Annotated in this window: 50 protein-coding genes, 1 tRNA gene and 1 pseudogene (2 of these 52 cut by a window edge); 39 read left to right on the top strand and 13 right to left on the bottom strand. The window is 61.8% G+C overall.

The features are described from left to right. Both ACLQ8T_RS09325 and ACLQ8T_RS09320 read left to right on the top strand, forming a co-directional pair. Positions 1-148 carry the 3' portion of a hypothetical protein gene (locus ACLQ8T_RS09325; protein ID WP_413454494.1) on the top strand. The gene continues 326 nt to the left of window position 1, outside the view, so 148 of the gene's 474 nt are visible here — the last part of the coding sequence; the start codon falls outside the window, past its left edge; its stop codon occupies positions 146-148. Next, positions 141-569 (top strand): hypothetical protein, encoded by a 429-nt coding sequence (locus ACLQ8T_RS09320; protein ID WP_204722290.1) that lies wholly within the window; start codon positions 141-143, stop codon positions 567-569. The genes ACLQ8T_RS09325 and ACLQ8T_RS09320 overlap by 8 nt, the downstream gene beginning before the upstream one ends. A gap of 953 nt (positions 570-1522) precedes the next feature. Here the strand turns inward: ACLQ8T_RS09320 and ACLQ8T_RS09315 are convergent. Continuing rightward, on the bottom strand, positions 1523-1957 hold the full coding sequence (locus tag ACLQ8T_RS09315; RefSeq protein WP_413454493.1) for a hypothetical protein: 435 nt from the start codon (positions 1955-1957) through the stop codon (positions 1523-1525). Between the two features lie 2125 nt (positions 1958-4082). Between ACLQ8T_RS09315 and ACLQ8T_RS09310 the strand changes: the two genes are divergently transcribed. The 6 genes from ACLQ8T_RS09310 (at position 4083) to ndk (ending at position 12859) form a co-directional block, all read left to right on the top strand. Beyond that, a complete protein-coding gene (locus tag ACLQ8T_RS09310; RefSeq protein WP_413454492.1) occupies positions 4083-5348 on the top strand; it encodes an McrB family protein in 1266 nt (421 codons plus the stop codon). A 173-nt stretch (positions 5349-5521) separates the two neighbouring features. Then, entirely contained in the window at positions 5522-6970 is a 1449-nt protein-coding gene (locus tag ACLQ8T_RS09305; protein WP_413454491.1) for a 5-methylcytosine restriction system specificity protein McrC, read from the top strand. 388 nt (positions 6971-7358) lie between these two features. Next, entirely contained in the window at positions 7359-10619 is a 3261-nt protein-coding gene (gene ileS, locus ACLQ8T_RS09300) for an isoleucine--tRNA ligase (protein WP_413454490.1), read from the top strand. Between the two features lie 56 nt (positions 10620-10675). Next, positions 10676-11971: a bifunctional folylpolyglutamate synthase/dihydrofolate synthase gene (locus ACLQ8T_RS09295; protein ID WP_239543749.1), complete on the top strand. Its 1296-nt coding sequence runs from the start codon at positions 10676-10678 to the stop codon at positions 11969-11971. After that, on the top strand, positions 11971-12402 hold the full coding sequence (locus tag ACLQ8T_RS09290) for a DUF4233 domain-containing protein (RefSeq protein ID WP_413454489.1): 432 nt from the start codon (positions 11971-11973) through the stop codon (positions 12400-12402). The genes ACLQ8T_RS09295 and ACLQ8T_RS09290 overlap by 1 nt, the downstream gene beginning before the upstream one ends. Before the next feature lie 40 nt (positions 12403-12442). After that, positions 12443-12859 (top strand): nucleoside-diphosphate kinase, encoded by a 417-nt coding sequence (gene ndk, locus ACLQ8T_RS09285; protein WP_413454488.1) that lies wholly within the window; start codon positions 12443-12445, stop codon positions 12857-12859. 63 nt (positions 12860-12922) lie between these two features. Here the strand turns inward: ndk and ACLQ8T_RS09280 are convergent, their stop codons facing one another. The 4 genes from ACLQ8T_RS09280 to ACLQ8T_RS09265 all read right to left on the bottom strand — a co-directional run bounded on the left by ACLQ8T_RS09280 (position 12923) and on the right by ACLQ8T_RS09265 (position 16506). Then, positions 12923-13114 carry a hypothetical protein gene (locus ACLQ8T_RS09280; protein WP_204722284.1) on the bottom strand — a complete coding sequence of 64 codons (192 nt, stop codon included), beginning with the start codon at positions 13112-13114 and terminating at the stop codon, positions 12923-12925. Positions 13115-13469: 355 nt separating this feature from the next. After that, entirely contained in the window at positions 13470-14771 is a 1302-nt protein-coding gene (locus ACLQ8T_RS09275; protein ID WP_204722283.1) for an AI-2E family transporter, read from the bottom strand. Between the two features lie 254 nt (positions 14772-15025). Beyond that, on the bottom strand, positions 15026-15613 hold the full coding sequence (locus ACLQ8T_RS09270; protein WP_204722282.1) for a GNAT family N-acetyltransferase: 588 nt from the start codon (positions 15611-15613) through the stop codon (positions 15026-15028). A gap of 269 nt (positions 15614-15882) precedes the next feature. Beyond that, positions 15883-16506 carry a vitamin K epoxide reductase family protein gene (locus ACLQ8T_RS09265; RefSeq protein ID WP_413454487.1) on the bottom strand — a complete coding sequence of 208 codons (624 nt, stop codon included), beginning with the start codon at positions 16504-16506 and terminating at the stop codon, positions 15883-15885. Between the two features lie 606 nt (positions 16507-17112). Between ACLQ8T_RS09265 and ACLQ8T_RS09260 the strand changes: the two genes are divergently transcribed. The 15 genes from ACLQ8T_RS09260 to ACLQ8T_RS09190 all read left to right on the top strand — a co-directional run bounded on the left by ACLQ8T_RS09260 (position 17113) and on the right by ACLQ8T_RS09190 (position 32312). Next, complete coding sequence (locus ACLQ8T_RS09260; RefSeq protein ID WP_413454486.1) at positions 17113-19947, top strand: Rne/Rng family ribonuclease; 2835 nt, start codon at positions 17113-17115, stop codon at positions 19945-19947. Positions 19948-20174: 227 nt separating this feature from the next. Continuing rightward, positions 20175-20483: a 50S ribosomal protein L21 gene (gene rplU, locus ACLQ8T_RS09255; RefSeq protein ID WP_204723275.1), complete on the top strand. Its 309-nt coding sequence runs from the start codon at positions 20175-20177 to the stop codon at positions 20481-20483. A gap of 48 nt (positions 20484-20531) precedes the next feature. Next, complete coding sequence (gene rpmA / locus ACLQ8T_RS09250) at positions 20532-20786, top strand: 50S ribosomal protein L27 (RefSeq protein ID WP_013349162.1); 255 nt, start codon at positions 20532-20534, stop codon at positions 20784-20786. A 124-nt stretch (positions 20787-20910) separates the two neighbouring features. Beyond that, positions 20911-22500 carry a GTPase ObgE gene (gene obgE / locus ACLQ8T_RS09245; protein ID WP_413454485.1) on the top strand — a complete coding sequence of 530 codons (1590 nt, stop codon included), beginning with the start codon at positions 20911-20913 and terminating at the stop codon, positions 22498-22500. A 3-nt stretch (positions 22501-22503) separates the two neighbouring features. Then, on the top strand, positions 22504-23661 hold the full coding sequence (gene proB, locus ACLQ8T_RS09240; RefSeq protein WP_204722278.1) for a glutamate 5-kinase: 1158 nt from the start codon (positions 22504-22506) through the stop codon (positions 23659-23661). Positions 23662-23677: 16 nt separating this feature from the next. Next, positions 23678-24964: a glutamate-5-semialdehyde dehydrogenase gene (locus ACLQ8T_RS09235; protein ID WP_413454484.1), complete on the top strand. Its 1287-nt coding sequence runs from the start codon at positions 23678-23680 to the stop codon at positions 24962-24964. Between the two features lie 118 nt (positions 24965-25082). Then, positions 25083-25295 carry a hypothetical protein gene (locus ACLQ8T_RS09230; RefSeq protein ID WP_038990848.1) on the top strand — a complete coding sequence of 71 codons (213 nt, stop codon included), beginning with the start codon at positions 25083-25085 and terminating at the stop codon, positions 25293-25295. Between the two features lie 47 nt (positions 25296-25342). Continuing rightward, on the top strand, positions 25343-25903 hold the full coding sequence (gene nadD, locus ACLQ8T_RS09225) for a nicotinate-nucleotide adenylyltransferase (RefSeq protein WP_239543748.1): 561 nt from the start codon (positions 25343-25345) through the stop codon (positions 25901-25903). 82 nt (positions 25904-25985) lie between these two features. After that, positions 25986-27362: a hypothetical protein gene (locus ACLQ8T_RS09220; protein WP_413454483.1), complete on the top strand. Its 1377-nt coding sequence runs from the start codon at positions 25986-25988 to the stop codon at positions 27360-27362. A gap of 57 nt (positions 27363-27419) precedes the next feature. Further along, positions 27420-27800, top strand: coding sequence for a ribosome silencing factor (rsfS, locus tag ACLQ8T_RS09215; protein WP_121866901.1), 381 nt, complete (start codon positions 27420-27422; stop codon positions 27798-27800). A gap of 72 nt (positions 27801-27872) precedes the next feature. Next, positions 27873-27945: transfer RNA gene (locus ACLQ8T_RS09210), tRNA-Ala, on the top strand. A gap of 108 nt (positions 27946-28053) precedes the next feature. After that, the gene (locus tag ACLQ8T_RS09205; protein ID WP_413454482.1) at positions 28054-29784 is read left to right on the top strand and encodes an HNH endonuclease; all 1731 of its coding nucleotides are present in this window, start codon (positions 28054-28056) and stop codon (positions 29782-29784) included. Between the two features lie 107 nt (positions 29785-29891). Then, complete coding sequence (locus ACLQ8T_RS09200) at positions 29892-30983, top strand: magnesium and cobalt transport protein CorA (protein WP_413454481.1); 1092 nt, start codon at positions 29892-29894, stop codon at positions 30981-30983. Between the two features lie 22 nt (positions 30984-31005). Further along, positions 31006-31647, top strand: a complete 642-nt coding sequence (locus ACLQ8T_RS09195) for a GyrI-like domain-containing protein (protein ID WP_413454480.1) — start codon at positions 31006-31008, stop codon at positions 31645-31647. Further along, positions 31638-32312 carry a DNA alkylation repair protein gene (locus ACLQ8T_RS09190; protein WP_413454479.1) on the top strand — a complete coding sequence of 225 codons (675 nt, stop codon included), beginning with the start codon at positions 31638-31640 and terminating at the stop codon, positions 32310-32312. Before ACLQ8T_RS09195 ends, ACLQ8T_RS09190 begins: the two co-directional genes overlap by 10 nt. 37 nt (positions 32313-32349) lie before the next feature. On the opposite strand, the gene ACLQ8T_RS09185 is transcribed toward ACLQ8T_RS09190, so the two are convergent. From ACLQ8T_RS09185 to ACLQ8T_RS09175, 3 genes are all read right to left on the bottom strand, one after another. Continuing rightward, positions 32350-33726: an amino acid permease gene (locus ACLQ8T_RS09185; RefSeq protein WP_204722271.1), complete on the bottom strand. Its 1377-nt coding sequence runs from the start codon at positions 33724-33726 to the stop codon at positions 32350-32352. After that, entirely contained in the window at positions 33723-34787 is a 1065-nt protein-coding gene (gene hisC, locus ACLQ8T_RS09180) for a histidinol-phosphate transaminase (protein WP_413454478.1), read from the bottom strand. Before hisC ends, ACLQ8T_RS09185 begins: the two co-directional genes overlap by 4 nt. 206 nt (positions 34788-34993) lie before the next feature. Continuing rightward, the gene (locus ACLQ8T_RS09175) at positions 34994-35503 is read right to left on the bottom strand and encodes an Lrp/AsnC family transcriptional regulator (RefSeq protein ID WP_413454477.1); all 510 of its coding nucleotides are present in this window, start codon (positions 35501-35503) and stop codon (positions 34994-34996) included. 135 nt (positions 35504-35638) lie between these two features. On the opposite strand from ACLQ8T_RS09175, the gene ACLQ8T_RS09170 reads away from it, so the two are divergent. From ACLQ8T_RS09170 to ACLQ8T_RS09155, 4 genes are all read left to right on the top strand, one after another. Further along, positions 35639-36487, top strand: coding sequence for an SDR family NAD(P)-dependent oxidoreductase (locus ACLQ8T_RS09170; protein ID WP_413454476.1), 849 nt, complete (start codon positions 35639-35641; stop codon positions 36485-36487). 75 nt (positions 36488-36562) lie between these two features. Next, the gene (locus ACLQ8T_RS09165) at positions 36563-37438 is read left to right on the top strand and encodes a VOC family protein (RefSeq protein ID WP_413454475.1); all 876 of its coding nucleotides are present in this window, start codon (positions 36563-36565) and stop codon (positions 37436-37438) included. A gap of 9 nt (positions 37439-37447) precedes the next feature. Further along, a complete protein-coding gene (locus tag ACLQ8T_RS09160; RefSeq protein ID WP_413454474.1) occupies positions 37448-38446 on the top strand; it encodes an epimerase in 999 nt (332 codons plus the stop codon). A gap of 9 nt (positions 38447-38455) precedes the next feature. Further along, a complete protein-coding gene (locus ACLQ8T_RS09155) occupies positions 38456-39082 on the top strand; it encodes a pentapeptide repeat-containing protein (RefSeq protein WP_413454473.1) in 627 nt (208 codons plus the stop codon). On the opposite strand, the gene ACLQ8T_RS09150 is transcribed toward ACLQ8T_RS09155, so the two are convergent. Next, positions 39066-39986 (bottom strand): LysR family transcriptional regulator, encoded by a 921-nt coding sequence (locus tag ACLQ8T_RS09150; RefSeq protein ID WP_413454472.1) that lies wholly within the window; start codon positions 39984-39986, stop codon positions 39066-39068. The genes ACLQ8T_RS09155 and ACLQ8T_RS09150 overlap by 17 nt on opposite strands. Positions 39987-40064: 78 nt before the next feature. On the opposite strand from ACLQ8T_RS09150, the gene ACLQ8T_RS09145 reads away from it, so the two are divergent. From ACLQ8T_RS09145 to ACLQ8T_RS09135, 3 genes and pseudogenes are all read left to right on the top strand, one after another. Next, the gene (locus ACLQ8T_RS09145; protein WP_413454471.1) at positions 40065-41792 is read left to right on the top strand and encodes an L-aspartate oxidase; all 1728 of its coding nucleotides are present in this window, start codon (positions 40065-40067) and stop codon (positions 41790-41792) included. Between the two features lie 117 nt (positions 41793-41909). Beyond that, positions 41910-42116: pseudogene (locus ACLQ8T_RS09140) on the top strand (AmiS/UreI family transporter); the annotation flags it as partial. Between the two features lie 103 nt (positions 42117-42219). Then, positions 42220-42543 (top strand): AmiS/UreI family transporter, encoded by a 324-nt coding sequence (locus ACLQ8T_RS09135; protein WP_413454470.1) that lies wholly within the window; start codon positions 42220-42222, stop codon positions 42541-42543. On the opposite strand, the gene ACLQ8T_RS09130 is transcribed toward ACLQ8T_RS09135, so the two are convergent. Next, positions 42540-44222, bottom strand: a complete 1683-nt coding sequence (locus ACLQ8T_RS09130; RefSeq protein ID WP_413454469.1) for an ABC-F family ATP-binding cassette domain-containing protein — start codon at positions 44220-44222, stop codon at positions 42540-42542. The two genes, ACLQ8T_RS09135 and ACLQ8T_RS09130, sit on opposite strands and share 4 nt — an antisense overlap. 70 nt (positions 44223-44292) lie before the next feature. Here ACLQ8T_RS09130 and ACLQ8T_RS09125 point away from each other — a divergent pair, with 70 nt between their 5' ends. Together ACLQ8T_RS09125 and ACLQ8T_RS09120 are read left to right on the top strand one after the other, a co-directional pair. Beyond that, positions 44293-45195, top strand: a complete 903-nt coding sequence (locus ACLQ8T_RS09125; protein ID WP_413454468.1) for a hypothetical protein — start codon at positions 44293-44295, stop codon at positions 45193-45195. Positions 45196-45346: 151 nt separating this feature from the next. Further along, a complete protein-coding gene (locus ACLQ8T_RS09120; RefSeq protein ID WP_413454467.1) occupies positions 45347-47899 on the top strand; it encodes an esterase-like activity of phytase family protein in 2553 nt (850 codons plus the stop codon). 65 nt (positions 47900-47964) lie between these two features. Here ACLQ8T_RS09120 and ACLQ8T_RS09115 read toward each other — a convergent pair whose 3' ends face one another. Both ACLQ8T_RS09115 and ACLQ8T_RS09110 read right to left on the bottom strand, forming a co-directional pair. After that, on the bottom strand, positions 47965-48312 hold the full coding sequence (locus ACLQ8T_RS09115; protein ID WP_204722259.1) for a hypothetical protein: 348 nt from the start codon (positions 48310-48312) through the stop codon (positions 47965-47967). Positions 48313-48428: 116 nt separating this feature from the next. Further along, positions 48429-49211 (bottom strand): hypothetical protein, encoded by a 783-nt coding sequence (locus tag ACLQ8T_RS09110; RefSeq protein ID WP_413454466.1) that lies wholly within the window; start codon positions 49209-49211, stop codon positions 48429-48431. Positions 49212-49270: 59 nt separating this feature from the next. Here ACLQ8T_RS09110 and ACLQ8T_RS09105 point away from each other — a divergent pair, with 59 nt between their 5' ends. Further along, positions 49271-50332 carry a PLP-dependent cysteine synthase family protein gene (locus ACLQ8T_RS09105; protein WP_413454465.1) on the top strand — a complete coding sequence of 354 codons (1062 nt, stop codon included), beginning with the start codon at positions 49271-49273 and terminating at the stop codon, positions 50330-50332. On the opposite strand, the gene ACLQ8T_RS09100 is transcribed toward ACLQ8T_RS09105, so the two are convergent. Further along, on the bottom strand, positions 50329-50685 hold the full coding sequence (locus ACLQ8T_RS09100) for a cupin domain-containing protein (protein ID WP_413454464.1): 357 nt from the start codon (positions 50683-50685) through the stop codon (positions 50329-50331). The genes ACLQ8T_RS09105 and ACLQ8T_RS09100 overlap by 4 nt on opposite strands. A gap of 119 nt (positions 50686-50804) precedes the next feature. Between ACLQ8T_RS09100 and ACLQ8T_RS09095 the strand changes: the two genes are divergently transcribed. The 6 genes from ACLQ8T_RS09095 to nrdE all read left to right on the top strand — a co-directional run. Beyond that, a complete protein-coding gene (locus ACLQ8T_RS09095) occupies positions 50805-51566 on the top strand; it encodes a YggS family pyridoxal phosphate-dependent enzyme (RefSeq protein WP_413454463.1) in 762 nt (253 codons plus the stop codon). 160 nt (positions 51567-51726) lie between these two features. Then, positions 51727-53451, top strand: a complete 1725-nt coding sequence (gene poxB, locus ACLQ8T_RS09090) for a ubiquinone-dependent pyruvate dehydrogenase (protein ID WP_204722254.1) — start codon at positions 51727-51729, stop codon at positions 53449-53451. Positions 53452-53525: 74 nt separating this feature from the next. Then, entirely contained in the window at positions 53526-54263 is a 738-nt protein-coding gene (locus ACLQ8T_RS09085; RefSeq protein ID WP_413454462.1) for a YggS family pyridoxal phosphate-dependent enzyme, read from the top strand. A gap of 528 nt (positions 54264-54791) precedes the next feature. Continuing rightward, on the top strand, positions 54792-55022 hold the full coding sequence (nrdH, locus tag ACLQ8T_RS09080; protein WP_013349130.1) for a glutaredoxin-like protein NrdH: 231 nt from the start codon (positions 54792-54794) through the stop codon (positions 55020-55022). Positions 55023-55065: 43 nt separating this feature from the next. After that, entirely contained in the window at positions 55066-55551 is a 486-nt protein-coding gene (nrdI, locus tag ACLQ8T_RS09075; RefSeq protein ID WP_073706167.1) for a class Ib ribonucleoside-diphosphate reductase assembly flavoprotein NrdI, read from the top strand. Beyond that, positions 55548-57671: the 5' portion of a class 1b ribonucleoside-diphosphate reductase subunit alpha gene (gene nrdE, locus ACLQ8T_RS09070; protein WP_204722252.1), read on the top strand. It continues 15 nt past the right edge of the window; only the first 2124 of its 2139 coding nucleotides appear in the window; it begins with the start codon at positions 55548-55550; the stop codon falls past the right edge of the window. The genes nrdI and nrdE overlap by 4 nt, the downstream gene beginning before the upstream one ends.

Raw genomic sequence — 57671 nt, 5'->3', positions numbered from 1 at the left:
CCACAACGAAGTTGAAACTGATTACACGTGCAAAACCGGATATGTTGCTGAATTCAATACAGTGTCACAAGGACGTGTAACCATCGCTGGCAAAGGCTACATCGCAACAGGCGCTTCAGGCTGGAGGCGATACAACTGTGGTGGATAATTTCCCAGGAGAGCGGAGTGAGGTTGACTATTCTGCGAATGGCCATCAAGACCCAATATTCACAGAACATGCTCTTCTCAAACTGAATCAGCAGTGCTTGCCGTTACCTGAAGTTGACGTGGCAATTGACGCAATGAATCGTGCCACGAATTCAACGATTGCGACTAACAGCAAAGCAGATGTAGACGTATTGCGCCATCTGGCTCTTCTGTATCTGGAATCTTTCAGAAACAAGAACCTTTCCACAGGTGAGCATAATAAAGCCATCATGAATGTCGCTTCCATAGTGGTTTCGCTTCGTGCCCCCGAAGCCCGTCTTATCTCTTCAGAGGAAATGGATAGCCTACTTTTGAAAATCTACTTGTACTTCTTCCTCGAAGAGTCCACCCCTATTCAGCTCGTGAATAGTCTGCTCAAGTAAGAATCAATACACGCGTGCACGAACTGTGCATCAGTAGATGGTGCAATCCACTCCTATAAGTGGAATGCTCCCCGATAGTTGGACTGTGAAATGAACTGCTCCCCGAAAATTGGACTGTAAAAAGTCGACACTTTTGAGGGAGCATTTTCATGCGTGCACGAAGCACACTCACCGCGAAACAACGGGACTAGGGAAAACTGCAAAAGAAGACAACTAACACATTTCGACATTGCGGTGACAACAATGCATAGAGCCGTACCGTGGTACTTCGCAGCCGCAGTTCGAATTTAATTCATGCTCTCTTGATTCTCTCCTCGCTGTTGCTCATATTGCTCTTCCTGAGCAGTGGTTCAGCCGGTCACTATGAGAAGAGAGCATCAGGGATAACGGCATTTTCCCGCCACTGAACGAGCTCGGCGAAATCCTTAACGTGTGGGCTGAGGAGATTCTAGCGTTATTTGTCGGTCTGGCAGTAGCACTCGGCGCCGGACTTATGTTGCTGGAACAGCCGATAATCAGAGTCCAAGCCTTCAATACCTTTGATGAATAGGACTATCTGCGTGGAATAACTGCCATGTTGGCACATGTTCAATAACGGTCGTTTTTGTTGGACGGACCACCATTGGAGATCCCGCCGGTTGAAGCGAAACCTACTTCAAGGTGATGCATCCCAAATCATGGCACGAAACAGGTCAGAAAATCAGCCTTACAAAGGCTTTCCCAGTTCAAAACAGCATTTGAACTGGGAAAGCCTTAGCAAGAACAACAAACTAAAATCTCTGGAAGTCCATTCAGCCTGCGACCTTCCAGAGCAAAGAATTTAAAACACGGTAACTGACTTCAAGGTAGTGGGGCTGCTGAGCTTAAGCTTGACCTTAGGCGCAACTGTTGCGTAGCAAACTGTACTGCTGCAAGCTCGCATAGTTCGATTCTGCGAACCGTAACTTCCGCGGTTATGCCAAACCGGTCAGCGATCCCGTGCCAATAAAGCCATAATCAACAGAAGCTCCACCTGCACCATAGAGACACGCATTGACGGTTGTGGCAGCGCAATTGCTAGTTGGAAGCAACGCGTACGTCTGGACGGTGCTTTCCTTCTCAACCTTGGTTATTTCTGCGGTTTCCGCCTCCTGATAAACGACAGCTGGTTTACCAGACTTCAATAGCGCCAATTCTTCATCGCTGAGATTCTTTGTTATTTCTTCAAAATTCGGTTCCTTTTGTTCTATGAAGTAACCGGAAAGATCGAAAGTGGTAGCCGCAGGAACAGCAGTTGAAGGGACACTCACATCTGCGGGGGAAGCTGCCATTGCTGGGGAGGCAAGGACAGATCCTGCGAGTAACGAAGCGCCGATAATGGCGGCAGCCCTGGAAAGAAGATTTTTCATAATTCCTCGTAACTGAAACGTTGACCAGCGTGTATTTACTGACCCTTCTTTACTCTAACTTAGAGATTTTCGGTTTACATCGAGGGATGACCTGCATCTTGTATCAAATTGGTAACAAATTCCCTCGTCAGTAAAGCCCTGGATCTAAAACGACCGACCGTCGTTGACTCACACTGAAAAGCCGATCAGCTTCCAATCTGACGAATAAGTTCGACAAACCTACTCTCCCGATTCTGCAGGGCCTGTCGGCCGACAGTTCAATCTTCAAAAAACGGTCGTTTTTGAAGCGAAGAGAAAACCAGTACGTTTTCAAAGTAGACACCATCGCCCTGGGACTAGCCGGAATCATCAGTACCAAGATCTACTTTTCTGGAACTCGAGCAATAATCCGGGCGTCACGCTAGATGCAATCGCAATGGCCATCATGATTGGGATCCTTGCCGTATGTTATCTGAACGATTGAGCGTGACGGAACTAGAAGCTCGGAAAATCACTCGATGGATAAAGGGCGAAACAATTATTCTTTGGCTCCTGGGCTTGTATATATTGCCGTGACGTACCAAACAATCATCTCGTAGGCTCTCCTCAACTCGTACTGTTGCCCATTTGATTGTTTTATCCGCCAGAAAGAACCCCATGAAATCGTTGTTCACCTCAATGCTCGCAGGTCTCGCCGTAGTGACTCTCTCTGTAACGACCATGTCGGGAGCACATGCCAGCGCTGAAATTCAAACCAATACGTCCTCAAGCGGACTTTCAACGGAGAATAGTGCTGCCCAGGCTCCAATGACAAAAAGCCCTGTCAAGGACCCTTCAACCCGATCGCTAGCAAAATCGAAAGGGCTGAAGCTTGAGGGCCTGACGATCCAATCCGATGCGAAAGGAGGACGTTTCCTCCTGGACACTGAAGGTAATTGGTTCTTGCAGATACCTAGCGAGCCTGCCTCTTTGCCTGTCAAGCAACATGCCTTGGACATCGACCTTCCAGCGAACTGGAGCGCAACCGGCTGTGTGGGTTCCTTCAAGCCCATGGCTAAGCAGACAGGCGAACTCCATTGGGGGCAACTAATTCATGCGCTTCAACTTCCGTGTCGGAAGTTTTCCCGCACTGGATCACGGGGGCTCTGCGAGCTACCTGTGCTGGAAGTTGGCCTGTGTGTGGATTGTATCGAGATGAGGATGGGCCGGTTTCGTCAACCAATAATCGTTCACACCGAGTGGCCAACATTTGCCGCGAACCACGCTGCGACACCAATGCGAACTACCGCTTCCTAACCAGCGATAGAGTCTACGTAAGGGGAATTCAGTTTGGCCCTTACGATTCAGCAAGCAAGATATTTGCTTGCAACGTCACCGCGTGAGAGGGCTGTAGCTGATGAACGATTGGGTCATATTTCACCACGAGAACGATTCCAACACGGCGGTTGAATATGACTGGGCGAGGATTGACGCGTTGATCGCTAAATTGGTCCAGTTGCATGCAGTCGAGAAGAACCCCACACCTACCGGCGCTTTGGTTGGCTGCATTGCAGAACTAGAACATGCTATTTCTTCGGCCTTGTTGCATGGAGTATCCATCCGTGCAATAGGTGTTCGTACAAATTTGAGTCAAAGTGACGTTACGCGAATACGGGACACCGGACGTCTATACGAAAGATAGAAACGCCATTCTTCCAATAATGCCGTTGGTTCTCAGTTGAGCCTGTGAACCATACGTTCGTTTCTGAAGCTTTCAAGACTGCTGTTACTAGTTATCCCTAAGCGACCGAGAACCATGGAGAACGCAATCTTGGTCTAAAACGGTGGATTGTTCACGTTCCACAGGCATCCAGTCCGATGTGCAGAATTTGAATCACTCGCTGGAATCTAAGCGATAAAACTATCTTTCGCGGCGATGAGGCATGTGCAAAGATGACGATAAACGCAACGTAGGCTGCAGATTTCGAATTCTACCCTGATAGAAGAGGTGTTAACGTCCGTGAACGCAGGAACCGTTCGGCTCGTAGCTGAGCATACAGAAGCCCAGATACGTCAGAGATTTAACCAGGTTCGGATAGACGGCACGCTTAGTGCCCAGATGAGGTCAGCGGTTATTTGCGTCTTCGGGTATGACGACGAGCATCAAATGAACAAGATTACGACATTCTGCTTCGAAGCACTGGGGCGGAAGTTCGAAGCGTATGCGGTGCCAGGAGAACAATTAAAGCAATTCGTTGTCATTCGTGAAGACATCAGTTCGTTCCTGCGCCTGTTGGATCCTGAGTGGCCTGGTGAAGGTTCCTATTCGAAGTCGCCACGTGAGGTGGAGGATCAATGGAATCTTGCAGATAACCCGCTCCCTCGTCTAATGGCAGCCGGAACCATCATCGAGAACCTTAGGCGCAAATCCGGTTCGGAGTATGCAGTGGATCCAGACAGCTACGTCTGGACCAAATTCCCAATTGAAGCACTACATGGAACGGAACAAGATGCTTCACTTTGCGAACAAGGATTTAGTCGCTGGGTGCAGGAAAACGCGGAGGTTGCTCCTCTTGCTCCAGCCGAATCTGCGGAAGAAGTGATACCCGCAGGGACAGATTTTGATCAGCTGATTACCGAGCTTGAAACCTACAAAAACGTCATTCTCGAAGGCGTCGCTGGGAGCGGGAAAACGCACTCCCTCGATGGCCTGAAAGTTGCCTATGGCAACAGGACAAGCGTTTTAGTTTTCCATCCATCAACTTCCTACGAAGACTTTGTCGTTGGATTGCGGCCAACTTCCGATTCGTTTGAAGTCGTGCCCGGGCCATTCCTGCGGATGTGCGAACGGGCGACCCGGGACCCTGAGCAGAACTATTTGCTATTCCTCGACGAAATCAACCGGGCCAACACAGCACGTGTGCTTGGTGATCTCTTGATGGTTATCGAACCCGGCAAGAGGTCGACTGTAAACGCTCATGAAGGTGCTGAGTCACATGATCTCCGTAAACATTGGAGTTGGCAGGCCAAGGACTTCCGCACGGTGCTTACCGACGCTGAACTGCACGAACAACCGAAACTCAATAGCGTTGAGTTGCAGACAAGTTTGCCAGGCAGCCGTAAACACTTGGTTGTTCCGCCAAACCTGCACATTATCGGAACAATGAATACAACTGATCGTTCCGTTGGCACGATTGACCTGGCATTACGTCGGCGATTCTGGTGGAAGACGCAAGAGGTGCTTACAGGGCAGCGCTTAGCCTTAGCTTTGGGACATGATCGTTCTCAAGAACTCGAAAGAGTGATTTCCTGGCACGAACGAGTCAACCAGAAATTGAATGACGCCGTGGGCCCGGATGCTCAATTGGGGCACTCATATTTCTTTACAAAGGGTGCAACAGCGAAAGACGTAGCGGAAGCCCTGGTGCAGTAACTGGCCGAGATCGCACATATTTTCAATCTCAGTGCTGATGCAGTAGCTGCATTCTTCGATGGCGGAGCAGAGCTGCCGAACCAGATGTGCCTATATGCCCACGGGCGTGGACTTGGGCGAAGGTTCCTCACTGTTCCGTCCAGTAGCTCCGCATCCTGACCATGGGAATCGCCATGGCGCCTGCCCAAGTCCACTTAGCCAACGAGGAATCCAGGTGGTTTCAAGCCAGCAAACGCGGAAACGGGATTGGGCTCACCGTCTTGAAAACGACGGGGACCTATGAACCAGACAGCCGCGTTATTTTCATCTATGTCCTGCCGAAGACGTGGCGAGGCTCAGACCGAGGCGGTAATGGTCCGATGGCATGGACGTTTGATGTCGATTACAGATCCGCGGATGTAGACATCGTAGTCCTCTACGAAATGGACTATTTAGGATTGAAAGGCCAGTGTGCTGAAGCTCTAAGTCGCTTGTGCCGACCAGTTCAAATGAATACAGACGAAGACGGAGCAACGGACGCGCTTTGGACTACTGCAGATACACCGGTTGTAGAGACGCGAGCTGTGGAATCAACTCCACCGAGTACTTTGGCCGGATTTTGGGAGCTGATCCGTAGCAAATTGCGGCCAATAGTCGAAGACCCACCTCCCGGAATTTCGCTCATGATGTGCGAACCGGAAGCGCGGCAGGCATTCATGAAGTTATTCCTGCTCCTGGCAGAAGTCCAAGTCGCACGGCGCAGGCCCGAGTTCATTCCAGTCGCCGAGCCCTTGGGCGCTGTTCGCGGACGTTTGATCGTCAACGAACTTATTAAACGCAAGGCAAATCGACGCTTGCCCGTATGGTGTGAATTTGACGATTTAGAGGGAAACACGCAAATTTGGCAGGCAATTCGGCTGGCGGTTGGACGGTGCTCTCAAACAGTCAAAAGCGATGATCGCCTTGTCGAATTGGCTCTGGAAATCGATGCGCGTCTGAACGACGTTTCCATCGGTTCTGTCGCTGAAATAGTAAGGCGTCCCCTGCGGAATACGGCACGCATGCGCAATCGCGGATTGCTCGGGGTATTCCGGATGGCCCTGGCCATATTAAACGACAATGTGTTGCTCGCTGAGCTGGCAGATGATGAATCCGACGGCATGGTTTTCACTTTTAAGATTGCAACCAGCGAACTCTGGGAAGACCTCGTGGCCGACGCCGTCGACTTGACGCGAAACTATCGGATCAACAGAAGCCCCGAACGAAGAGTGCTTTTTGATGGAGGAGAGCGAAAAAACGTCGACATTCACGTTGAGCATCGAGACGCTCCTGGGAATCCAGTACTGCTCATTGACGGCAAGTACAAGAAAGCTATACAGCGCGTAACCAGAGCATCGATGGCAGACCAATATCAGATTTACGCCTATGCAAATCTTTGGGAGGTTCCGGCAGTGCTGGCCTATCCGTTCTCCGGAGATTCAAAGCCTTGCGTGCACATGACGGAAGCTGCAGCGAACCGAGGGTCGCAGGCCGGAGTTATGAATCTTCCGTTCCCGCAACCCGGGCAGACAACGATACCGGTTGAATCAGTTGAGATGGAGCGCTTACTGAATTTGATCGCGACGGCCCCAGGCAATGCATAGCCTTTCATGCCAAATCAGGTAAGATACCGGAGCCAGCATTCGAAAACATGTTCTAATGCTTTGGGGATTGTTCTCCTGGCCGGTGCGCTCGCCGAGCTGTGAGCCTCCGCTCACTTGCCATTCGAAGGCTGCTGGGAATTTTCTGCTGGCGCATCACGCGGTAGGATATAAGGACTGCGACTTTGATCCGGCTATCACCGGTGAGTCTTCGGAAGAACCGCGAACCTCATGTTCGCCAAGTAGAACCGAACGGGACCAGCCCGTCACAGCTGAAGATAAGCGATTCCCCATCATCTTGGTGGGGGATAAGCGGGGTGGTACCGCGGCAATTTCGCCGTCCTCGTAGGCAAGGATTTATCGACCCTACGCTTGAAGGACGGCCCATTCGATGAGCTTCTACCCGAAGGTCACTACTGACCCAACCGGTTCGACCCCGGCTTCACCGCGATTCCCAGATCTTGAGAAGCGCGTCCTCGAATACTGGAAGAACGACAACACCTTCCAGGCCTCCATCGAGCAGCGTGAGGGCGAAGAATTCGTCTTCTACGATGGCCCTCCTTTCGCCAACGGCCTGCCGCACTACGGCCACCTGCTCACCGGTTACGTCAAGGACCTGGTAGCCCGCTACCAGACCCAGCGCGGCAAGCGCGTGGAGCGCCGCTTCGGCTGGGACACCCACGGCCTGCCTGCCGAGCTGGAAGCCATGAAGCAGCTGGGCATGACCGACAAGAAGCAGATCGAAGCCATGGGCATCGACAAGTTCAACGACGCCTGCCGCACCTCGGTGATGAAGTACGCCGATGAGTGGAAGCAGTACGTGAACCGCCAGGCTCGCTGGGTCGACTTCGAAAACGACTACAAGACCCTGAACGTCGAGTTCATGGAATCGGTCATCTGGGCCTTCAAGCAGCTCTCGGACAAGGACCTGACCTACAAGGGCTTCCGCGTGCTCCCGTACTGCTGGAAGGACGAGACCCCGCTGTCCAACCACGAGCTGCGCATGGACGACGACGTCTATAAGAACCGCCAGGACCAGACCGTCACCGTTGGCTTCACCATCCTTGCCGGTGAAACCGAAGCTTCCAAGGAACTTGCCGGCGTGCAGGCTCTGGCCTGGACCACCACCCCATGGACCCTGCCAACCAACGCCGCACTGGCCGTGCACCCATCGATCGACTACGTCGTGGTTCCTGCAGGCGAAGCCGGTGTGAAGGCTTCGGCTGCCGCCGGTCCATTCCTGCTGGCCCGCGACCTGCTCGGCTCCTACGCCAAGGACCTGGGCTACAAGGACGCCAAGGAAGCCGCCGCGGCCATCACCGCCAGCTACACCGGCGAGCAGCTTGCCGGCGTGCGCTACCAGCCGCTGTGGGACACCTACACCGACACCGAGAAGTACGGCACCGAAAACGCCTGGCAGATCGTCACCGCTGACTACGTCACCGTGGCAGACGGTACCGGCATCGTCCACCAGGCTCCGGCCTATGGCGAAGATGACCAGAAGGTCTGCGAAGAGCACGGCATCCCGGTGATCCTCTCGGTGGACGAGGGCGCCAAGTTCCTGCCGGTCTTCGGCAATGGCCCGCTGGCCGAGATTGTCGGCGTGCAGGTCTTCGATGCGAACAAGACCATCACCAACGTGCTCAAGGACGAGGCGAAGCTGGTCAAGCAGGCCTCCTACGAGCACTCCTACCCGCATTGCTGGCGCTGCCGCACCCCGCTGATCTACCGCGCGATCTCCTCGTGGTACGTCGAGGTCTCCAAGTTCAAGGACCGCATGGTCGAGCTGAACGAGCAGATCAACTGGATCCCGGGCAACGTCAAGCACGGCCAGTTCGGCAAGTGGCTGGAAAACGCCCGCGACTGGTCGATCTCGCGCAACCGCTACTGGGGTTCGCCGATCCCGGTCTGGGAATGCTCGGGCGCCGAGTGCACCCACCGCGAGGTCTTCGGGTCGCTGGCCGAGCTGAAGGACTTCTTCGGCCGTCTGCCGGTGAACCACGAAGGCCAGCCTGACCTGCACCGCCCATTCATCGACGAGCTGACCAAGGCCCACGAGGGCTGTGCCGAAGGCGGCACGCTGACCCGCGTGGAAGACGTGCTCGACGTCTGGTTCGACTCCGGCTCGATGCCGTACGCCCAGGTGCACTACCCATTCAACAACCAGGAATGGTTCGATTCCGGCCACCACCCGGCTGACTTCATCGTGGAGTACATCGGCCAGACCCGTGGCTGGTTCTACACCATGCACGTGCTCTCCACCGCGCTTTTCGACCGCCCGGCCTATACCAACGTGATCTCCCACGGCATCGTGCTGGGCTCGGACGGACAGAAGATGTCCAAGTCCCTGCGCAACTACCCGGATGTCACCGAGGTCCTGGACCGCGACGGTTCCGATGCCATGCGCTGGTTCCTGATGGCTAGCCCGATCCTGCGCGGCGGCAACCTGGTCGTAACCGAACAGGGCATCCGCGACGGCGTGCGCCAGGTACTGCTGCCGCTGTGGAACGTCTGGCACTTCTTCAACCTCTACACCAACTCCGCGAACAACGGAGCCGGCTACGAGGCCAAGCGCTCGATGGACTCCACCGACCCGCTGGACCAGTACATGCTGGCCGCCACCGGACAGCTGGTGCGCGAAGTCACCGAGGCGCTGGATTCCTACGAGGTTTCCGACGCCACCGAGGCCGTGCGCCACTACATGGACACGCTGACCAACTGGTACGTGCGCCGTAGCCGCCAGCGCTTCTTCGATGAAGACACCCAGGCCTTCGACACCCTGTACACCGCATTGGAAACCCTGGTGAAGGTCACCGCTTCGCTGCTGCCATTGGCCAGCGAAGAGATCTTCCGCGGGCTGACCGGCAAGCGCTCGGTGCACCTGGAAGACTGGCCAGAAGCCAGCGAATTCCCAACCGACACCGCGCTGCTGGAAACCATGGAAACCACCCGCAAGATCTGCTCGGTGGGCTCCTCGCTGCGCAAGGCCAAGAACCTGCGCGTGCGCCTGCCACTGGCTGAGCTGAAGGTCGTGCTCACCGACGCAGCACGCCTGGAAGGCACCTACGCCTCGATCATCAAGGACGAGCTGAACCTGAAGGCCGTCACCCTGATCGACGCCGAAGGAGTGGACGCGGCCAGCTACGGCATCAGCCAGCAGCTGGTCGTCAACGCCCGCGCCGCCGGCCCACGCCTGGGCAAGAACGTTCAGCAGGCCATCAAGGGCGCCAAGTCCGGGGACTGGTCCGTCGCCAACGGTGTTGTCACCGCCGGCGGCCTGGAACTGGCCGAGGGCGAATACACCCTGGACACCGTGGTGGATGCGGCCGGCGAGATCGCCGCGGCGGTCATCGACGGCGGCTTCCTGGTGCTGGATACCGAGGTCACCGAGGCGCTGGCTGCCGAGGGCACCGCCCGCGACATGATCCGCTCCATCCAGTCCGCCCGCAAGGACGCGGACCTGCAGGTTTCGGACCGCATCCGCACCGTGATCACCGCCAGCGCGGCCACCATCGCGGCGCTGGAAGCCAACCGCGAGCTGGTGGCCGGCGAAACCCTGAGCGCGCAGCTGGAGCTCGTCGCCGACGATTCGGCTCAGGGCGAGCAGGTTGCCGTGGCCAAGCTGGATTCCGGCAAAGTCGAGGCCAACTAGTGAGCGAACTGGACCGCGTCTACGCGCAATTGCTGTCCCGGGCCCCGGAGAACAAGATGGAGCCGCGCATGGCTCCGATGTTCCGGGCCATGGAGATCCTCGGCGAGCCCAACAAGGCCTGCCCGGTCATCCACATCACCGGCACCAACGGCAAGACCTCGACCGCACGCATGATCGAATCGCTGCTGATGGCGCACGATCTGCGCACCGGCCGCTACTCCTCGCCGCACCTGATTTCGGTCACCGAGCGCATCGCCATTGACGGTGCACCGGTGGATGACGAGACCTTCGTGCGCGTATGGGATGAGATCAGCCCGTTCCTTGAAATTGTGGACGCCGAGCTCGTCGAGCGCGGGGAAAACAAGCTGACCTACTTCGAGGCTGTCACCATCCTCGCTTTCGCGGTCTTCGCCGAGGTCCCGGTGGATGTCGTGGTGCTCGAAGTGGGACTGGGCGGCATCACCGATGCCACCAACGTGGCCGATGGCGACGTTTCGGTGATCACCCCGATTTCGCTGGACCACACCGACCTGCTCGGGGACACCCCGGGGGAGATCGCCGAGGAGAAGGTCGGCATCCTCAAGCCCGGAGGCTACCTGGTCTCCTCGGTGCAGCCGGTGGACGCGGCCGACGTGCTGTTGTCCCGCGCCCGCGAGCTCGACGTGCCGGCGGCCTTCGACACCCTGGACTTCAAGCTCATCGAACGCCAGCACGGCGTGGGCGGTCAGCTGCTGTCCATCCAGGGCCAGGCCGCCCGCTACGACGAGATCTTCCTGCCGCTGTTCGGCGCCCACCAGGCGCAGAACGCTACCGTGGCCTTGGCCGCGGTGGAGGCATTCCTCGGCGGCGGACAGCGCGAGCTGAACGCCGACCTGGTCCGCGACGGCTTCGCCGCGGCGACGAGCCCGGGCCGGCTGGAACTGCTGCGTGCGGCCCCGAGCATCCTGGTGGATGCCGGGCACAACCCGGACGGCATCCGCGTCACCGCGGAAGCGATCAAGGAGTCCTTCGGCTTCACCCGCCTGGTGCTGATGGTCGGCATCCTGCAGGAAAAGGACGCCGAGGCGATGCTCTACACCCTGCGCGAGGAATACGGGGACATGGTCGAGGACATCTGCATCACCCAGTCCTCCTCGCCACGGGCCATTCCCGCCGGCGAGCTGTCGACCCTGGCCATCGATGCCGGCTGGCCGGAAGCGGACATCCACGTCACCGAAAACCTGGAAGATGCCATCGAGTGGTCGGTTGGCCGCGCGGAGGCAGGCAACGACCTGTCCGGCGGAGTGCTGGTCACCGGTTCGATTACACTGGTGGGCGAGATTTCACTATTGCTCAAGGGAGGCAAGCCCTAATGGCCAAACTCACCCGTGCCCAGCGCGAGTGGCGACCTGGGATGAAGAAGAAGCAGCGCTCCACGAAGATGATGTTCGCATCAACCGTGCTGGTCTGCGAGGCGCTGCTGGCGGTGTTCGTCACCCTCGCAGCCTTCGGGCTCAAGCGCGGCGAACCCGCAGTGGTGCTCAGCCTCGGCGCTGCCGTGGCGCTGCTGTGCATCTTCAACTGCGCCCTGCTGGGCAAGAAGATCGGCTACATCATCGGCTGGATCCTGCAGGTAGTGTTCTTCCTGAGCGGCTTCATCCTGGTGGACATGTTCTACCTGGCCGCGGCGTTTGCCCTGTGCTGGTGGTTTGCGCTGTCCAAGGGCGGGGAAATCGACGTAGAGAACAAGCGCCGTGCCGCCGCCCAGGAAGCCTGGGAAAGAGCCAACCCCGAGCAAGCCTAAGATTCCAAGAAGTACATCAACGATACGAAGAGGTAGTCACATGACTGAACGTACCCTGATCCTGGTCAAGCCAGATGGCGTCAAGCGCGGCCTGACCGGACAGATCCTTGCCCGCATTGAAGCCAAGGGCTACACCATTGCCAAGCTGCAGCAGCTGGAAGCTACGCGAGAGCTGCTCGCCGAGCACTATGCAGAGCACGAAGGCAAGCCGTTCTACGAGCCGCTGGTGGAGTTCATGCTCTCCGGTCCAGTGGTGGCGATCGTGGCTGAAGGCCAGAGCGTCATTGCAGGCTTCCGTTCGCTGGCCGGCACCACTGACCCGACCAACGCAGCCCCAGGCACCATCCGTGGCGACTTCGGCCGCGACTGGGGCCTGAAGGTGCAGCAGAACCTGGTCCACGGCTCGGACTCCGTTGAGTCCGCAGAGCGCGAGATCGGCATCTGGTTCGGCAAGTAAGCCGATACGCAAAAATCCCGGCAGCCATGGGCTGCCGGGATTTTTGATCCCTGAAAGCGGAACCTAGAACCAGTCATCCAAACTGTCCTGGGCGAGCGCGGACGGTTGCTGTACCAAACTTCCGGACGCCTGCGCGGCCGAGTCCAGTGGCAGCTGCTCCGCGGCACCGATCTTGACCACCTGATGGCGGTCGGCGATCGGGCCGACGGTCAGCGAAAAATACTTATCTGCTCCGTCATTGCTGGATTCCAGCACGTGGATACCTCCCTGTCTTCAGTACGCGTTAGCGCATTGATTGCGGGCGAAGCATGGCGCGGAATTCTCCCTGTTGGGGAAAACTAAAGACATGCAGCAAAACTTCTCAAGGTGCTTGCGCATCCCGCGTCGCTCCACTTCCATCACTTCAGTCACATTAAACACAGAAACAACACGCACGGCAACGCGGGATTAGCCATCCACGCTCTGCTCGCAGCGTGAAAACCCTGGGAATTCAGGGCTGGGAGGGTGCGTGAACTCCTTGAGAATTATTTGGAAATAATTCGAACGACAGCATTAAGTGGCGTAAGGATGGGGCGCCCCTGCAATGCAGGAGCGCCCCCAGTAGCGACAATTACGCAGAATCCCGAGGGGATTCCACCTGCTGTTCCGTGTGCTTCTCCTTGGCTTGGAGCTTTTCGATAGCCGCGTCCTCTTCGCTGATTTCAACTTCGGACTTGATGTCTTCACTGGCTTCAGCCACCGCATCGGACTTGTCGCGCCCGGTCCACACCTTGATCACCGCCCACGCTGCCGCAACCAGCGGCACCGCAAGGACGGCGCCAACGATGCCAGCCAGGACGGTGCCAGCGGTCAGCGCCATCAAGACGACCAGCGCATGCAGGCTCAGGGCATTGGCCATGACGACCGGCTGGAGGAAATTGCCCTCCAGCTGATTCACCAAGATCACCGCGGCAAGCACGATTAGCGCAATCACTGGACCGTTGGTCACCAGGGCGATCAGCGTGGCCAGGATACCGGCAACCGTAGCACCGACCATCGGGACGAAGGATCCGAGGAAGACGATGACACCTAGCGGGATGGCCAAGGGCACCTGCACGATCAGCAGTGTTGCGGTGATGCCCAAGGCATCTACCGCGGCCACGGTGGCAGTACCGCGGATGTAGCCGCCGAAGGTGCGCAGGGCCCGATCGCCGGAGAGAATCCACTTGTTGCGGTAGTGGCGTGGAGTCCACGACACGGCAAAGGCCCAGATCTTGTCTCCGTCCTTCAGGAAGAAGAACAGGATCACGAGAAGCAGGATCAAGCCAGTGACGAAGCTGCCGGCGGCGCTCAGCGTGTTCAATGCACCGGTGCCGAATTGGGAACTGGTCAAGAATCCGGTGACTGTTTCAACGACGCTATCGATCTGGCTCTGGTCGATGTTGAACGGCATCGTGCCGATGAAGCCCTGGACCATCTCATTGAGCTGGTTGAAACCCTCGACAGCTTGGTCAACGAGCTTTGGCCACTCCCTGATGACCGAGAAGACCAGGCCGGTGCCGATGCCTCCTAGGATCAAGAGCGAACCGAGGAATACGATCCATGCTGCCAGCATCGGTGAAACGATTTTGCGCAGTTTGACGACCAGTGGCCATAGCGCGCAGGAAATGATGACGGCCAGCAGTGTCGGGATCACGATCATGGTCAAGCGGAGCATGCCGATGATGAGGAATGTTGCCAGCGCGCCAACGATCAATAGCTGCGCGCTGCGGATGCCCAGTCGGCCCAGCAAGTCGGTCCACAAGCTGGTGACTGTGAATTCTGGTTTGGCGTCCTTGGCCGGAACGCGATGGTGCTCGGCAGGTGTCGGCTTGTCATCTTGAGACTGGTTCTTCGACAACGCGGCGAGCCTGACCTTACGGAAAAAAGCCATAGTCGCTCCTTGTAGCTGGTTCTGATAGCTCTAACAATAGGCTAACGACTTGACAAGGTTCCGGGGCAACACCGCTAGACTGATTATTTAGTGTTGGCTAGGCCAATGGAACCTGCTTCTGCACCATTATGCCGAAGATTCCTGCATCTATTGGCTGATTTTCCAAGCGGTCTGGAGGCAAGCTCGTGCAAAGCAACGGGGCCGCGCGCTGCGCGGCCCCGTTGCTTTCAAATCTTGTTCGCTGCCTCTCCGGGCTATTTGGCGCTGAAGTATTCCTTGGCCAGCAGCCCCATGATGATCTTGTCGTGGAACGAGCCGTCGTGGAATCCTGCTTGGCGCACCCTGCCCTCTTCACGGAATCCTGCGCGGTTGAAGGTGCGTAGCGCGCGCTCGTTGTATGCCCAGACGTTCAGGCCGATGCGGTTCAACCCCATTTCGCGGAAGCCGTAATCGATGATCATCTTGATGGCCATTGTGCCGTAGCCCTGGCCAACATTGGATCCGCCGATCATGATCATCAGCTCGGCAGAACGCGCTGGAGCGTTGTATTCGTACAATGCTGTGTGCCCAATCAGCGTATCGTCGGGAAGCGTGATCGACAGTCCAACGCCGTCGGTGGTGCCCCGGTTGATGCTCCGGGACTTGAAGAGTTCTGCGGCCTCGGTGACCGGGTGGGGAAGTACCAGGTTGCCTTGCAAGGCCATGAACTCCGGACTGTTCCACCATTGGGTGAGGAATGCAAGATCTTCCTCTTGTAGTTCACGCAGCCGAATGTCTTCGGAAATTAGCAGATTAATTCCGTAGTCTTGGGCATTTTCTGTGTTCCATATGTCACTTGCCATGCATCCAATCTACCGGGTCTAGCTGAGCGGTGCCCGGAAAATCGTTGTTGGCGAACCCGTGCAAGCGCCGCCATGTGTCCTAGAGTCGCTGGTCGCAGAGGGAATTGGGGTTCCTTTGCGCATTGGCACGCCGGGGGCAACAAATAGTGGTACAAGGTCTGGATATGACCTATTTGGCGGGGGTGGTGGGGCGGAATGCCGGGAACAGCACTGCGGGGCCGTCACCGAAGTGGCGGCCCCGCAGGTACGTGAGGAGATCTGGGGTTGTTCTAGCCGAAGAAGGCGTGCGGGAAACGCAGGACGACCGATGCGGCGAGGAGCACCCAGATGATAGCGGTGATGATCCAGCTCCACTCGCTCAAGAACTTCTTCACGCCGGGGCCTGCGGGAATCACGCCGGTGAGCACATTGCGTGCGGTAGTGAAGACGAACAATGGGATCGTCATGACCCAGACGACCATGCAGTATGGGCACAGTGCATTGATTTCGTAGAGGGCCTGGGACCAGAACCAGATCACCAAGCCCATGGCCGCCGTTACGCCCAGCTGGAAGCACAGCCAGAACCAGCGCTTTAGGTTGCTTGCGCCGGCAAGCAGGGCGAAGCCGATCGTGATTACCACTGCGAAACAGACAATCCCGAAAAAGGGGTTGGGGAAACCGAAAATGCCTGCTTGCTCGGATTTCATCACGGTGCCACAAGAGATCCAGGGATTAACATCGCAACTGGTGATGTAGTCGGGGTTCTTGTAGAGCTCCAAGCGTTCCAGAACCAGGATTCCGGCGGCGAGCCAAGAGACCAACCCGGTAACGATGATGAACAGACCGAAGCCGCGTGCCTTAGCCCACCAGGGCAACACGCCCGAGCTGCGGCTATTTTCTAGTGATGAAACCATGTTTTGACTATTCCATAAGTTCATAGGAAAGCGGGTAATTCCGCCGTGGGCTTTTTCATCCTAGGAAGCGTTTCTGTGCAACAGGTGAGAAGCAATGAACAAGGCGTGAACGAAATATGAGAGAATGTAAATGGTTGTTCGCGGATCCACAGTCTGCTTTCAACCCGACGACAGACTTTTGAAACGACAGATCGACAGGCGATGCATCGCTTCGGTTGAGTGCCCAATATGTGCGCCTCCCGAGGGAATACCGCGGATCGTAGGGCTGCAAAGGAAAGCAGCCGGTTTTCTTAGGCCACGTTGATCCGCAGGATTTGCGCATGGTTCAGAATTTTGGACCTGCGTTGAACCCGCGGAAAATAGCGAGCTTTTGTGTCCGGCCTACTGGAAGTCAGGTAGGCCAAGTGACACGTGATGATTGTAGTTTCAGCGACGGCGCCGTCTGTGGAGGATGCCGAAGCGGGACATAGTAGGAGTACGCGAATTTAAATGAGCGCAGCAAATCAACGAAAGGGTGGAGCGCAAGGTAATAAGCGGGGCAACCGTTCAACTCGAGCCCGCCGTACCAGTGTTTCAACCACGCCTGCGCGGCCACTGCGTCGCGCCATGACCTTGGCCGAGCTCAATGCCGCTGCCGGTGTCGAGGAAAGCCCATACCGTTGGCGGGCCACCCGCCGCACCCAGGTTTCCACGCCTGATTCCACCAAGCGGGCCAGCCGCCAAGCAGAACGCCGTGCCCAGGCCGCACGCGATACCACCAACGATGAGACCGTCGAGCTCGCCGCAGCCAAGCATGAGGACGCACAGGCGCAGAACGCCGAAGCAGCCGAAGCCGCCGCAGAATCCGCAGAGCAGGGAGCTGCCCCGGTGGAAGAGGCGAACGACGTTGACCAGACCGGCATGCTGCTGGCCGAACACGGCAGCAGCATGATCCTCAATCCGTTTGCCGTGCCGGAAACCGCCCAGGCTGTGCTGGCCGCCGCCGTCGCGAAGAAGCAGGAACCTGCCCGCCGCGCCGCTGCCTCGAATTCCGCTGAAGACGCCGATTCAGACGACGTGACCTCGCGTCGCCGTCGCCGCCGTCGCCGTGGCGACGTGGATCTGGAGCTCGAAGGCGGCTCGCAGGATGATCCGCCGAACACCGTCACCCGCGTACGTGCTCCGCGTGGAAGCATCGAGAGCCACAGCTCGGTCAACAACAAGGTCGCCTCGGTGCGCGGTTCCACCCGTCTGGAAGCCAAGCGCCAGCGCCGCCGCGAATCGCGCGAAACCGGACGCCGCCGCCAGGTGATTACCGAGGCCGAGTTCCTGGCCCGCCGCGAGTCCGTCGAGCGCAAGATGATCGTGCGCCAGCGCGAAGACCGCATCCAGATCGGCGTGCTCGAAGACGGCGTGCTCGCAGAGCACTTCGTCTCCAAGACCCAGCAGGATTCGCTGATCGGCAACGTGTACATCGGCAAGGTGCAGAATGTGCTGCCCTCCATGGAAGCCGCTTTCGTGGATATCGGACGCGGCCGCAACGCCGTGCTGTACGCAGGCGAAGTCAACTGGGATGTGGCAGCGCTCGAAGGCGCGCCACGCCGCATCGAGAACGCATTGAAGGCCGGCGACTCGGTGCTTGTCCAGGTCACCAAGGACCCGGTAGGCCACAAGGGTGCCCGCCTGACCAGCCAGATCTCGCTGCCGGGCCGCTACCTGGTCTACGTGCCGGGCGGTTCGATGACCGGCATCTCGCGCAAGCTGCCCGATGTTGAGCGCCAGCGCCTGAAGAAGATCCTCAAGGACCACCTGCCGGAAAACGCTGGCGTCATCGTGCGCACCGCCGCCGAAGGTGCCTCCGAGGAAGAGCTGACCAACGATATCAACCGGCTGCGCGCGCAGTGGGAAGGCATCGAGGAACAGGCGAACTCCACCAAGACTCTGGCTCCGGAACTGCTGTACTCGGAACCGGACTTGACCATCAAGGTAGTCCGCGACGTCTTCAACGAGGACTTCACCAAGCTGATCGTCTCGGGCGAGCACGCCTGGGACACCATCGAGGCATATGTCATGTACGTGGCCCCGGACCTGATGGGACGCCTGGAGAAGTGGGAAGCCGAAGAGGACATCTTCGCCAACTTCCGCGTGGACGAGCAGATCGCCAAGGCACTGGACCGCAAGGTCTTCCTGCCTTCGGGCGGCTCGCTGGTCATCGACCGCACCGAGGCGATGACTGTCATCGACGTCAACACCGGCAAGTTCACCGGTTCGGGCGGCAACCTCGAAGAGACCGTGACCAAGAACAACTTGGAAGCGGCCGAGGAAGTCGTGCGCCAGCTGCGCCTGCGCGACATCGGCGGCATCATCGTCATCGACTTCATCGACATGGTGCTTGAGTCGAACCGCGACTTGGTGCTGCGCCGCCTGGTCGAGTGCCTGGGCCGCGACCGGACCAAGCACCAGGTGGCCGAAGTGACCTCGCTGGGCCTGGTGCAGATGACCCGCAAGCGCATGGGCACCGGACTGCTCGAAGTCTTCGGCGAAGAGTGCGAGCACTGCGCTGGTGCTGGCGTCATCACCCACGACGAGCCGGTCGAATCGCGCAAGTCCTTCAACTCGCATGGCGAAGCGCATGGCAAGAAGTTCAACGACAAGCCAAGCCGCAATTCCCGCCGCCGTCGCGGCGGCGAGAAGGACGAGCAGAAGCCGGTTGAGAAGCAGGACCAGGCAGCAGGGGAGAAGGACGAAGCCACGCGCAACGCCCTGGCCAGCATCGCCGCCGCCTCGCACCTTGACGGCCCTGCTGATAACGCAGTGAGCATCGAGGGCGAGCAGATTCCGGTGACGAAGTCCGTGGTCCCCGCACAGGCCACCGAAGCTTCGGTGACCATGGAGGCCCTGGAAGCCGCCTTGCCTGGCAAGGAAGAGTCCAGCGAAGAGCACGATGGCAGCCGCAAGCCGCGCCGCCGTTCGCGCTCCCGCGGACGCAACCGCAACCAGGCCGAGGAAAGCGCTTCGACCAACGAGGACGCACAGGCCAGCCAGGAACAGCAAGCTGCTCCTGAACCTGTTGCTGCCCCGAAGTCCGAAGAGCAGCCGCGCAAGCGTTCGCGCCGTGCCTCGCGTCCGCAGGATTCGGCGCAGCAGGACCAGCCGGTGCTTACCGGCCTGGCCATGCCAGCTGCCAGTGCTCCTGCCGCTGCAACTGCACCTGCACCTGCTTCAGCTCCGGCTGCCGCCACGGCAACCCCGCAGATTTCCACGAAGCCAAAGCGCCGCAGTCGTCGGGCCACCTCGGTCCAGGGCAATGCGACGGCAGAGGTCCTCGTGGCAGAGGTATCCGCCGCTACCGGTTCGGTAGTCCAGATGGATGCCTCCGGTTCGAAGAAGGAAAAACCAGCTGAGCCTGCCGGGAATCCGGTCATGCTCGGAGTGGGTGTTCCGGTACGCGAACTGAAATAGATGAACTTGATCACGCTTCCCACGCTGGGACAGTTTGTATTTGCTCCAGCGGTGGGGACTAGCGTAATCTAGTTGATCGGTGCTAAACGCCAAGATCACGGACTTTTGGTCCGCTCGGCGTCAAGGCACAAGCGCATGAGATCCCCGGATCGCATCCACTATGTGGGTGTTCGGGTCGATATCTGCGCCGGTAAGACAATAAACGTCGAGTAGAAGTGAGTACCCACGTGGTGTACGCAATTGTCCGCGCAGGCGGCCACCAGGAGAAGGTTTCCGTAGGAGACCTCATCACCGTTGACCGTCTTCAGGCTGCCCTGGGCAGCTCCATCGAGCTTCCAGCTTTGCTGTTGGTAGATGGCGAGAAGGTAACTTCCGCAGCTGCCGATCTGGCTAAGGTCAAGGTCACCGCTGAGGTTGTAGAAAACCTTCGCGGCGAGAAGATCGTTATCCAGAAGTACAAGAACAAGACCGGTTACAAGAAGCGCCAGGGCTTCCGTGCCGCTCTGACCAAGGTCAAGGTCACCTCGATCGCCTAATTCAGGCAATCGTAGAATCCATTTTTTGTAGCGAAAGAGGCTAAAGGCATGGCACATAAGAAAGGTGCGAGTTCCACTCGCAACGGTCGCGATTCCAACGCACAGTACCTAGGCGTAAAGCGCTACGGTGGTCAGGAAGTCAAGGCAGGCGAAATCATCGTTCGCCAGCGTGGCACCCACTTCCACCCAGGCGCCGGCGTAGGCCGTGGCAAGGATGACACCCTGTTCGCATTGGCTGCTGGCGCAGTCGAGTTCGGCACCCGTCGTGGTCGCCGCGTGGTGAACATTGTGGCTGCTGCCTAATTCAGGTATCAGGCAAATTTTTTAGTACACAAGGGGTGGGCCGATTTCGGTCCGCCCCTTGCGTGCATAGTTAGACTTTTAAGCGAGTATCCCTCGCAACCCCGTACTAGGAGTAGATGGCCCCGTGGCTGCATTCGTTGATCGCGTAACCCTTCATGTCACCGCAGGTAATGGTGGCCACGGTTGTGTGTCCATCAAGCGTGAGAAGTTCAAGCCGCTTGGCGGTCCCGACGGCGGCAACGGAGGCAAGGGCGGAGACATCATCCTGCGCGTCGACCCCCAGGTCACCACGCTGCTGGACTTCCACCATCTGCCGCACCGCAAGGCCGGCAACGGAGAACCGGGCAAGGGCAGCCTGCACCCGGGCAAGAGCGGCGAGGATCTGGTCCTCGGCGTACCTGCCGGCACCGTCATCAAGACCAAGGACGGCGACATCCTCGGCGACCTGGTCAATCCGGGCGACGAATACGTCGCAGCCATCGGCGGCATGGGCGGCCTGGGCAACGCAGCCATCGCCTCGGATAAGCGCAAGGCCCCGGGCTTCGCATTGCTGGGCATCCCTGGCACCAGCCAGGACATCGTCCTGGAACTGAAGTCCATGGCCGATATCGCCCTCGTGGGCTACCCCTCGGCCGGCAAGTCCTCGCTGATCGCCGCCCTGTCCGCGGCTCGCCCGAAGATCGCCGACTACCCCTTCACCACGCTGGTGCCCAACCTGGGAGTGGTCGAAGCCGGCGAAACCCGCTTCACCGTCGCCGACGTGCCCGGCCTGATCCCGGGCGCTTCCGAAGGCAAGGGGCTGGGTCACGAGTTCCTGCGCCACGTCGAGCGCTGCGCGGCGATCGTGCACGTGCTGGACTGCGCCTCGCTGGAATCGGACCGCGACCCGATCAGCGACCTGGAGATCATCGAGTCGGAGCTAGCCAACTACGAGGCCGATTCCACCTTCGCCGGCACCGATGGCACCATCGTGCCGCTGATCGACCGCCCGAAGCTGATCGCACTGAACAAGGTCGACATGCCGGACGGCGCTGACATGGCCGAATTCGTTCGCCCGGAATTGGAGAAGCGCGGCTACCGCGTCTTCGAGATCTCCGCGCTCTCGCGTAATGGATTACGCGATCTGTCCTTCGCTATGGCTGAATTGGTAGAGCAGGCCCGTGCCGAACAGGTGGTTGAAGCCCCTGTCGTCGAGGTGCCTGTGATCCGTCCGCGCGCAGCCAAGCGCGTCGAATTCACCATCCGCCGCGAGGAGCAGAACCTTGAGCCGATGTGGCGGGTGATTGGCGAGAAGCCGGAACGCTGGATCATGCAGACCGACTTCCGCAACGATGAAGCCGTAGGCTACCTGGCCGACCGCCTGGCCAAGCTGGGCGTCGAGACCCAGCTGTTCAAGTCGGGTGCCAAGCCGGGCGACGCGGTGATCATCGGCGCGGAGGACGACGCAGTGGTCTTCGACTGGGAGCCGACCATGGCTGCCGGCGCCGAACTGCTCGGCGGTAGCCGGCGCGGCGAGGATATCCGCCTCGAGGACCGCGGCGATCGCAAGACCCGCGAGGAGAAGCGTGCAGAGCACGACGAGCGCAAGGCCGCCAAGGCGGCCGCCCGCGCCGAGCTGGAAGCCGAACGCAAGGCCGGCATCTGGACCGAATCCGTGGACGCCAAGTACGGACGCAAAACTGCTGAACCAAAGGCAAACCAGGAGGAAAATTAAAGTATGAGTGAAAGCGCCACTAAGACAATTTCAGCCATTACCTCGCCCCACCAGCTGCCGCAAGCCAAGCGGCTGGTCATCAAAGTGGGATCCAGCTCGTTGACCACGGTCAGCGGCGGGATATCACACGAACGGCTGAAGTTCCTGGTGGACACGCTCGCTGAAACCTTGCGCAACGGAACCGAGGTCATCCTCGTTTCCTCCGGCGCGATCGCCGCCGGCCTGGCCCCGCTCGGGTTGGCCAAGCGTCCCAAGGACCTGGCCACCCAGCAGGCCGCCGCCGCCGTCGGCCAGGGCCTGCTGCTGGCGCAGTACACCCAGCTGTTCGACGAGTACGACCAGCGCGTGGGCCAGGTGCTGCTGACCGCCGATGACCTGATGCGCCGCTCGTCCTACACCAACGCGCTGCGTTCCCTGGTCCGCCTGCTGAACCTGGGCGTGCTGCCCATCGTGAACGAAAATGACGCGGTAGCCACCCGCGAAATCCGCTTCGGCGACAACGACCGGCTCGCCTCGCTGGTAGCCCACCTGGTCAAGGCCGACGCACTGCTGCTCTTCTCCGACGTGGACTCCGTCTACGACGCTCACCCGGACGACGGCGGCAGCCGCATCACCACCATCGAGCACCCCGACGAGCTCGAAGCCGTGGACCTGGGCACCCCGGGTGCGGCCGGGGTGGGCACCGGCGGCATGATCACCAAGGTCGACGCCGCGACCCTCAGCTCCTCGGCAGGCATCCCGACGCTGGTGACCAGCACCGATAATGCGGCCAAGGCGCTGCGCGGAGAGGACGTGGGCACCTGGTTCGCCGCCCGCAACTCCCGGCGCTCGGCCCGCGACGTCTGGCTCGCCTACCTGGCCAACATCGAAGGCAAGCTGATCCTGGATGCCGGCGCGGTCAAGGCCATCGCCAGCGGCACCAACTCGCTGCTGGCCGCCGGCATCACCGCGGTGCGCGGGGAATTCGAAGCCGGCGACGCCGTCGAAATCTGCGATGCCAAGGGCGCTCCATTCGCCCGCGGGCTGGTGAATTTCGACTCCCACGAACTGCCCGACATGCTGGGTCACAGCACCACAGAGCTGGTGGAAGAACTCGGCGCAGGTTACGACAAGTCGGTAGTGCATGTCGATGATCTGGCTTTGATCGAACCCATTTTCTAGAATGAGGAGCATGAGTATGGACGCCGTAAACACCGAAGCAACGACCACCGACGTCACCACCTCGGTCCATCAGCTGGCCGATCGCGCACGCCGCGCCTCGCGGATCCTCAAGCGCGCCAACCGCGACTGGAAAGACCGTGCCCTGACCGCCATGGCCGCGCGCATCGACGAGAACCGCTCGATGATCCTGCGCGCCAACGAGCAGGACTTGGCCTCGGGCCGCGCCAATGGCACCTCCGAAGCCCTGCTTGACCGGCTGAAGCTCGATGGCCCGCGCATCGACGGCCTGATCGCCGCGCTGCATGAGCTCGCCGGGCTGCCCGACCCGGTAGGCCGCGTGGTGCGCGGCGAAACCCTGCCCAACGGCCTGCGCATGCGCCAGGTCAACGTGCCGCTGGGCGTCATCGGCACCATCTACGAAGCCCGTCCCAACGTCACCGTGGACATTGCCGGCCTGGCGCTGAAGAGCGGCAACGCCGTGCTGCTGCGTGGCGGCTCGGCCGCGCTGAACTCCAACCAGGCGCTGGTCGCGGTGATCCGCGACGCGCTGGAGTCTGTCTCCCTGCCGCGAGACATCGTGATCTCGGTCGACGAGTTCGGCCGTGCCGGCGCCGACGCCATGATGGGCGCGCGCGGAAAGATCGACGTGCTCATCCCGCGCGGCGGCCGCGAGCTGATCCAGCGCGTGGTCACCACCGCCAAGGTCCCGGTCATCGAAACCGGCGAAGGCAATGTGCACATCTTCCTCGACGCGAGCGCCGACGAGGAAATGGCGGTGGACATCCTGCTCAACGCGAAGACTCACCGTCCCAGCGTCTGCAACACCGTGGAAACCCTACTGGTCCACAAGGACGCGGCAGCCGCCCCGGCAGTGCTGCAGGCCCTGTCCGCGGCTGGCGTGAGATTGCACACGGACGATCGTGCCGCCGCACTGGTTCCGCAGCTGCAGACCATCCCCGCGGGGGAGGAGGACTGGGGCAACGAGTACCTGGACCTGGACATCGCGGTGAAGATCGTCGACGGCATGGACCAGGCCCTGGAGCACATCCGCGCCTACTCCACCGGCCACACCGAGGCGATTGTCACCTCCTCGCTGGCCGCCTCCGAGCAGTTCGTCGCGGAGATCGACTCGGCCGCCGTGATCGTCAACGCCTCCACCCGGTTCACCGACGGCGGGCAGCTTGGCCTGGGCGCCGAAGTGGGCATCTCGACCCAGAAGATGCACGCCCGCGGCCCGATGGGCCTGGCCGAACTGACCACGACCAAGTGGATCGTCCAAGGCGACGGACATATCCGGAAATAGTTTCTGACCGCCCTTTTCGGTACGATGTAGAAGAAACGTACCGTTACTTTTCGAGCCGCTGCTCCATCCGCCCAGGCTGGTGGCACAGCGGGCTCGTGAAAACGACTGGAGAATTATCTTGAACGCGCTGATTTTGGCTTCCGAAGCCGCTTCCACCGGCATGGACCCTCACACTTTCGCTGTGATCATCGGTGGTGGCATCTTCGCAGCACTGATGATCCTGCTGTTGATCACCGTGTCCTACACCAACGTAGGCAACCGCCACGACGCCAAGCCTGAGCCAGAGGACACCCACCGCCAGTTCAAGACTCACGTACCGCATAGCCACTAGTCTTGGCGGAGCAAAAGCCTCAAGACCGCCCATTGCGCCTCGGCGTGATGGGCGGTACTTTTGACCCCATCCACAATGGCCACTTGGTCGCCGCCAGCGAGGTAGCTGCCGAATACGACCTGGATGAGGTTGTTTTCGTACCCACCGGCCAACCATGGCAGAAGGCCGATCGCCAAGTCACCAGCGCCGAGCACCGCTACCTGATGACGGTGATCGCCACCGCGTCGAACCCGCGCTTCACCGTAAGCCGCGTCGACATCGACCGCCAAGGCGCCACCTACACGCGCGACACCTTGCTCGATCTGCGTGCCCTGCGCCCGGACGCGGAGCTGTTCTTCATTACCGGTGCCGACGCGATGAGCCAGATCATGAGCTGGCGCGACATCGACCAGGTCTTCGACCTCGCCCACTTCGTTGGCGTGAGCCGTCCCGGTTACGTCATCGCTGATCTGGGCCGAGACAACGTCTCGCAATTGGAGATTCCCGCTCTGGCAATTTCCTCCACCGATTGCCGGGAACGTGTCGCCGCAGATAAGCCGGTTTGGTATCTGGTGCCGGACGGTGTGGTGCAGTACATTGCAAAATATGGGCTGTATACCGAGTCGTAACCTCACATAGGGTGGGGTAACACGGCATAATCTCTAGGTAAGGGTGACGGTATTTGTCTATGCGGTCGGGAGAAGTATCAGGATGAGCGATAACTCGCAGCCGGTTTCAAGCAGGCGAGCTCTGCGCGAAAAACGACGTGCTGAGATGGAAGCATTGCTGGCCAGCAGCAAGGCCGAACAAGAAGCCAAGGAACTCGCGTCGAAGGACAGAGCCGAGGATTCGGCGAAGCCAGCGAAAAGCGACGCGGCCCCGCAAGCCAAGCCGGCACCCGAGGCAGAGCCTGCAAAATCGGCGCCGGCCAAGGAGCAGGCACCCAAGCGTGCCGCCAAGGAGTCCGGCGGCAAGCCGGAAGCGGCCAAGCCTGCCCCGCAGGCACCTGCCGCCAACGCCGCTCAGGCCAAGCCGCAAGCGGCGAAGCCTGCTCCGGCCAAGGCCCCCAGCGCCAAGCCCGCAGCCAAGCCGGCTGGTGCACCGCAGGCCGAAGAACCTCTGGGTGAGCGCGCATCGCTGCGCCGTGCCCGAGACCGTGAGGCATTGCGCGAGCGTCGCCGTCTCGAAGAAGAAGTCGGCGCGCTGACCACCAACATTCCAACCGTTGCCCCGGCCGAGGAACCGAAGCCGCTGACCCGCCGCCAGCTGCGCCTGCAGGCGTTGGCTGATCAGGGCAAGGCCGAGCAGGAACCCGCCGACGCGAAGAAGCCTGCGCCAAAGGACGATGCCCCGGAGACTACCGTCATGAGCGTCGAGCAGGCGTTGGCCGCCCGCCGCGCCCACGCGCCCAAGGCTCCGGTTGATCCGAACCTGCTGGGGGAGGACGACTCCGAGATCGACCTCGAGGTTCTCGCCCACCAGCGTGAAATGGCAGCCCGCGCAGCCATCATTTCCCGCCGTGCCGCGGAGCGCGAACGCCTGCGCGTGCAGAACGCCAACCAGGGCAAGGACGACCAGGCTTCCGACCCGTTCACCGGCGCTATGGGCAACATCCGAGAGGTCGAGGACCGTATCGCAAAGACCGGCGTGCAGGGCCCGAAGACGCAGAGCGTGTCGCTGGACTTCACCGCAGGACCCAAGAAGGACGAAGCGGCGCCAGCAGCCAAGAAGCCGATGGCCAAGCCAGCACCCAAGCCGGCGGCGAAGACTCCAGCGAAGCCGGCTCCCAAGGCCCCGGCTAAGCCGGCTCCCAAGCCAGCGGCTAAGGCTCCGGCCAAGCCTGCGCCCAAGGCCGCAGCCAAGCCAGCGCCGGAGGCGCCGGCCAAGCCCAATCCGAAGGCCGAGCAACCAGCTGCTGACGTCGACATGCCACGCATCGACGCGGTCAACGCGCAGGGTCTGCAGCCGCTTGACGTGCAGGCCCACGGTCTTCGCCGAGCCAACAACATGCTGATCGCGATGATCGTCGCCCTCAGTGTGGGCGGTGCCGCGTTGGTCGCAGGCCTGATCATGTTGCTTGGCAACTAGTTTTCGTAGGACAATTAGGTTCTCGATCTACACCTCTATAAGGAGACACTCCACTCAATGGGAGCACACGCAGAATCAATCGCCCTCGTGAAGGTCGCCGCGCATGCGGCTTCCGAAAAGCTGGCAGAAAACATGGTCGCGCTGGATGTTGCCGACCGCCTGGGCGTCACCGACGCTTTCTTGATTGTTTCTGGTGGGTCAGAACCTCAGGTGAACGCGATCGTCGACGAAATCGTTGCCGAGGTGCTCGACAAGTACAGCATGCGCCCGATCCGCCGCGAAGGCTTCGGCCTGGGCCGCTGGGTACTACTGGACTACGGCGACGTCGTCGTCCACGTCCAGCACCAGGAAGACCGCATCTTCTACGCGCTCGAACGCCTTTGGGCCGACTGCCCAGTGATCGAGCTGCCTGCTGAAAACCCTGAAAACCAGAAGTAGCCGTCAATTTGCATCCTGATCAGGTAGTCATCTATGATGATGGAGTTGCCTGATCAGGGCAGCAATCCTTTTGGGGGTATGGCGCAGTTGGTAGCGCGTCTGCATGGCATGCAGAAGGTCAGGGGTTCGAATCCCCTTACCTCCACAAATTAAAATCCTGCGATTTGGCTCCGGCCGATCGCAGGATTTTTTCTTTTCCACAGTCAGGCCGAGCCCGCCTTTGTATGCCCTGGATTCGGCGCAAGCTGTATCCATGACCACCGAGACCGCCAAAGCACTGCAACAGCTCGCTGAAGCCTTCGAGCTCATCGGCGCAGCCACCGCTGTGCTTGGTGCGGGCAATATTCCCGCCGGTCATGCTGCCTGCTACGCCAAATTAATCGAGCGTATCGCCCAGCAAACGTCCCGGGCCCAGATTCGCGCGGCGCACGCGCTGCGCCGCACCGGGGCCCACAAGCTCGACCAGTCTTCCTTCCAGGCTATCGAAGAAGCCACTGAGCACCCGACGCTGCAGAACATCGAAGATGCAGCCGGCTGCACCATTACCGGCCGGACCCACTTCAGGAACACGCGTGGAATGATGCGCGACTGGCTGGATATCCCGCTGGGCACCGCCAGCGAACGGCTCATCCTTGCTGACTGCTTGCTTGGCGGCGTCGATGAGGCAGGACTGCCGACGCCCCCGTGGCTGCCCCAGCTTGCGACCGAGTTCGATGATCCTGCGTCAGACCCACGTCTGGTCATTGCTGCCAGCAAGAAACTGCATTCGGCACGCAAGGACCTGGGCGAGGGGGAGGCCGGTCAGGCCAAGAAGGCGCAGCTTGAACGAGATTCCTTGACATTCATGCATGCAGAGTCCAAATCGGCCCGAAAGCATATCAGCGACTTGGTGGCGCAGGTGAAGGCCGGTAAGCGTTCGATCAAGGCACTGCTGGAAAGCATCGGAATCTTCAAAAAGGGACTTCGCCATGGCCTCATCGAATATGTGGTGAAGGCGTTGCCTTCCCAAGCAGCCTATATCGAGGCGTTCTTCGCCTCGCTGGACAACCCGGCGACCGTGGCGGGCAACCGCGAGGGCTTGAAGGATGCCGAAGCGCAATTCACGGGAGAAGAAGCCCGCGATTGGGACGATAAGCAGTACATGCCCGATTGGGCTCAAGATCATGCCGAAGGCACCGATTCCGATGACGACGACGCACAAGCGGACACCGAGGCACCCGATGCCACGGACCCAGACGATGCAACAGGTGCCGAAACCGCGAATGAGCATGAAACTACGGAACACCAGCAGGAACCAGGCACCGAATCGGCCCCTTGGGAAGATCTGAAACCTGAACGCCGGAGGCTTATCGGGTTCATGGCACTGCTGATGAGCGATCGAACGGCAAGCCCGCCGGACAAGCAACCGGGACTAGCCACTCCGCAGGTGAGCATCATCCTGAATTACGAGCGGATGCTGGCACAGGCATCTGATTTCGCGGTCACTTCTTCGGGAATTCAGCTATCGCCGGGCGAAGCCAGGGCAGCGTTGTGTCATGCGGGGATCTATCCTGTGGTGTTGAACGGCAAGAGCCTGCCTCTCGACTTGGGCCGGACGCAACGGTTGTACTCCAAGGCCCAACGCCGGGCGATACGGGCAGCCTACCGCGGCTGTTCCTATCCGGGGTGCAGCATGCCTGCCGAACGGTGCGAACTCGATCATCTGGACGCCTGGGAACAGGGCGGACGCACGGATATCAAGAATGCGGCCTTGAGTTGCGTAATCCATCACACGGCCCGTCATTGCGGACTGTTCCATGCGGTGAAGATCCCGCAAAGCAGACCCATGGTGCTGCTTTCACCCGAATTGGATCCCGAGCAGAAATTGCGAATCAATACCTATTTCATGACACCGGCAGAGGCGTTGGAAGCTGAAGCGTTGGCCGATGAGACCACGGCCCAGTGGCGTGCCGGAAAGCTGGATGCAGAAATCGTCGACCCCTAGGCTTCGGCCGCCAAGAATCGGCAGTCGAAAAGCCGGAGAACTGATCAACGCCGAAATGCGTTCGCGACTTGCCATACTTGAATGAACGAAGATCATTCAGGAGCAAAATGTCACGAGTTCAACGCGGGGCAGCGAACGCCAGAGCAGCCTATGGAACCCATCAGTCATCACATGCCTCGATGGCAGTGCGTTATATTGACGACGGCACCGTGGAATCCGCACCGGAAGGCACCAGCGCAGCCGACGCGCTGGCTTTCGGCCAGTCCGGACCCCAGCGGATCGCGCTGTCGCTCTATCCCACCCCGGATGAGGCTGACATCCAAGAACTTACCGAGGCGTGGGACCTGCACCCGGTGCTCGTCGAAGACCTCGTCCACGCCCGCCAGCGGCCGAAGCTCGAACGCTACGGCGAGGTGCTCCTGCTCGTTGTGCGTTCGGCTCTGTACCTGGACGAAACCGAAGAAGTGGAGCTGTCCGAGTTCCACATCCTGGTGCGCAGAGGCGCTGTAGCTGTCCTCTGCCAGGACCGCCGATGGATCGATGGCACCGACGGCGAAGGGTTCGTCGAGTCCATCAGGAACGGGCGCCTGCGCAAGGACCAGTTGCTGCTGAAGGACCCGGAACTGCTCCGTCTGGGCGCTGAGGCAGTCCTGTACCGGATCCTGGATGAGATCGTCGATGGGTACGTCCCGGTGCTCCACGGGCTGGGCATCGACAAGGAGCAGATCGAACGCCAAGTCTTCAGCGGGGACGCTGCGGTCACCGAACGAATCTACCGATTGAGCCAAGAAGTCATCGACATGCAGCACGCGACCGCGTCGTTGCTGGAAGTGGTGCAATCGCTCGATGACGGATTCAAGAAGTACCCGGTGCCCGAAGAACTGGAAACCTACCTCCAGGATGTCACCGACCACCTCACCCGTGCCCACACCCAAGCCGTGGAATACAGGGATGCGCTCTCGCAGATCTTGAACGTGAACTCCACCCTCGTGGCACAGCGGCAGAACGAGGACATGAAGAAGATCTCGGGTTGGGCTGCCATCCTGTTCGCCCCGACGCTGATCGCAGCCATCTACGGGATGAACTTCGATAACATGCCTGAACTTCACTGGTCATTCGGCTACCCGGTGGCTGTCTGCCTCATGCTCGGCTTTGCCGCAGCCCTGTATGGTGTATTCAAATGGCGTAAATGGTTCTAGGCGGAAGGCTTCAGGCAAATCCTTGCCGGACAAAATTGACTTCAAGAAATCACTGGACGAATACCGGTCGAAAGCCGGGGAATTCCGTGTCCTGCCGGTGCCAGCAGCACAGTACCTGATGATCGACGGGGCCGGGGATCCAAACACCAGCGACGCGTACCAGCAAGCCCTGCAAACTCTGTATCCCGTCGCCTACAAGCTCAAATTCGCGAGCAAAGCTCAGGGCCGCGACTATGTCGTCCCGCCATTGGAAGGCCTCTGGTGGGCCGAGGACATGGCATTGTTCACCGAGCAGCGGGACAAATCGAAATGGAGCTGGACGATGATGCTCATGGCCCCTGCATGGCTCACTGGGGCCGACTTCGCGCAAGCCTTGGAAGCCGCACAGGAAGAGAAGCAGCTGCCATGCCCCGGACGCATCCGGATGGAGACGCTCCACGAAGGCCAATGCGTGCAGACGCTGCACGTCGGCCCCTACGATGACGAAGCCGGAATTCTGGCCACGATGCACCACGAATTCATTCCGGCGCAGGGTTTGCGCATGACGGGCAAGCACCACGAAATCTATCTCGGCGACCCGCGCAAGGTGGCACCGGAAAAGCTTCGCACCATCCTGCGCCAGCCCGTTGAACCGCTTCAGCAGAAGGAAGACTCATGGAACTGACACCGCAGAGCACCGTTGCCTACGTGCAGCAGGCCTTGGCCGAACTTGAAGACCCCAAGCACCGGGCAGTCAATGAGAAGCATGGCGACGATTTTGGCGTGAATCTGGGCAAGCTCAGGGCACTGGCAAAGGCGTTGAAAAGCAACCAGGAACTTGCCAACGAGCTCTGGGCGACGGGGGACACCGCAACCCGGCTGGTCGCGCTGCTGATCGCCAAGCCACGCAGTTTTTCACTCGACCAGCTGCAGGCCTGGAGCAAGGACGCCACCACTCCCAAGGTCCAAGCCTGGTTCCTGAGTTACATCGTCAAGAAATCCAAGCTGCTCGAAGAACTCCCCGTGCTGCTCATGGACGAGTCCGACCAGGTGCAGCAGGCTGCCGCGTGGGAATTGACCGCGCACCAGGTCGTGAAGGCCCCGGAACAGCTGGAGCTGGAGCAACTGCTGGACACCATCGAATCCGAGATGCGTACCGCACCGGACCGCTTGCAGTGGGCGATGAATACGACGCTGGCACAGATCGGCATCGAGCATGAGCGGCTGCGCCCGCGCGCGCTGGCGATTGGCGAGTCGCTGCAGGTGCTGGCGGACTATCCGACCTCTGCCGGGTGCATTTCCCCCTTCGCGCCAATTTGGATCACCGAAATGGCAAAGAGAAAAGCCTAGGCCCAGCAATTGCTGGACCTAGGCTTCACGGAGATTTTCAGGCGTCCGCCGAATCCCCGCTCTTATCGCGCAGCGCGATCTTGGAGATCACCCAGATCGCGGCGGTCAGCCCGCCGGTGAGCAGCAGCTGGGTGCGTGCGGCGGGATCGGTCATCGCAATGGCGACAATCGCTGCCAAGAGGACGATCGTCGCGATCGACAAGCCGGGGAAACCCCACAGGCGCAGCGGCAGGTGCACACCGTCGCGGTCCGCGCGACGGCGCAGGATCAGCTGCGTGACGGCAATGAACGCCCAGATGACGATGATGGTCGAACCGACCACGTTCAGCAGGATCGGCATGACCGCATCCGGCCAGATCCAGTTCAGCCCCACAGCCAGGAACGAGAACGATACCGAGCTGATGACGGACTTCGCCGGCACGCCCTTGCCGGTCACGTGGGTGACGGCGCGCGGGGCGAGCTTGCGCTGGCCCAGGGAGTACAGCATGCGCGAGGAACCATAGATGTTCGCGTTCATCGCCGAAAGCAGCGCGACCACGACCACGGCGTTCATCATGAAGCCCACGCCCGGAATGTGCATGACATCCAACGCGGCGGCAAATGGCCCTTCGGCGACGGCCGGGTCATTCCATGGCACCAGGGCGACAATCACCAGGATCGAGCCGAGGTAGAAGAACAGGATGCGAAGCATCACCGACTTGACCACGCGCTTGATGTTGCCCGCCGGGTCCTTGGACTCGGCGGCCGCGATCGAGACGACTTCTGTGCCGCCGAAGGAGAAGATGACGATCAGCACGGCCGCGGCAATGCCTGCCATGCCGCCGGGGGCGAAGCCTCCGTGGGCGGCCAGGTTGGCGAAGCCCACCGGTTCAGGGGTGGGAATCACGCCCGCCAATACCAGTGCGCCGAAGGCCAGGAAGGCGATGATCGCCGCCACCTTGATCACGGCGAACCAGTATTCGAAACGGCCGTAGTTGCGCACGCCGAGCAGATTCGCCCCGGTGAGGATCACCACGAAGCTGAGCACCCATGCCCACTGCGGGAATGCGGGCACCCACCCGGCGGTAATGGCGGCGGCTCCGGTGGCTTCGGCGGCGATCACCACGACCAGTTGGACCCAGTACAGCCAGCCCAGCGTGGAGCCGGCGCTGCGGCCCATGGCCTGGCCGGCGAAGGTCGAGAACGCACCCGAGGAGGGGTTCGCGGCAACCATTTCGGCAAGCATCGCCATGATCACGATGATCACTGTGCCGGCGATCAGGTAGGAGACCAGTACAGCCGGTCCGGCGATGGAGATCGCCTGGCCTGACCCGACGAACAGGCCAGCGCCGATCGCGCCACCCAGACCCATCATGGAGATCTGGCGCTGGGTCAGCCCCGCATGCAGCTGCTCGGGGGCTTTGACTGCGCTCACGCGGTGGCCTCCTGCACGGCTGGCAGGGCGGCGAGCACGCGGTCGACATCTTCCGCGGTGCCCGAAGAGATCCGCAAGCCGTCACCCGGGAAGGCGCGAACCACCACGCCGCCGGCTGCCAGCTTCGCTTCGAGCTCCACGGTCGACTCGCCGGCATCGACCCAGACGAAATTCGCCTGCGACTTCACTACCGGGTATCCGGCGGCGGCCAGTGCATCGTGCATCCGCTCGCGCTGGGCGACGACTTCCTCGATGCGCACTGACAGTTCGTCAATGGCGGCCAGCGAGGCCACCGCGGCACGCTGCGCCAGGTCGGTGACGCCGAACGGCACGGCAACCTTGCGCAGGTTCGCAGCGACTTCCAGCGGGCTGATTGCGTATCCCACGCGCAAGCCGGCCAGACCGTAGGCCTTGGAGAAGGTGTGCAGCACCGCCACATGCGGGTACTTGCGGAACAGCTCTATGCCGTCGGCCCGCACGTCAGAACGGTCGAAATGGACGTAGGCTTCGTCGACGACGACCAGCACATTGCGCGGCACAGCGTTGATGAAGTCATCCAGCGCCTGGGCCTGCACCACGGTCCCGGTCGGGTTGTTCGGATTGCAGATGAAGATCAGCCGGGTCTTCTCGGTGATGGAGGCCAGCATGGCTGGAAGATCGTGTCGGCATTCGGCATCCAGCGGCACCTCGACGGGAGTCGCTCCGGCGATGCGCACCAGCGAGGGGTAGGCCTCGAAGGAGCGCCAGGCATACATGACCTCATCGCCTTCGGCGGCCACTGCATGGATGATCTGGGCCGCGACCTCGACCGAGCCGGCACCCAGGGTGATGTGCTCGGCCGGGATGCCGAACTGCGCGCTGAGCGCGCCGGTCAGTTCGGGCGCCGCAATGCTCGGGTAGCGGTGGATGGTGGCCAGGCCGTCCTGGATGCTGTCCAGCACCGATGGCAACGGCGCATGCGGCGACTCGTTGGATGAAAGTTTCGAGGCTCCAGCGGCTGCGGGCTTGCCTTGCTTGTAAGCGGGCACATCCTGCAAGGAGGGGCGCTGGTGAAGGGTCATGAGGTTCCTCTCTGACTGCCAGAGCTGCACGAGGCCGGCAATCGTTCGTATGGCAAAGCCGTGGTGCGTGGTCAGCGGTGGCCCTGCTCATATCCTCGCGTGTCGCGATTCACAAGCATCGACTGTAGGTTGATTGAATCTGCCGGCGCAATCGCGACCCCTGTTCCTATGCAGGCTGCATAGCGTTCTCCGCCAAGTAACCCATTTTACTGGTCAATCTGCCCACCCTTTTCCACATCGGCCGCGCTCCTAGCGCACGCTGCGACCAGTGGCAGGGTTCTCCCCTGGAAATGCTCGTGCAGGGCGAAAGACGATGAGGTCCTTGCCACACCTGGCACCTTGTTGATCCGGTTGAAGATTTCCTGCAGGTCCTCGGGGGTCCGGGCCACCACGCGCAACTGCAAATCCGAGCTGCCGGTCACGGTGTACATGTCGACGATCTCCGGGATGGATTCCTCCAGCGCGGTCGCCACCGGGTCATGCCCATAGCGCTGGATGATCTCCACCTGGCAGAACGCGACCAGCGTGTAGCCGAACCCGGCAGGCTTGATCCGCGGGATGATGCCCTGGATGACGCCGGCCTCGTGGAGCCGGGCCAGCCGGCTGCTGATCGTGCCGCGGGCAACACCCAAGCGCCGGGCGCACTCCATCACCGGCAGCATCGGTGATTCGGTGAGCAGTTCGATCAAATCCGCGTCCAGGCGGTCAATGCGCACGGTTGTCCTTTCGACAAGTCGGTCCAATGCTCCAAGGCTAGCGGGGAATCTTGAACGCACTCGATGAAAATAGCCCAATTGTTAGCCGCGACACAGGCTAGGCTGATGCCATACGGATCCTGAAGGAGTACAGATATGGGCAAGACGCCTCTTGAATCGGTAGCCGGTTTGCATGTCCTGATCACCGGGGCGGCGCAGGGGATGGGCTTGCTCTTCGCCAAGCAGGCCTGCCGCGAAGGCGCGGCGCGCGTGGTCATCTGGGATATCGACACGGCAAGGCTCGACGCGGCCGCCGAAGAATTGCGCCGGCTCGGCGGCACTGTCGAGGCGTACGTGGTGGACCTTGCCGACCCGGCCCAGATCCACCACTACGCGGCCGAAGCGGTTGAGAGCGGGGGAATCGACGTGCTGGTCAACAACGCCGGGGTGGTAACCGGCACATCCTTCGCCAAGCACCGCACCGCGCAGATCACCGCGACCATGCAGGTCAACGCGCTAGCCCCGATGTACTTGACCCACGCCCTGCTTCCGCAGCTGGGGCGGCGCGGCAAGGGCCGGGTGCTGACCATGGCGTCGGCGGCCGCACTGGTGTCCAACCCGAACATGAGCGTCTACGCCGCTTCCAAGGCCGCAGCTCTGTCCTTCAGCGATTCGCTGCGCCTCGAGCTGGAGGACAACGACAAGATCGCCGTGAGCACGATTTGCCCGACCTATATCAGCACCGGCATGTTCGCCGGCGCCAAGTCGATGCTGCTGACCCCGATCCTCGAACCGGAAGCGGTGGTGGACCGCGCGTGGCGGGCGATGCTTGCGGGCACCCCGCTGGTGCTGATGCCGTGGACCAGCAAGCTGGGCCAGCTGCTGCGCGGCGTGCTGCCCCGAGCGGCGTGGGATTTCGTGGCGGGCAAGGTCATCGGCGTGTACCACTCGATGGACGAGTTCACCGGGAGAACACCGCGGGACGTGCAGGTGAACCGGGGCTGAAAAATCACTGTTCCACCTGTTGCCAGCGGGCTTGAAGGGGTAGCTTGGGAGCATCGCCCAGCGAGGAGGTCCGTCATGCAAAATCTCACTGTCAATCTATGGATGCAAGGCAATGGCGAGGAGGCGGGGGAGTTCTATGCCCGCTCCTTGCCGGAGGCAACTACAGAAGTTGAATCGCGCTACCCGAACGAAGGGCTGCTGGATTTCCAGCAACCTTTCGCTGGCAAGCCGCTGACCGTATCCCTGTGGGTGCGCGGAACGAAAATCACGCTGGTCAACGCCGGCGGAGAATTCGCGCCCAATCCCTCGATCTCGATCATCCTGGTCTTCAACACCGGCCAGCGCGAGTCGCTCGACGCCACCTGGTCCGCGTTGATGGAAGGCGGCACCGCGTTGATGCCGCTGGATGCCTACCCGTTCAGCACACGCTACGGCTGGGTGAACGACAAATACGGCGTTTCCTGGCAGCTGATGGAAACCAGCGAACCGGTCGAGCCCCGCGCCTCGGTCATTCCCTCGCTGATGTTCGGCGGTGCCGCGCAGAACCGTGCAGCCGAGGCCATCGAATTCTACGGGCAGGTGCTCGGCGCGAAGCTGGACAGCGCCTACCCGTACGGCCAGCCGACAGAATCCGCCACCGCCGAAGCGCTGATGCACGCCCAATTCACCTTGGGCGAGGATTGCGTGGCGGCCATGGACTCGGGTGTGCCGCAGGACTTCACCTTCACCCCCGGCGTCTCGCTGGAATGGCACTGCGACGGGCAGGCCGAAATCGACCGCGTCTGGGATGCGATGTCGGCGGTGCCCGAAGCTGAAGCTTGCGGCTGGCTCACCGACAAATTCGGGGTGAGCTGGCAGATCGTCCCGTCGAACATGGGCGAGTTGATGGAGCTGCCCGGCGCTTTCGAGAATATGCTGAAGATGAAGAAACTGGTGATCAACGACTTCTAGCGGGGAACAATGGGCGGCGCTGCACGGCGCGCGGTAGTGGCAGGAGCCAGCGGGTTCATCGGCGTGCGGCTGATAGCGCAGCTGCGCGAGGGCGGATACGAAGTGGCGGTGATCGGCCGCGGCGAGAAGTCCGATGCCCAGTGGGGCGATGGCCCGGGGCTGGAGGCACTGGTCGACGGCGCGGATCTGCTGGTGAACCTGGCCGGGAAGAATGTCGGCTGCCGCTATCACGATGCGGCCCGCAACGAGATCCTCGCTTCGCGGGTGGACACGACCCGTGCGCTGCACGAAGCGGTTAGCCGGGCCACGAATCCGCCGCAACTGTGGCTGAATGCGTCAACCGCGACCATCTACCGGCACAGCATGGATGCGCCGAACACCGAAGCCGACGGCCGGATCGGCGAAGGCTTCTCGGTGGATGTGGCGCGCAACTGGGAACGCGAGTTCTTCCGCGGCCAGCTGCCCACGCGCCGGGTGGCCCTGCGCATGGCGATAGTGCTCGGCGAGGGCCCAGCCACGCGCAAGCTGCTGGCCATTTCGCGGCTGGGGCTTGGCGGGGCGCAGCACGATGGCTGGTGGCCTGCGCACCGGCGGTACCGCGGCATCGGAGACGACCCGAGCGGATCCGAGCGCAGCGGCTGGCATCGCACGCGCGGAAACCAGCGCTTCAGCTGGATCCACGTGGATGATGCGCTCGGCGCGATCAGGCATATTATCGAGCACACCGAAATCACCGGGCCGGTCAATCTCAGCTCGCCGAACCCGGTCGCCAATCGGGAACTGATGTCCTCGCTGCGCCGCGCCACCGGCAGGAAATTCGGGTTGCCCGCGTATCGTTGGATGCTGGAACCGGCCATGTTCGTGCTGCGTGTGGAACCCGAAATGCTATTGAAATCCCGCTGGGCGCTGCCCGGGGTGCTGCAAGACACCGGGTACCATTTCCGCTGGCCGCACCTGGACGCGGCACTGGAAGACGTTGCCCATAACCTGGCTGGAAAACAACTTTAAGGACGCGTATTGGCACCGAGGATCCGCCGCTTCACCCTGCCCGAGCTGGCCCGCGGCTACCGCGGCGATCTGGGGGACGACTATGTTGAGCTGCTGCACTTCCGGGATTTCGATGAACCGCTGGCGGCCGATGGTGCGCGGCTGGAGGAATGTCGGTTCAGTTCGGTGCAGATCGAGGCATTGCACAATGCCCGGCTGATCCAGTGCGAACTGGAGCAGGCAGGGGCGCCCGCCCTGCAGGCTGCCGGGGTGTTCCTCAACGACGTGCGGGTGAACCACAGCCGCTTCGGTTCTGCGGATTTCGCCGAGGCGCAGCTTGATGGCGTGGTCTTCGAGAACTGCAAGTTCGGCTGGCTGAATTTGCGCGGAGCGACGGTGCGCGATGTGCTCTTCCGCAATTGCCAGTTTGACGAAATCGATCTGGGCGCACGGATCCAGCGCCTGGGCTTCGCCGATTCGCGGGCCGGGCAGATCAACTGCCATGGTGCGCAACTGCGCGAGGTGGATTTGCAGGGGCTGGACTTCATTGATGTGGAAGGTGTCGATGGGTTGCGCGGCGCGCAGATCAGCTCGCTGCAGCTGGGCCTGCTGGGCGAGGCGATGGCCAGCCACCTGGGGATCAAGCTAGGGAGCTGATTTGCCCGTGGCCGGCTGCCAGCTGCGCGGCCGTTTCGGACAGCAGGTGCTGCATGGCCGTCGCCGCGCGGGTCAATGAGACATCGCGCCGGTGCGCCAGTCCGATGGTCCGGGACAGCGGTTCGCGCAGGGCAATGGACCGCACCCCCGGCGCGTCCAGCGCCACCGTCGCCGGAACCACGGCAACTCCGAGCCCGCGCTGCACGAAACGCAGCACCGCGTCCATTTCCCCGCCCTCCACGACGATATTCGGCCCCAGGCCTGCCAACTTGTAGGCGGCAGCGGTGCTGGCGCGCAGATCGTAGCTGTGCGCGAAGGCCAGCTGCGGTACTGGCGCCAACGCGCGCAGGTCGAGTTCGCTGCCGGCCAGATGCGGGTGCTCCAGCGAGTCGATGACCACCAATTGTTCTTCCAGCAGCGGCAGGTTCTCCAGATGGCTGCCGTTCACCGCGTGCTCCGAGGTCACGATGAGCGCCAGATCCAGCGCGCCGCCATCGAGCTGCTCCAGCAGCTTGTGCGATCCCGCTTCGAACATCTGCAGCTGCACTCCGGGGTAGCGGGTGCGGAAGATCGACAGCGCTTCGGCCACCAGCGATACGCACAGCGACGGAGGCGCGCCCAGGCGAACCCGGCCGCGGCGCAGCCCGGCCAGATCGGCCATTTCGGTGCGGATGGATTCCTCATCGGCCAGCATCCGGCGTGCGCGGGGCAGCAAGGCCTGTCCGGCGGCGGTGAGCGTGATGTTGCCGCGGGCGCGGTGGAACAGCTCGGAGCCCAGCTCCTGCTCCAGCGTGGCGATCTGCCGGCTCAGAGAGGGCTGGGTCAGATGCAGCTGTTCGGCAGCCCGGGTGAAGTGCCCCACCTCCGCGATGGCAGTGAAGCCGCGCAATTGCTCTAGGTTCATGGTGCATAGCCTACTGCTATGGACATCATGCCAATAATTCATTGGACGTATTCTTGGCGCGGGTCGATGCTGGAAAACATGAGAAATGAACAGCAGATATCCACTTCCGTACTGGTCATCGGCACCGGCGGTTCCGGCTTGCGCGCGGCCATCGAGCTGGCCGAGGCGGGCACCGATGTGCTGGCCGTGGGCAAGCGCCCGCGCCACGATGCGCACACCGCGCTGGCCGCCGGCGGCATCAACGCGGCGCTGGGCACGATGGACGCCGAGGACAGCTGGCAGCAGCATGCGGCGGACACCATCAAGGAGAGCTACTTCCTGGCCGATCCGCGCACCGTGCAGGTCGTCGCCGAAGGCGCGGCCCGCGGCATCGAGGACCTGGAACGCTACGGCATGAACTTCGCCCGCGAAACCGACGGCCGCATCTCCCAGCGCTTCTTCGGCGCCCACACCTTCCGGCGCACCGCCTTCGCCGGGGACTACACCGGGCTGGAAATCCAGCGCACCCTCATCAAACGGGCCGCGCAGCTACAGGTCCCGATCCTCGACACCGTCTACATCACCGAACTGCTCACCGCCGAAGGCCGGATTTTCGGCGCCTACGGCTTCGACGTCAACGACGGCACCGGCTACCTCATCCACGCCGACGCGGTCATCCTGGCCGCCGGCGGGCACAACCGCATCTGGCGCCGCAGCAGCTCGCGCCGCGACGAGAACACCGGCGACTCGTTTCGCCTGGCCGTCCAGGCCGGCGCCCGACTGCGTGACCCGGAACTGGTGCAGTTCCACCCCTCGGGCATCATCGAACCGGAAAGCGACGCCGGAACCCTGGTCTCCGAGGCCGCGCGCGGCGAAGGTGGCATCCTCACCAATGCGCTGGGCGAACGCTTCATGGCCCGTTATGATGCGAAGCGCATGGAGCTGTCCACCCGCGACCGCGTCGCACTGGCCGCCTACACCGAAATCCGAGAGGGCCGCGGCACCGAGAACGGCGGAGTCTGGCTGGACGTGTCGCACCTGGACCGCGAGGTCATCATGAAACGCCTGCCGCGGGTCTACCAGACCATGATGGAACTGCAGATGCTGGACATCACCGAGCAGAAGATGGAGATCGCCCCGACCGCGCACTACTCCATGGGCGGGGTGTGGGTGGATCCGCTGACGCATGCCACCGAGGTTCCCGGGCTCTACGCCATCGGCGAGGCTTCCTCCGGGCTGCACGGGGCCAACCGGCTGGGCGGCAACTCGCTGATCGAACTGCTGGTCTTCGGGCGCATCGTGGGGCAGCACGCGGCGCAGTATTCCGCCTCGCTGGCCGCCCAGCCACGCTCGGCCCAGGCCGTCGCCGACGCCCGCGCCCGCATCGCCGGACTGCTCGGATCCCGGGGCCAGGAAAACGTGCGCAGCCTGCAGCGCGCCATTCGGGACCTGATGACTGAGCATGCCGGGGTGGTGCGTGATGAAGCGGGATTGCTGGCAGGCCTGGCGAAGCTGGAGAGAATCGAGCAGCGCATGGACAACGTGGGAATCCACCCGGACATCGCCGGCTACCAGGACCTGGCGCACGCCTTCGACCTGCAGTCCTCGGCGTTGGCCGCCCGCGCCACGCTGGAAGCGGCGCTCGAACGCCGCGAAACTCGCGGCTGCCACAACCGCAGCGACTACCCGGCCATGGACCCGGCCCTGCAGGTGAACCTGGTCTGGTCGCCGAGCACCGGGATCACCCGCGAAGCGATTCCCGAGGTCCCGGAGCAGATCGCGGAACTGATCACCGAAGTCTCCCAGGAGGGCAAGCTGGTCGAGTAACGATTTCACCCGAATTTGCCAGCCGAGCATCGGTACCTGAAACTGTCGTTAGCGGCAGGACACGGGTCCGGTTCCCGGATCCGCATCCGGGGGTGAGCCGCGCGAGTGGAGGAATTAATGGCCCACGTCGGGCTGGTCTTCGTAGGCCTGTTCTTGTTCATCAACGGGCTGGTGTCCCTGAGCCGAATTCCGGCCCGTTCGGCCGCAGTGCTCAACCTCATGGTGGGCGGCGTGCAAATCCTGCTGCCTACGCTGATCATGGTCCAGGCCGGCAGCGACACCCTGATGGTCAATGGCGCTTGGCCGAGCTACCTGTTCGGAATGACCTATCTGCTGGTGGGCCTGAATGCGCTCTGCGGCTTCGATACCGGCGCCTTCGGCTGGGTTCAGCGCCTTCGTGGCGGTGATCGCCGTGTACAAGGCGGTGATGTCCCTGAGCACGGATTCCATCTTCGCGGTGATTTGGCTGTCGTGGGCGCTGATGTGGCTGTGCCTGTTCCTGCAGCATGCGCTGGGGGTGCAACGGCTAGGTGGCATCGAGCTGCAGCGCTTCGCCGGTTGGCTGCTGGTCAGCGCCGGAATCCCGTCCAGCACGGTGCCGGCGCTGTTCGCCCAGAAAGGGATCTGGACATCCGCCCCGGCCGCCGGCCTTGCGGCGTTGGCGGCTCTGGCGGTGTCACTGGGCTTCAGCGGCTGGCAGGGGCTTCGCTTGGACAGAACGCTGGAGGCGCGCCAGAACCTCGCGGCCTAGCGTTCGCGCTGCACCCGGCCCTCGTCCCACACCGGGGTGCCTGACTCGTAGACGACCCCGTCGGAGCCGAAGACCAGGAAGCGGTCGAAACCGCGGGCGAACCAGCGGTCGTGGGTGACCGCCAGGACGGTGCCCTCGAACGCGTCGATGGCGCGTTCCAGCGCCTCGCCCGAATGCAGGTCCAGGTTGTCGGTGGGCTCATCGAGCAGCAGCAGCGTCGCTCCGGAGAGCTGCAGCAACAGGATCTGGAAGCGCGCCTGCTGCCCGCCGGAGAGGGAGTCGAACTTCTGCTCCGACTGCCCGGCCAGCCCGTAGCCATCCAGCGCGCCGGCGGCCGCCTCGCGCGGCAGGCCCGAGCGGTGCTCGTCGCCGCGGTGCAGGATTTCCAGCAGCGTGCGGCCGAACAGATCCGGGCGCGAATGGGTCTGCGCGAAGTAGCCGGGGCGGATTCGCGCCCCGAGCTTCACCGTGCCGGCGTGTTCCACCGGCTCGATGACCACGTCGGAGACCGGCAGGTGCTCGCGCTCCGGGTCGGTGCCGCCGGAGGCCAGCAGACGCAGGAAGTGCGATTTGCCCGAACCGTTGGACCCCAGGATGCCGACGCGGTCGCCGAACCAGATCTCGGTATTGAAGGGCTTCATGAGGTTGGCCAGCTCAAGCTGCTCGGCAACGATCGCGCGCTTGGCGGTGCGACCGCCCTTCAGCCGCATCTGCACGTTCTGCTCCAGCGGGATGGCCTGCGGCGGGCCGGCTTCCAGGAACTTCTCCAGCCGGGTGGTGGCCGCCTGGTAGCGGTTTGCCATGTCGGAGCGGAACGCGGCCTTGGTCTTGTACATGTTCACCAGCTCCTTGAGCTTGGCGTGCTCCTCGTCCCAGCGCTTGCGCAGCTCCTCGAAGCGCTCGTTGCGCTCCTTGCGCGCCTCCACATAGGAACCGAACGCCCCGCCGTGCACCCAGGCGGTGGCCCCGCCATGGCCCGGTTCTAGGGTGACGATGCGGGTGGCGGCGTTGTTCAGCAGCTCGCGATCGTGACTGATGAACAGCACGGTCTTATTGGAGCGGGACATCGTCTCCTCCAGCCAGCGCTTGCCCGGCACGTCCAGGTAGTTGTCCGGCTCGTCCAGCAGCAGCAGCTCGTCGTTGCCCTCGAACAGCGCTTCGAGCACCAGGCGCTTTTGCTCGCCGCCGGACAGGGTGCGCGCCAGCCGGTCGGCGGCCTTGTCGAAGCCGACACCCAAGGCGGCCATGCAGACCTTGTCCCAGGTGGTTTCCAGCTCGTAGCCGCCGGCGTCGCCCCATTCGATGATCGCCTCGGCGTAGCGCATGTGGACTTTCTCGTCCTCGCTGGTGAGCATCTTCGCCTCGTACTCGGCGACCTTGGCGGCGGCCTGGGCCAGCGCCGGGGCGGCGGTGGACAGCAGCAGGTCCTTCACCGTCGACTCGTCGCGCACCTGCCCGACGAACTGGCGCATGATGCCCAGGGTGCCGGTGCGGTTAATGGAGCCTTCGTCGGCCTTCAGATCTCCTGCGATGATCTTGAACAGGGTGGTCTTGCCGGTGCCGTTGGGTCCGATCAGCGCGGTCTTGGAACCGGCGGTGACTTTGAACACCACCCCGCCCAGCAACTGGGTGCCGTCGGAAAGGAAATACTGGATGTCTGTTACGTCGATATGGGCCACCTGGCAATCCTATCGGGCTTTGGCCGGTTCGTTCCCGCCGCGGCAACCCGCGCTGGGCTAGCGTAGTGCCATGCAGATCGAATTGGACATCTCCGGCGCGCTTCATGCCTGCTGCCATCCGGGCTTCGCAGTGGGCGAGGAGGTCCGCTGGGAGTTCGCTCGGCTGCGCTACCCGGATGGCACCGTGGTCTACGAGCTGAATGACCACGACACGTTCAGCGAATCCGGGGTGCCGGTGAGTCCGGTGCACGGCATAGTGGCGGACATCCACTACATCGACCACCACTACGAGCCAGCCATCGGCGATCCCGGAGTGCTGCTGCCCTCCGGGGAGCCGGCCAGGATCACCCCGACCACCAGCGTCCCTGCGGGCACGGACTTCAATCACGATCTCATCCACGTCACCCTGGAACTTCTCGACCCAAACCAGCTGCCCCAGATCTGCGACTGGGATCCGCAATTGGGCTGCCCGTCGGATCCCTCAGCGCGCGAAGACGCGGCTCGCGCGCAGTTCGAGCTCAGCAGCGCAAGCGTCCACTTGCGTGAACTCGCTGAGGAACTGGCGAAGCGCTACGGCTACTTGGCCCAGGTGCGCTCCGATGGCCTAGGCCAGATCTCGATGCTGCCGCGGGCCGCCGGCGCCGCCGAAGTGCACTGGCGGCTGGATTTCAGCGATGTCCCCACGCAGCTGGTGCTCACCGTGGCCGGCGCGGAGTGGACCTGGCCAGCTGATGCGGCATCGATCGGGCGGCTGGCGCAGATCGTGGAAGCGGTCACCGCCGGGCGTCTTGAAGAACAGCGGCACGCAACCGGCGCCAGCATGGTCCTTGCGATGAGCATCGAGCTGGCCGATGGCACCACACTGATCCAGCGCGACACGGTCCACGGATTCGGTGGGCAGGATGCTTTTGCGGTTATCGGTCCCTTGGGCGACCGGTTGGCCCGAACTGGCGAGTTCACGCCCTGGGCCTAGCGGCCGCCTGCCTGCTGGATCAGTTGCGTCGAAAGCGACGTCCAGCGGACACCCGGGCGTCACCTGGTGTTCGCCTGCCGGCCTCAAAGGCTTGCGAATCTTGGGAGGTCATCTCAAGCAAACGCCAAGCAATTTTCGGGGGACTACCGACGTGAATCGAACCGCACAGAGGTCAGCGGGCATCCTTGCCGCGCTGGCATTGGGGGCCGGGGGCCTCGCACCGCTGGCACTGGCCGCAGGGGCCAACGCGGAGAGCGGAAGCTATTTCGAGCGCACCGCCACCTACCCGGTGCACCAGAACCATCCCGAGGGCGCCGTGGCGCAGACCGCCGCGGAAATCTCCACCGTCTCGGCCGATGGGCAGACGCTGATCTACACCGATGCGCTCTCGCGCCAGATCGGCTTCGTCGACATTTCCGACGCCGCGAAGCCGGTGGGCCTGGGCACCCTGCCGCTGCACCAGCTGGGCAGCGCCCAGGACGAGCCGACCAGTGTCGCCGCATTCGGCGAGTACGTGCTGGTGGTGGTCAACACCTCCACCAGCTACAGCGAGCCCTCGGGCCGCGTGGATGTGGTGCGCATCGCCGACCGCACGCTGGTGCACAGTATCGCGCTGCCGGGCCAGCCCGATTCCATTGCGTTGTCCGCCGACGGCGCGTACGCGGCGATCGCCATCGAGAACGAACGCGATGAGGATGCCGGGGACGGCGGGCTGCCGCAGGCTCCGGCCGGTTCCGTGGCGATCCTCGACACGGTGGGCGAGTCCCCGGCGGACTGGTCGCTGCGCGAGGTGCCGCTGGCCGGCGGAACGCGCGAGAACCCCGAAGCGCTGGATGAGCTGGCGCAGGCAGGGCTGGACACCCCGCAGGATCCTGAACCCGAATACGTGAGCATCAACTCGCGCAACCAGGCGGCGGTCTCCCTCCAGGAAAACAACGGCATCGTGCTGATCGACCTGCCGAGCGGCACCATCACCAAGGCCTTCAGCGCCGGTACCGTGGACCTGGACGGAATCGATACCGACGAGGACGGAAAACTAGATCCCACAAGCTCGCTGCAGGGGGTGCCACGCGAGCCGGACGCCATCGGCTGGATCCAGGACCGCTACCTGGCCACCGCGAACGAGGGCGACTGGAAGGGTGGCAGCCGCGGCTTCACCGTCTTCGATACGGGCACCGGCGAACCGGTGTGGGATGCGGGAAACAGCTTCGAGAATCTCGCGCTGTCCCAGGGGTTGTTCCCCGAAGGCCGGGCAGGGAAGAAGGGCACCGAGCCGGAGGGCCTGGCCATCGGCGAATACCAGGGCACCGACTACGCCTTCGTCGCCTCCGAACGCGGGAACTTCGTCGCGGTCTACGACATGAGCGATCCGCGCGCGCCGAAGTACGTGCAGACACTGCCCACCACCAACGGGCCGGAAGGCATCCTGCCGATCCCGGGCCGCGAGCTGCTCGCCGTCTCCTCGGAAACCGACGAGGCCGAGAACGGGGTGCGTTCGGCGCTGAACCTGTTCAGCTTCGGTGCCGCCGCGCCGCAATTCCCGCAGCTGTCCTCCGATCCGCACGATCCGGTGCCGTTCGGCGCACTCAGCGGGCTGTCGGCCAACCCGGCCGATGCCTCGCAGCTCTTCGCGGTCAGCGACAACGCGTACCAGCCGCGCATCTACACCTTGGAAGCCGGCACCCCGGCCACCGTCGAATCCTCGATGGCGGTCACCGGCGCCAGCGTCGAACTGGACCTGGAAGGCCTTGCCGACCGCCCCGACGGCGGATTCTGGGCAGCCCATGAAGGGGAAACCGGGGCGCAGAACCTGCTGGTGCGCATCGACGCGGAAGGCAGAGTGCAGGAGGAAATCGCGCTGCCTGGATTGGAGGAGCTGGGCAAGCACGGGCTGGAAGGCATCGCCGCCACCGGTTCAGGCGAAAAGGAAGAAGTGGTGTTCGCGGTGCAGCGCGAGCTGCCCGGAGAGGATTACGTCCGCATGGGCAAGTACCTGCCGGCCACCGGCGAGTTCAGCTGGTACGGCTACCAGCTGGAAGCGGCCTCAGACGGCGCCTGGAACGGCTTGTCGGAAATCACCGCCCTGCCCGATGGCTCCTACGCGGTGATCGAGCGCGATAACCTGGCGGGGCCTGACGCCGCGCACAAGAAGATCTACCAGGTGCGGCTTCCGGACGCTGCGGCCGGGGAGGTGCCGCTGGCGGAGAAGACGCTGGCGGCCGATGTGCTGCCGGCGCTGCAAGAAACCAGCGGATGGACCCAGGAGAAGCTCGAGGGCCTGGCCGTTGCCGATGGCGAGGTCTACGTGGTGACCGACAACGATGCGGTGGACGACGCCACCGGCGAGACCGTGTTCGCGCACCTGGGTGCGGCCGATGAGGTGTTCGACCTGGCCGGCCCGGCACCGAGCGACGAGCCGAGCGAAGTTCCAAGCGGCGAACCGAGCCAGCAGCCAAGCGAGGAACAGAGCGAAGCTCCGGTTGCGGAACCAACGGCGAGCCCTTCGCAATCCCCGCAGCAGGATTCCAACCAGCCCCCGGTGCCCGAGGAGGAGCCGCAGCAATCGCGGCCAACCGAGCCTGAGGCCGGCGCGGACCTCGCCGACACCGGTGCCAACAGCTTCTGGCTGATCCCGGTGGGCGCGGTGATCGCGCTGCTCGGCGCGGCGGCGGCGATCAAGAGCTCACGGGCCCGAGCCAAGTAGCCGGAGGGTCCCCGGGCACAGCGAAGGCGTGGCACCCGCAGGTGCCACGCCTTCGCTGATTAAAACTAGTTCTTCTTCTGCGAGATCACGACCGCTGCCACGGCGGCGATGACCAGCGAGATGAGCAGGAACTTGCCGCCCTTGCCGGACTTCTTCTCCGGGGCGGAAAGGCTCTTCTGGGCCGCCTGCACGGCGTTCTCCACGGAGGCGCGGGCACGCTTGGCGGCCTTGGAGTTCCCACCGACATTTTCGATCAGGTTGGCGCCGGCCTTGTTGATGGCATCGGTGTTGACGCCGGCGACGGCCTCGTTCCAGCTGCCGCGGATTTCCTTGGGCAGCTCTTCCTTGGCGGTCTTGGCGAGTTTCGCCAGCGACTTCTCAACTTGCTTCAAGCTCTTGGCAGTTTTCGACATGTTGTTCCTCTCTGGTGGACCTGGAGCCGGGTAGACCTTGAGGTCTCGGTTCCAGCCTAGCCAGCCGGAGGTTGGCGCTCAAGGACGCGCCGTTGCGCTCACTGCGAACTGGGAACTTACTGGGAGGGCCGGCGCAGCCCGCGGATCCGGATGCGCAACGCGCTGAACAGGCACAGCAGCATCAGGATCGCGGCGACCGAGAGCACCGTGGCGAACCCCGGCGAAGTGGACTGCCCGGTATAGCGGTCGGCGATGATCCAGCCGATCACCCACAGGGCACCGGCGTTCAGGTAGATCCCCATCGGGTTCTTGAAGCTGACCGCGCTGAGGAACAGCGCCAGCAGCAGCACCGCGAGCGCGCAGGCTCCCTTGAACATCAGCGAGCCGGCGTCCGCGCCGGAGTGCGCGGTGACGGCGACGGTTTCGGCCAGCACGATCACCGAGAGCCACCCGGCGAACAAACCGAAGCTGGCGCGGGTGATCCACCGGTCCACCTGCCGCAGCGCCGCGGTCCTGCCGACCATCACCACAATGCGGACCAGCATGGCCATCAGGAGCAGGCCGAAGGCCAGCGAGGCGCCGATGCGGTCGCGCTCCAGGAACGCCACCCACAGCGCATTGCACAGCACCGCGCCGAGCACCCAGGGCCGCAGCCGGTGGTGCAGCCCGGTGCGTTCTTGCGGCAGGCACTGCCAGATCGCGTAGAACGCCACGGCGCCCATCAGCCCGAACCAGGGCAGCTGCCCGATGCGCGGAACGGAGGCGACGGTGGCATCCTGGCCCAGCCAGCCGCCGGCGCGATCTTCCAGCCCGGCGGCCGAAAGCACCGCCCATGCCGCCCAGCCCAAGCCGAGCAGGATGGCGGCCGCATAGCCCACGGTAACCAGCCTTGTCTTCACGAATCCGAACGTACCACGGCCCGGGGACCAAAATGGTTCGCCACGGCTAGAGTGGAAGCATGACTGAGCCTTGGCTACGACGTGCCATTTCCCTGCTCGACGCTGACGCGAACCGCAGCGCCGACACCCACCTGCATCGCTTCGAGCTCCCCGGCCACTGGGGGATCGAGCTCTACTTGAAGGACGAGTCGGTGCACCCCACCGGCTCGCTCAAGCACCGGCTGGCCCGCTCGCTGATCCTCTACGGGCTGGTCAACGGGAAGATCTCCGAAGGCACCACGCTGGTGGAAGCCTCCAGCGGGTCCACCGCGGTCTCCGAAGCCTACTTCGCGCGGATGCTGGGGCTGGAATTCATCGCGGTGGTGCCCAGGTCCACCAGCGCGGAGAAGATTGAGCTCATCGAGTTCTACGGCGGCCGCTGCCATCTGGTGGACGCGGCCGGAGACGTCGACGCGGCGGCCCGCGAGCTGGCCGCCGGCACCGGCGGCTACTACCTGGACCAGTTCACCTATGCCGAGCGGGCCACTGACTGGCGCGGGAACAACAACATTGCCGAGTCGGTGTACGCGCAGATGGCTGCCGAAGCGCATCCGATTCCCAGCTGGATCGTGGTCGGTGCCGGGACCGGCGGCACCAGCGCCACGTTCGGGCGCTATGCCCGCTACAAGCGGCATGAGACCCGGATCTGCGTGGGCGACCCGGAAGGCTCGTCGTTCTATGAGGGCTGGCGCACCGGGGACCTGGGCTACGCCACGGGCCGCGGATCGCGCATCGAGGGGATCGGCCGGCCCAGCGTGGAGCCGAGCTTCGTGCCCGGGGTGATCGACCGCATGGTGCAGGTGCCCGACGCGGCCTCGCTGGCAGCCATGAACTTCCTGCGCGCCAAGACCCGCTATTTCGCCGGCGGCTCCACCGGAACCAACCTCTATGCGGCCTTTACGATCATCGCGCAGATGCTGCAGCGCGGCGAGCAGGGCTCGGTGGTGACGCTGATCTGCGACTCCGGCGAGCGCTACGCGAAGACCTACTACAACCCTGAATGGGTGGCCGGGCAGGGACTGGATCTGGCGCCCTATCAAGCACAGCTCGAGCGCTTCCTCGAAACGGGAGCCTGGGACTAGCTGCGCAGGGTGGGCATCATTCCGGCCTTGTGCTTGCGCTGGTGCACCGAGAAGTAGCCCAAGCCGGAATCGCCTGCCACGAACTGCCGCTGGGAGCGGGCGGGCAGGTAGATGATGTCGCCGACGGCCAGCTCGATGGATCCGCTGGCGGTGCGCAGCACCCCGGAACCGGCAAAGACGTGCAGCAGCACGTCGAGCTCCGGGCCCTGGTGCTGCCCGATCTTTTCGCCTGGGGCCAGCGAGATGACGTTGGCGTCCAGGTCGCGCTGCTCGGGTTGCAGCTTCCAGATCGCTCCGTTGGATTTTCCGGCGGCCAGTTCGGTGGTGTTGGCCATGCGGCGCGGTTCGGGCATCGTCTCTCCTTGAAGTGCTGTGCTGCTGGCTCAAGCTTAGCCAACCCAGCAGAGCACCGGAGCGGCGGCAGGTGCGGGCGCAGGCGATTGGTGCCTAGGATGGGAGCCAAGGAGGGAAGATGACTGAAAGTCCAGCAGCGCGGCATGCGAGCACCCAAGCGGATTTCGCAGCGAACCTGGCTTCCATCCGCGCGCGGATTGCCGCGGCGGAGGCCAAGGCCGGCCGGGCGGCGGGCAGCGTGCGGCTGCTGCCGGTGACCAAGACGGTCCCGGCTGAACGGCTGCGCCTGGCGATCGCGGCCGGGGTTCACTGGCTGGGGGAGAACAAGGTGCAGGAAGCGTGGGAGAAATCCCAGGCGCTGGCGGACCTGCCGCAGCTGAAGTACTCGGTGATCGGGCACCTGCAAACCAACAAGGCCAAGTACGTGGCCCGGTTCGCCGACGAGTTCCAGGCCCTGGATAATCTGCGCCAGGCACAGGCGTTGGAGCGCCGGCTGGAGATCGAGGACCGCACCCTTGAAGTGTTCATCCAGGTGAACACGTCGTCGGAAGAATCCAAGTTCGGGCTGGAACCTGGCCAGGCTCCGGTATTCCTCAAGCAATTGCAGGGATTTGAGCGGCTGCAGGTCAAGGGATTGATGACCTTGGCGGTGTTCTCGCCACAGCAGGAACTGGTCCGCGCCTGCTTCCGGAAGCTGGTTGCCGTGCGCGAAGAGCTTCGCCAATTGAATCTGGGCAGCGTGGAAGAGCTGTCCATGGGGATGAGCGGGGACTTCGAGCTGGCCATTGCCGAAGGAGCCACGGTGGTGCGCGTGGGCCAGGGCCTATTCGGTGCGCGGGCCTTGCCTGATTCGCACTATTGGCCAGGGTTCGCCGGCTAGTTTCCGGCGGCGTGGGAAGCTGGTCTGCGCTTGTTCGTCCTGTCACAGGCCGGTGTGCTGGGAAGAACTTGAATTTGCGGCGTATGCCCATGACAGCAGCCGGTCGGCGCAGTAGGGTGAAGAGCAGACCCACTGGAACATTGTGTGCAGGAGGAATGTTTTGCCTACCGTAGCCGACCACCTGATTGAACAGCTCGATACCCAGGGAGTGCGCCGCATCTACGGCATCCCGGGCGATTCCCTGAACGGCTTGACCGATTCCCTGCGGGAGAACGGGCGGATCGAATGGGTCCACCACCGCCATGAGGAAGCCGCCGCCTTCGCCGCAGCGGCGGAGGCGGAAATCACCGGCGAGCTGACCGTCTGCGTCGGCTCGTGCGGACCGGGCAACCTGCACTTGATCAATGGGCTGTACGACGCGAACCGCTCGCGCGTCCCGGTACTGGCGATCGCCGCGCACATCCCTACCGGGGAGATCGGCTCCAACTATTTCCAGGAGACGCACCCGGTCGAAGTCTTCCGCGAATGCTCCGTCTATGCCGAACAGGTTTCCGATCCCAAGCAGATGCCCCGGATGCTGCGCATTGCGATGCGCGAGGCCATCGAGAAGCGCGGTGTGGCGGTGCTGGTGATTTCCGGCGATGTGGCGCTGGCGGAAATGGAACGCACGCCCACGCAGAAAATCATCAAGACCAATCCGCGGGTGCTGCCCAATGAAGAGGAGCTGGAACGCGCCGCAGAGGTCCTTGAAAGTTCGCGCAAGGTCACCATTCTCGCCGGCGCAGGTGTGGCCGGCGCCCACGGAGAAGTGATCGAGCTGGCAGGAAAGCTCGCTGCGCCGATCGTGCATGCCATGCGCGGCAAGGAGCATATCGAATACGACAACCCGTATGATGTGGGCATGACCGGCCTGCTGGGCTTCGCTTCGGGCGCCAAGGCGATCGCCGAATGCGATGTGCTGCTGATGCTGGGCACCGATTTCCCCTACCAGCAGTTCTACCCGCAGGATGCGACCATCATCCAGGTGGATATCCGTGGCGAGCAGATCGGCAAGCGCACGCGGGTGGACATCCCGCTGGTGGGTACGGTTAAGGACACTGCCGCGGCGCTGGCCGCCGTGCTCCCGGTGCAGACCCACCGCAAGCACCTGGAAGCAGCGGTGGAGCACTACCGCAAGACCCGTACGAAGCTCGACGAGCTGGCGACGCCCTCCAAACCCGGCGCCGCGATCCATCCGCAGTACTTGGCCCGGCTGATCGACCAGCACGCAGATGAGGATGCGATCTTCACCGCCGACGTTGGTTCCCCGGTGATCTGGGCGGCCCGCTATCTGTCGATGACCGGCAAGCGCCGGGTACTGGGCTCCTTCAACCACGGTTCCATGGCCAACGCGCTGTGCCACGCACTGGGCGCCCAGGCAATTGACCGGCAACGCCAGGTGATCGCCTTCGCCGGGGATGGCGGATTGGCCATGATGCTCGGCGAGCTGCTCACTGCCACGCAGAACAAGCTGCCGATCAAGATCGTGGTGTTCAACAACTCCTCGCTGAATTTCGTGGAACTGGAAATGAAGGCCGCTGGCTTCGTCACCTACGCCACCGATCTGCACAATCCCGACTTCGGGGCCGTGGCCACTGCCTCCGGGCTCAAGGGCTACCGGGTGGATGATTCGGCGCAGCTCGAAGCCACGGTGGAAGAATTCCTGGCTCATGACGGTCCTGCGCTGCTGGATGTGGCGACCGACCGCCAGGAGATGTCGATGCCGCCGGAAATCAAGCTGGAGCAGGCCAAGGGCTTTGCCCTGTATGCCCTGAGGACCGTGCTCTCCGGACGCGGCGACGAGCTGCTGGATCTGGCGAAAACCAACTGGCGCCAACTGTTCTAGCGGAATTGTGCCTATGCTTGTTGCTGGTGCCCTTGGCACCAGCAACACGTTTGTGACATCAGAAAGTTGGCGCTTTGGCTTCGCAACCTGCCGCTCTGCATGCGGCCACCATCGAGGATTTCACCCGCAACCTGGCAACTGTCAACCAGAAGATCGCCGCGGCGGCAACGGCTGCGGGCCGGGACGCCGGCTCGGTCCGGCTGCTTCCGGTGACCAAGACCATCGATACCGACCGCTTGGCCTTGGCGATCGCCGCCGGTGTGAACACGCTGGGGGAGAACAAGGTCCAAGAGGCGCAGGGCAAGTACGAGCATTTCTGCGAGAAGTTCCCGCACCTGCGCTATGCGATCATTGGTCCGCTGCAGACGAACAAGGCGAAGTTCGTGGCGAAGTTCGCTGATGAATTCCATGCGCTGGACTCGCTGAAACTCGCCGAGACCTTGCAACGCCGACTGGAGCTCGAAGATCGGACGCTGGAGGTCTTCATCCAGGTCAATACCTCCGGGGAGGAAAGCAAATCCGGTATCCAGGCTGGCGAGGCAGCCGGGTTGCTTGCCGGTTTGGCGTCGCTGGACCGATTGAAGCTGGTGGGCCTGATGACCATGGCGGCGAATACCACCGATGAAGCATCCATCCGCGGCAGCTTCTCCTTGCTGCGCGAGACCCGTGACCAATTGCGGCAGGATGCTCCTGACAGCTTCCAGCACCTGTCCATGGGCATGAGCGGCGACTACGAGCTGGCCATCGCCGAAGGAGCCACCGTTGTGCGCGTGGGCCAGGGAATCTTCGGTGCCCGGACCTACCCGGCCTAAAGAGCCCCTGAATCGTTTCTGGGCTTCGCGACCAGGGGCAGCTGATATTTCTTAGCTGCCCCTGGTCTTAGCTGCCCCTGTTTTGCGTTCTCCACAATCGGTCGTGCGGCTCCCAAACTGTCGGTTCAGAGGCTGACACTACATGTAGGGGTGCACGATGTGCACCCGGAACTGGATAGGGGAAGCGAAACACGCCGACGAACATCTCACAGAAGAATTTTTAACCCACAATGGAGTTCTGCCAACCTGTGGACAAAGGAGCCGGGTCCGCTAGAAATAGCGGTTTAAACGGGGGTTAGTATCCACAGATCCTGTGGACGTCATCGTGGATGAATGACATACTTGTAATACATCATGTTGTGGCCGCTTGACCGGCCAAACACAAGATGTAGTATTGAACTCGTTGGTGCGGCTCGCACCAGAAGCACCTCGAAGCAGTGGTTTCGAGGCATCCGAGAGGATGGCTAGGTACTTTCCGAGAATCCGGGAACCTAGCCGAAAATAGACTTTCCAAAGGGGATCAGGGACATGGCCATCACGGTTTACACGAAGCCTTCCTGCGTTCAGTGCAACGCTACTTACCGCGCGCTGGATAAGAAGGGTGTCGAGTACAACAAGGTAGACATCTCTCAGGATGCGGCAGCCTTGGAGCACGTTCGTGGCTTGGGCTACATGCAGGCACCTGTCGTAATCACCGATGACGATCACTGGTCGGGTTTCCGCCCAGACAAGATCGAGTTGCTGGCACCAGCCAACTAATTCAGAACTCCATCCGCTATCTTCTAGTGGAGGCGAAAAAATAATGGCACCTGCAGCACTTGCCGACAGGCAAAATGCTGAGGCCCAGGAACCGCTGGAATTCACCGATTCGAACCTGATTTACTTCTCATCGGTTTCGGAGAACACGAAGCGTTTCGTGGAGAAGCTCGAGATGGATGCCGCGAGGATTCCGGTCTACGCGACCGAACCGCAGCTCATCTCGACAGCCCCGTACGTGCTGCTCATACCCACTTATGGCGGAGAGCAAGGCAAGCGTTCAATCATGCCGCAGATCATGAAGTTCCTGCGGCATGATGTGAACCGGGCGAATCTTCGCGGCGTGATCGGTGCGGGGAATACAAACTTCGGCGAGTACTACTGCATTGCGGCCAAGCGCATTGCCGAGAAATGCAACGTACCCGTGCTTTATACATTCGAAATTATGGGAACCTCAGAAGACGTTCTCAACGTCAAAGAAGGGCTTGAAACCTTTTGGACACCAGCGTCGCAGAACCGGCAGCAACGATGAAGAGCTCAAAGGAGCTCCCAGCCCAGTTCCAGGGCTTGAGCTACAACGACTTGAACGCCATGCTGAACCTCTACGGTCCAGATGGAAAGATCCAGTTCGAGGTAGACCGCTATGCGGCTCGCCAGTATTTCTTGGATCACGTGAACAACAACACCGTGTTCTTCCACGATCTGGACGAGAAGCTTGAATACCTCGTCAAGCACGAGTACTACGAACGCGAAACCCTCGACCAGTACTCGATGAACTTCATCCGGGATCTGTTCAAGCACGCCTTCGGCAAGAAGTTCCGCTTCGAAACCTTCTTGGGCGCCTTCAAGTTCTACACTTCGTACACTTTGAAGACCTTCGACGGAAAGCGCTACCTGGAACGCTATGAAGACCGCGTCTGCATGGTGGCCCTGCACCTGGCACGCGGCGACGAGAAGCTGGCCCGGCATCTGGTCGACGAGATCATCGAAGGCCGCTTCCAGCCTGCTACCCCAACCTTCCTGAATGCCGGCAAGGCGCAGCGCGGCGAACTGGTCTCCTGCTTCCTGCTTCGCATCGAAGACAACATGGAGTCCATCGCCCGCGCGGTGAACTCGTCGCTGCAGCTTTCCAAGCGCGGCGGTGGTGTTGCCCTGTCGCTGACCAACCTGCGTGAGCATGGTGCCCCGATCAAGCAGATCGAGAACCAGTCTTCCGGTGTCATCCCGGTCATGAAGCTTCTTGAAGATTCCTTCTCCTACGCGAACCAGCTCGGTGCACGCCAGGGCGCCGGTGCCGTCTACTTGAACGCGCACCACCCGGATATCTACCGCTTCTTGGATACCAAGCGCGAAAACGCTGATGAGAAGATCCGCATCAAGACCCTGTCCCTGGGTGTTGTCATTCCGGATGTCACCTTCGAACTGGCGCGCAAGAACGAAGACATGTACCTGTTCAGCCCGTACGACGTCGAGCGCGTCTACGGCCAGCCGTTCAGCGAAATCTCCGTCACCGAGAAGTACTACGACATGGTCGACGATGCGCGCATCAAGAAGACCAAGATCAACGCCCGCGAGTTCTTCCAGACTCTGGCCGAGATCCAGTTCGAGTCCGGTTACCCGTACATCATGTTCGAGGACACCGTGAACAAGGCAAATCCAATTGCCGGCCGCATCACCATGTCCAACCTGTGCTCGGAAATCCTCCAGGTTTCTTCCGCTTCGGAATTTGCTGACGACCTGAGCTACAAGACCGTCGGCAAGGACATCTCCTGCAACCTCGGTTCGATGAACATCGCCAAGGCCATGGACGGCAAAGATCTGGCTACCTCGGTAGAGATCGCCATTCGTGCGCTGAGCGCCGTTTCGGACATGTCGGACATCGCTTCAGTTCCTTCGATTGCCGATGGCAACCGCAAGTCGCACGCCATTGGCCTGGGCCAGATGAACCTGCATGGCTTCCTTGCTCGCGAGCACATCTACTATGGCTCCGAAGAAGGCATCGACTTCACCAATATCTACTTCTACACGATCCTGTTCCACGCGCTGACTGCTTCGAACAAGATCGCGATGGAACGCGGCGAGACCTTCGACAACTTCGAGAACTCGAAGTACGCCTCCGGCGAGTTCTTCGACAAGTACACCGAGCAGGAATGGGCACCAGCTACCGAGCGCGTCCGCGAACTATTCGAGGGCATGCACATTCCTACCCAGGAAGACTGGAAGGCCCTGAAGGCTTCGGTTATGGAGCACGGCATCTACAACCAGAACCTCCAGGCAGTTCCTCCAACCGGTTCGATCTCGTACATCAACAACTCGACCTCCTCGATCCACCCGGTCGCAGCGAAGATCGAAATCCGCAAGGAAGGTAAGATCGGCCGCGTTTACTACCCGGCTCCTTACATGAACAACGAGAACACCGACTTCTACGAAGACGCTTACGAAATCGGCTACGAGAAGATCATTGACACCTACGCCGCTGCAACCCAGCACGTCGACCAGGGCTTGTCGCTGACCTTGTTCTTCAAGGACACCGTCACTACTCGTGACATCAACAAGGCCCAGATCTACGCATGGCGCAAGGGTATCAAGAGCCTGTACTACATCCGCCTGCGCCAGCTCGCGCTGGAAGGCACCGAGGTTGAAGGTTGCGTT

Origin of the sequence: Glutamicibacter sp. FR1 (assembly GCF_047300825.1) — a bacterium.
GTDB lineage: Bacteria > Actinomycetota > Actinomycetes > Actinomycetales > Micrococcaceae > Glutamicibacter > Glutamicibacter nicotianae.
Note: the sequence above shows the minus strand (reverse complement) of the source record. Positions and strands in the feature narration are given on the sequence as shown.

Excerpts from the sequence above, each read along its gene's own strand:
- ACLQ8T_RS09100 (WP_413454464.1), bottom strand. The coding sequence starts at position 50,685 with ATGCCCGAACCGCGCCGCATGGCCAACACCACCGAACTGGCCGCCGGA.
- ACLQ8T_RS09095 (WP_413454463.1), top strand. The coding sequence starts at position 50,805 with ATGACTGAAAGTCCAGCAGCGCGGCATGCGAGCACCCAAGCGGATTTC.
- ACLQ8T_RS09310 (WP_413454492.1), top strand. The coding sequence starts at position 4,083 with ATGAACAAGATTACGACATTCTGCTTCGAAGCACTGGGGCGGAAGTTC.
- nrdH (WP_013349130.1), top strand. The coding sequence starts at position 54,792 with ATGGCCATCACGGTTTACACGAAGCCTTCCTGCGTTCAGTGCAACGCT.
- ACLQ8T_RS09200 (WP_413454481.1), top strand. The coding sequence starts at position 29,892 with ATGTCACGAGTTCAACGCGGGGCAGCGAACGCCAGAGCAGCCTATGGA.
- ACLQ8T_RS09170 (WP_413454476.1), top strand. The coding sequence starts at position 35,639 with ATGGGCAAGACGCCTCTTGAATCGGTAGCCGGTTTGCATGTCCTGATC.
- ACLQ8T_RS09220 (WP_413454483.1), top strand. The coding sequence starts at position 25,986 with ATGAGCGATAACTCGCAGCCGGTTTCAAGCAGGCGAGCTCTGCGCGAA.
- ACLQ8T_RS09115 (WP_204722259.1), bottom strand. The coding sequence starts at position 48,312 with ATGTCGAAAACTGCCAAGAGCTTGAAGCAAGTTGAGAAGTCGCTGGCG.
- ACLQ8T_RS09145 (WP_413454471.1), top strand. The coding sequence starts at position 40,065 with ATGAGAAATGAACAGCAGATATCCACTTCCGTACTGGTCATCGGCACC.
- ACLQ8T_RS09205 (WP_413454482.1), top strand. The coding sequence starts at position 28,054 with ATGACCACCGAGACCGCCAAAGCACTGCAACAGCTCGCTGAAGCCTTC.
- hisC (WP_413454478.1), bottom strand. The coding sequence starts at position 34,787 with ATGACCCTTCACCAGCGCCCCTCCTTGCAGGATGTGCCCGCTTACAAG.
- ileS (WP_413454490.1), top strand. The coding sequence starts at position 7,359 with ATGAGCTTCTACCCGAAGGTCACTACTGACCCAACCGGTTCGACCCCG.
- ACLQ8T_RS09165 (WP_413454475.1), top strand. The coding sequence starts at position 36,563 with ATGCAAAATCTCACTGTCAATCTATGGATGCAAGGCAATGGCGAGGAG.
- rpmA (WP_013349162.1), top strand. The coding sequence starts at position 20,532 with ATGGCACATAAGAAAGGTGCGAGTTCCACTCGCAACGGTCGCGATTCC.
- ACLQ8T_RS09270 (WP_204722282.1), bottom strand. The coding sequence starts at position 15,613 with ATGGCAAGTGACATATGGAACACAGAAAATGCCCAAGACTACGGAATT.
- ACLQ8T_RS09105 (WP_413454465.1), top strand. The coding sequence starts at position 49,271 with ATGACTGAGCCTTGGCTACGACGTGCCATTTCCCTGCTCGACGCTGAC.
- rsfS (WP_121866901.1), top strand. The coding sequence starts at position 27,420 with ATGGGAGCACACGCAGAATCAATCGCCCTCGTGAAGGTCGCCGCGCAT.
- proB (WP_204722278.1), top strand. The coding sequence starts at position 22,504 with ATGAGTGAAAGCGCCACTAAGACAATTTCAGCCATTACCTCGCCCCAC.
- ACLQ8T_RS09260 (WP_413454486.1), top strand. The coding sequence starts at position 17,113 with ATGACCTTGGCCGAGCTCAATGCCGCTGCCGGTGTCGAGGAAAGCCCA.
- nadD (WP_239543748.1), top strand. The coding sequence starts at position 25,343 with ATGGGCGGTACTTTTGACCCCATCCACAATGGCCACTTGGTCGCCGCC.
- nrdI (WP_073706167.1), top strand. The coding sequence starts at position 55,066 with ATGGCACCTGCAGCACTTGCCGACAGGCAAAATGCTGAGGCCCAGGAA.
- ACLQ8T_RS09160 (WP_413454474.1), top strand. The coding sequence starts at position 37,448 with ATGGGCGGCGCTGCACGGCGCGCGGTAGTGGCAGGAGCCAGCGGGTTC.
- ACLQ8T_RS09275 (WP_204722283.1), bottom strand. The coding sequence starts at position 14,771 with ATGGCTTTTTTCCGTAAGGTCAGGCTCGCCGCGTTGTCGAAGAACCAG.
- ACLQ8T_RS09265 (WP_413454487.1), bottom strand. The coding sequence starts at position 16,506 with ATGGTTTCATCACTAGAAAATAGCCGCAGCTCGGGCGTGTTGCCCTGG.
- ACLQ8T_RS09295 (WP_239543749.1), top strand. The coding sequence starts at position 10,676 with ATGGAGCCGCGCATGGCTCCGATGTTCCGGGCCATGGAGATCCTCGGC.
- ACLQ8T_RS09315 (WP_413454493.1), bottom strand. The coding sequence starts at position 1,957 with ATGAAAAATCTTCTTTCCAGGGCTGCCGCCATTATCGGCGCTTCGTTA.
- ACLQ8T_RS09150 (WP_413454472.1), bottom strand. The coding sequence starts at position 39,986 with ATGAACCTAGAGCAATTGCGCGGCTTCACTGCCATCGCGGAGGTGGGG.
- ACLQ8T_RS09190 (WP_413454479.1), top strand. The coding sequence starts at position 31,638 with ATGGAACTGACACCGCAGAGCACCGTTGCCTACGTGCAGCAGGCCTTG.
- ACLQ8T_RS09125 (WP_413454468.1), top strand. The coding sequence starts at position 44,293 with ATGCAGATCGAATTGGACATCTCCGGCGCGCTTCATGCCTGCTGCCAT.
- ACLQ8T_RS09135 (WP_413454470.1), top strand. The coding sequence starts at position 42,220 with ATGTCCCTGAGCACGGATTCCATCTTCGCGGTGATTTGGCTGTCGTGG.
- ACLQ8T_RS09290 (WP_413454489.1), top strand. The coding sequence starts at position 11,971 with ATGGCCAAACTCACCCGTGCCCAGCGCGAGTGGCGACCTGGGATGAAG.
- ACLQ8T_RS09305 (WP_413454491.1), top strand. The coding sequence starts at position 5,522 with ATGGCGCCTGCCCAAGTCCACTTAGCCAACGAGGAATCCAGGTGGTTT.
- ndk (WP_413454488.1), top strand. The coding sequence starts at position 12,443 with ATGACTGAACGTACCCTGATCCTGGTCAAGCCAGATGGCGTCAAGCGC.
- ACLQ8T_RS09235 (WP_413454484.1), top strand. The coding sequence starts at position 23,678 with ATGGACGCCGTAAACACCGAAGCAACGACCACCGACGTCACCACCTCG.